Annotated in this window: 54 protein-coding genes (2 of these 54 running past the window's edge); 28 read left to right on the top strand and 26 right to left on the bottom strand. The window is 57.3% G+C overall.

All coding sequences use genetic code 11. The features are described from left to right. Window positions 1-783, bottom strand: the 5' portion of a protein-coding gene (locus ACQZ51_RS07640) for an ABC transporter ATP-binding protein (protein WP_448776269.1). The gene continues 1074 nt to the left of window position 1, outside the view; the window shows 783 of its 1857 coding nt (coding positions 1-783); its start codon is at window positions 781-783; the stop codon falls past the left edge of the window. A 406-nt stretch (window positions 784-1189) separates the two neighbouring features. Here ACQZ51_RS07640 and ACQZ51_RS07635 point away from each other — a divergent pair, with 406 nt between their 5' ends. Beyond that, window positions 1190-1651: a tRNA (cytidine(34)-2'-O)-methyltransferase gene (locus ACQZ51_RS07635; RefSeq protein WP_448776268.1), complete on the top strand. Its 462-nt coding sequence runs from the start codon at window positions 1190-1192 to the stop codon at window positions 1649-1651. A gap of 193 nt (window positions 1652-1844) precedes the next feature. Next, window positions 1845-3500, top strand: coding sequence for a Na/Pi cotransporter family protein (locus ACQZ51_RS07630; RefSeq protein ID WP_448776267.1), 1656 nt, complete (start codon window positions 1845-1847; stop codon window positions 3498-3500). Here the strand turns inward: ACQZ51_RS07630 and ACQZ51_RS07625 are convergent. After that, window positions 3497-3775 carry a hypothetical protein gene (locus ACQZ51_RS07625; protein ID WP_042617324.1) on the bottom strand — a complete coding sequence of 93 codons (279 nt, stop codon included), beginning with the start codon at window positions 3773-3775 and terminating at the stop codon, window positions 3497-3499. The genes ACQZ51_RS07630 and ACQZ51_RS07625 overlap by 4 nt on opposite strands. Before the next feature lie 122 nt (window positions 3776-3897). On the opposite strand from ACQZ51_RS07625, the gene hemF reads away from it, so the two are divergent. Then, window positions 3898-4809, top strand: coding sequence for an oxygen-dependent coproporphyrinogen oxidase (gene hemF, locus ACQZ51_RS07620; RefSeq protein ID WP_448776266.1), 912 nt, complete (start codon window positions 3898-3900; stop codon window positions 4807-4809). Window positions 4810-5297: 488 nt separating this feature from the next. Then, entirely contained in the window at window positions 5298-5486 is a 189-nt protein-coding gene (locus ACQZ51_RS07615) for a DUF1059 domain-containing protein (RefSeq protein ID WP_311272414.1), read from the top strand. Here ACQZ51_RS07615 and ACQZ51_RS07610 read toward each other — a convergent pair. Genes ACQZ51_RS07610 through ACQZ51_RS07600 form a run of 3 tightly spaced genes read right to left on the bottom strand, consistent with a single transcriptional unit; the run spans window position 5477 to window position 7985 of the window. Continuing rightward, entirely contained in the window at window positions 5477-6739 is a 1263-nt protein-coding gene (locus ACQZ51_RS07610; RefSeq protein WP_448776265.1) for a CCA tRNA nucleotidyltransferase, read from the bottom strand. The genes ACQZ51_RS07615 and ACQZ51_RS07610 overlap by 10 nt on opposite strands. Further along, window positions 6736-7350 (bottom strand): CoA pyrophosphatase, encoded by a 615-nt coding sequence (locus ACQZ51_RS07605; RefSeq protein WP_448776627.1) that lies wholly within the window; start codon window positions 7348-7350, stop codon window positions 6736-6738. The genes ACQZ51_RS07610 and ACQZ51_RS07605 overlap by 4 nt, the downstream gene beginning before the upstream one ends. 11 nt (window positions 7351-7361) lie before the next feature. Further along, a complete protein-coding gene (locus ACQZ51_RS07600) occupies window positions 7362-7985 on the bottom strand; it encodes a DUF1285 domain-containing protein (protein WP_448776264.1) in 624 nt (207 codons plus the stop codon). Between the two features lie 180 nt (window positions 7986-8165). Between ACQZ51_RS07600 and ACQZ51_RS07595 the strand changes: the two genes are divergently transcribed. The 5 genes from ACQZ51_RS07595 to ACQZ51_RS07575 are packed head-to-tail and all read left to right on the top strand — an operon-like array spanning window position 8166 to window position 15437. Then, a complete protein-coding gene (locus ACQZ51_RS07595) occupies window positions 8166-9176 on the top strand; it encodes an AAA family ATPase (protein WP_042617330.1) in 1011 nt (336 codons plus the stop codon). A gap of 25 nt (window positions 9177-9201) precedes the next feature. Then, window positions 9202-10122 carry a DUF58 domain-containing protein gene (locus ACQZ51_RS07590; protein WP_448776263.1) on the top strand — a complete coding sequence of 307 codons (921 nt, stop codon included), beginning with the start codon at window positions 9202-9204 and terminating at the stop codon, window positions 10120-10122. Then, the gene (locus tag ACQZ51_RS07585; protein ID WP_448776262.1) at window positions 10119-12932 is read left to right on the top strand and encodes a DUF4159 domain-containing protein; all 2814 of its coding nucleotides are present in this window, start codon (window positions 10119-10121) and stop codon (window positions 12930-12932) included. Before ACQZ51_RS07590 ends, ACQZ51_RS07585 begins: the two co-directional genes overlap by 4 nt. A gap of 1 nt (window position 12933) precedes the next feature. Continuing rightward, window positions 12934-15015, top strand: a complete 2082-nt coding sequence (locus ACQZ51_RS07580) for a hypothetical protein (RefSeq protein ID WP_448776261.1) — start codon at window positions 12934-12936, stop codon at window positions 15013-15015. Next, on the top strand, window positions 15015-15437 hold the full coding sequence (locus tag ACQZ51_RS07575; protein WP_448776260.1) for a GNAT family N-acetyltransferase: 423 nt from the start codon (window positions 15015-15017) through the stop codon (window positions 15435-15437). Before ACQZ51_RS07580 ends, ACQZ51_RS07575 begins: the two co-directional genes overlap by 1 nt. Before the next feature lie 5 nt (window positions 15438-15442). On the opposite strand, the gene ACQZ51_RS07570 is transcribed toward ACQZ51_RS07575, so the two are convergent. Beyond that, window positions 15443-16009, bottom strand: coding sequence for a GNAT family N-acetyltransferase (locus tag ACQZ51_RS07570; protein ID WP_448776259.1), 567 nt, complete (start codon window positions 16007-16009; stop codon window positions 15443-15445). Between the two features lie 294 nt (window positions 16010-16303). On the opposite strand from ACQZ51_RS07570, the gene ACQZ51_RS07565 reads away from it, so the two are divergent. Next, entirely contained in the window at window positions 16304-17296 is a 993-nt protein-coding gene (locus ACQZ51_RS07565) for a glutathione S-transferase family protein (RefSeq protein ID WP_448776258.1), read from the top strand. A gap of 2 nt (window positions 17297-17298) precedes the next feature. Here ACQZ51_RS07565 and ACQZ51_RS07560 read toward each other — a convergent pair whose 3' ends face one another. Continuing rightward, a complete protein-coding gene (locus tag ACQZ51_RS07560; protein WP_448776625.1) occupies window positions 17299-17697 on the bottom strand; it encodes an NUDIX domain-containing protein in 399 nt (132 codons plus the stop codon). Between the two features lie 228 nt (window positions 17698-17925). On the opposite strand from ACQZ51_RS07560, the gene ACQZ51_RS07555 reads away from it, so the two are divergent. Further along, window positions 17926-18891, top strand: a complete 966-nt coding sequence (locus ACQZ51_RS07555; protein WP_448776624.1) for a metallophosphoesterase family protein — start codon at window positions 17926-17928, stop codon at window positions 18889-18891. A 51-nt stretch (window positions 18892-18942) separates the two neighbouring features. On the opposite strand, the gene leuA is transcribed toward ACQZ51_RS07555, so the two are convergent. Together leuA and ACQZ51_RS07545 are read right to left on the bottom strand one after the other, a co-directional pair. Next, entirely contained in the window at window positions 18943-20649 is a 1707-nt protein-coding gene (leuA, locus tag ACQZ51_RS07550; protein WP_448776257.1) for a 2-isopropylmalate synthase, read from the bottom strand. 300 nt (window positions 20650-20949) lie between these two features. After that, window positions 20950-22134: a benzoate/H(+) symporter BenE family transporter gene (locus tag ACQZ51_RS07545; protein ID WP_448776256.1), complete on the bottom strand. Its 1185-nt coding sequence runs from the start codon at window positions 22132-22134 to the stop codon at window positions 20950-20952. A gap of 162 nt (window positions 22135-22296) precedes the next feature. Here ACQZ51_RS07545 and ACQZ51_RS07540 point away from each other — a divergent pair, with 162 nt between their 5' ends. After that, window positions 22297-22971, top strand: a complete 675-nt coding sequence (locus ACQZ51_RS07540; RefSeq protein ID WP_448776255.1) for a spermidine synthase — start codon at window positions 22297-22299, stop codon at window positions 22969-22971. On the opposite strand, the gene ACQZ51_RS07535 is transcribed toward ACQZ51_RS07540, so the two are convergent. Beyond that, on the bottom strand, window positions 22968-23357 hold the full coding sequence (locus ACQZ51_RS07535; RefSeq protein ID WP_448776254.1) for a winged helix-turn-helix transcriptional regulator: 390 nt from the start codon (window positions 23355-23357) through the stop codon (window positions 22968-22970). The genes ACQZ51_RS07540 and ACQZ51_RS07535 overlap by 4 nt on opposite strands. Window positions 23358-23455: 98 nt before the next feature. Between ACQZ51_RS07535 and ACQZ51_RS07530 the strand changes: the two genes are divergently transcribed. Next, entirely contained in the window at window positions 23456-24517 is a 1062-nt protein-coding gene (locus ACQZ51_RS07530; protein WP_448776253.1) for an SDR family oxidoreductase, read from the top strand. Between the two features lie 183 nt (window positions 24518-24700). Further along, window positions 24701-26260, top strand: coding sequence for a B12-binding domain-containing radical SAM protein (locus ACQZ51_RS07525; protein WP_448776252.1), 1560 nt, complete (start codon window positions 24701-24703; stop codon window positions 26258-26260). Between the two features lie 63 nt (window positions 26261-26323). On the opposite strand, the gene ACQZ51_RS07520 is transcribed toward ACQZ51_RS07525, so the two are convergent. Beyond that, window positions 26324-26905: an ATP-dependent Clp protease proteolytic subunit gene (locus ACQZ51_RS07520; protein WP_448776251.1), complete on the bottom strand. Its 582-nt coding sequence runs from the start codon at window positions 26903-26905 to the stop codon at window positions 26324-26326. Between the two features lie 220 nt (window positions 26906-27125). On the opposite strand from ACQZ51_RS07520, the gene ACQZ51_RS07515 reads away from it, so the two are divergent. Then, entirely contained in the window at window positions 27126-27716 is a 591-nt protein-coding gene (locus ACQZ51_RS07515) for a HupE/UreJ family protein (protein ID WP_448776250.1), read from the top strand. A gap of 111 nt (window positions 27717-27827) precedes the next feature. After that, window positions 27828-28595, top strand: a complete 768-nt coding sequence (locus ACQZ51_RS07510; RefSeq protein WP_448776249.1) for a DUF2076 domain-containing protein — start codon at window positions 27828-27830, stop codon at window positions 28593-28595. Window positions 28596-28612: 17 nt separating this feature from the next. Here ACQZ51_RS07510 and queF read toward each other — a convergent pair whose 3' ends face one another. The 6 genes from queF to ACQZ51_RS07480 form a co-directional block, all read right to left on the bottom strand. Next, on the bottom strand, window positions 28613-29077 hold the full coding sequence (queF, locus tag ACQZ51_RS07505) for a preQ(1) synthase (protein ID WP_042617345.1): 465 nt from the start codon (window positions 29075-29077) through the stop codon (window positions 28613-28615). 3 nt (window positions 29078-29080) lie between these two features. Next, window positions 29081-29998 (bottom strand): cation diffusion facilitator family transporter, encoded by a 918-nt coding sequence (locus tag ACQZ51_RS07500; protein WP_448776248.1) that lies wholly within the window; start codon window positions 29996-29998, stop codon window positions 29081-29083. A 134-nt stretch (window positions 29999-30132) separates the two neighbouring features. Beyond that, on the bottom strand, window positions 30133-30768 hold the full coding sequence (locus ACQZ51_RS07495) for a LysE family translocator (RefSeq protein WP_448776247.1): 636 nt from the start codon (window positions 30766-30768) through the stop codon (window positions 30133-30135). Window positions 30769-30804: 36 nt separating this feature from the next. Next, window positions 30805-31506 (bottom strand): TIGR02117 family protein, encoded by a 702-nt coding sequence (locus ACQZ51_RS07490; RefSeq protein ID WP_448776246.1) that lies wholly within the window; start codon window positions 31504-31506, stop codon window positions 30805-30807. Window positions 31507-31575: 69 nt separating this feature from the next. After that, entirely contained in the window at window positions 31576-33765 is a 2190-nt protein-coding gene (locus tag ACQZ51_RS07485; RefSeq protein ID WP_448776245.1) for an anthranilate synthase, read from the bottom strand. Window positions 33766-33869: 104 nt separating this feature from the next. Continuing rightward, window positions 33870-34031 carry a hypothetical protein gene (locus tag ACQZ51_RS07480; RefSeq protein ID WP_448776244.1) on the bottom strand — a complete coding sequence of 54 codons (162 nt, stop codon included), beginning with the start codon at window positions 34029-34031 and terminating at the stop codon, window positions 33870-33872. Between ACQZ51_RS07480 and ACQZ51_RS07475 the strand changes: the two genes are divergently transcribed. Continuing rightward, window positions 34032-34883, top strand: a complete 852-nt coding sequence (locus ACQZ51_RS07475) for an extensin-like domain-containing protein (protein ID WP_448776243.1) — start codon at window positions 34032-34034, stop codon at window positions 34881-34883. Between the two features lie 52 nt (window positions 34884-34935). Here ACQZ51_RS07475 and ACQZ51_RS07470 read toward each other — a convergent pair whose 3' ends face one another. After that, window positions 34936-37188, bottom strand: coding sequence for a TonB-dependent hemoglobin/transferrin/lactoferrin family receptor (locus ACQZ51_RS07470; RefSeq protein WP_448776242.1), 2253 nt, complete (start codon window positions 37186-37188; stop codon window positions 34936-34938). Window positions 37189-37502: 314 nt separating this feature from the next. Between ACQZ51_RS07470 and ACQZ51_RS07465 the strand changes: the two genes are divergently transcribed. Then, window positions 37503-38024 (top strand): TIGR00645 family protein, encoded by a 522-nt coding sequence (locus tag ACQZ51_RS07465; RefSeq protein ID WP_448776241.1) that lies wholly within the window; start codon window positions 37503-37505, stop codon window positions 38022-38024. 226 nt (window positions 38025-38250) lie between these two features. Next, window positions 38251-38982 carry a LuxR C-terminal-related transcriptional regulator gene (locus ACQZ51_RS07460; protein WP_448776240.1) on the top strand — a complete coding sequence of 244 codons (732 nt, stop codon included), beginning with the start codon at window positions 38251-38253 and terminating at the stop codon, window positions 38980-38982. Window positions 38983-39013: 31 nt separating this feature from the next. Here ACQZ51_RS07460 and ACQZ51_RS07455 read toward each other — a convergent pair whose 3' ends face one another. The 4 genes from ACQZ51_RS07455 to ACQZ51_RS07440 form a co-directional block, all read right to left on the bottom strand. After that, window positions 39014-40204, bottom strand: a complete 1191-nt coding sequence (locus ACQZ51_RS07455; RefSeq protein WP_448776239.1) for a DUF2333 family protein — start codon at window positions 40202-40204, stop codon at window positions 39014-39016. 213 nt (window positions 40205-40417) lie between these two features. Further along, window positions 40418-41443 carry a hypothetical protein gene (locus tag ACQZ51_RS07450; RefSeq protein WP_448776238.1) on the bottom strand — a complete coding sequence of 342 codons (1026 nt, stop codon included), beginning with the start codon at window positions 41441-41443 and terminating at the stop codon, window positions 40418-40420. A 93-nt stretch (window positions 41444-41536) separates the two neighbouring features. Further along, window positions 41537-41986 carry a pseudoazurin gene (locus ACQZ51_RS07445; protein WP_448776237.1) on the bottom strand — a complete coding sequence of 150 codons (450 nt, stop codon included), beginning with the start codon at window positions 41984-41986 and terminating at the stop codon, window positions 41537-41539. Window positions 41987-42105: 119 nt separating this feature from the next. Next, window positions 42106-42687, bottom strand: a complete 582-nt coding sequence (locus tag ACQZ51_RS07440) for a thymidine kinase (RefSeq protein WP_448776236.1) — start codon at window positions 42685-42687, stop codon at window positions 42106-42108. Between the two features lie 197 nt (window positions 42688-42884). Here ACQZ51_RS07440 and ACQZ51_RS07435 point away from each other — a divergent pair, with 197 nt between their 5' ends. From ACQZ51_RS07435 to ACQZ51_RS07420, 4 genes are all read left to right on the top strand, one after another. Further along, the gene (locus tag ACQZ51_RS07435; RefSeq protein WP_448776235.1) at window positions 42885-43844 is read left to right on the top strand and encodes a choline ABC transporter substrate-binding protein; all 960 of its coding nucleotides are present in this window, start codon (window positions 42885-42887) and stop codon (window positions 43842-43844) included. An 87-nt stretch (window positions 43845-43931) separates the two neighbouring features. Beyond that, window positions 43932-44783, top strand: coding sequence for a choline ABC transporter permease subunit (gene choW / locus ACQZ51_RS07430; RefSeq protein WP_192064233.1), 852 nt, complete (start codon window positions 43932-43934; stop codon window positions 44781-44783). After that, window positions 44780-45826 (top strand): choline ABC transporter ATP-binding protein, encoded by a 1047-nt coding sequence (choV, locus tag ACQZ51_RS07425; RefSeq protein WP_448776234.1) that lies wholly within the window; start codon window positions 44780-44782, stop codon window positions 45824-45826. The genes choW and choV overlap by 4 nt, the downstream gene beginning before the upstream one ends. A gap of 460 nt (window positions 45827-46286) precedes the next feature. After that, window positions 46287-46604, top strand: a complete 318-nt coding sequence (locus ACQZ51_RS07420) for an ArsR/SmtB family transcription factor (RefSeq protein WP_042617358.1) — start codon at window positions 46287-46289, stop codon at window positions 46602-46604. Window positions 46605-46713: 109 nt separating this feature from the next. Here the strand turns inward: ACQZ51_RS07420 and ACQZ51_RS07415 are convergent, their stop codons facing one another. Beyond that, window positions 46714-47883, bottom strand: coding sequence for a DUF3095 domain-containing protein (locus ACQZ51_RS07415; RefSeq protein WP_448776233.1), 1170 nt, complete (start codon window positions 47881-47883; stop codon window positions 46714-46716). A 271-nt stretch (window positions 47884-48154) separates the two neighbouring features. Here ACQZ51_RS07415 and ACQZ51_RS07410 point away from each other — a divergent pair, with 271 nt between their 5' ends. The 3 genes from ACQZ51_RS07410 (at window position 48155) to ACQZ51_RS07400 (ending at window position 52143) form a co-directional block, all read left to right on the top strand. Further along, the gene (locus ACQZ51_RS07410; RefSeq protein ID WP_448776232.1) at window positions 48155-49261 is read left to right on the top strand and encodes a branched-chain amino acid ABC transporter substrate-binding protein; all 1107 of its coding nucleotides are present in this window, start codon (window positions 48155-48157) and stop codon (window positions 49259-49261) included. Between the two features lie 131 nt (window positions 49262-49392). Continuing rightward, window positions 49393-51090, top strand: coding sequence for an adenine deaminase (gene ade / locus ACQZ51_RS07405; protein WP_448776231.1), 1698 nt, complete (start codon window positions 49393-49395; stop codon window positions 51088-51090). Window positions 51091-51192: 102 nt separating this feature from the next. Beyond that, complete coding sequence (locus tag ACQZ51_RS07400; RefSeq protein WP_448776230.1) at window positions 51193-52143, top strand: HD-GYP domain-containing protein; 951 nt, start codon at window positions 51193-51195, stop codon at window positions 52141-52143. A 32-nt stretch (window positions 52144-52175) separates the two neighbouring features. Here ACQZ51_RS07400 and bglA read toward each other — a convergent pair whose 3' ends face one another. Then, a complete protein-coding gene (gene bglA, locus ACQZ51_RS07395; RefSeq protein ID WP_448776229.1) occupies window positions 52176-53843 on the bottom strand; it encodes a beta-galactosidase BglA in 1668 nt (555 codons plus the stop codon). Between the two features lie 164 nt (window positions 53844-54007). On the opposite strand from bglA, the gene ACQZ51_RS07390 reads away from it, so the two are divergent. Together ACQZ51_RS07390 and ACQZ51_RS07385 are read left to right on the top strand one after the other, a co-directional pair. Further along, entirely contained in the window at window positions 54008-54925 is a 918-nt protein-coding gene (locus ACQZ51_RS07390) for a sugar kinase (protein WP_448776228.1), read from the top strand. 95 nt (window positions 54926-55020) lie between these two features. Beyond that, window positions 55021-56109, top strand: coding sequence for a bifunctional monoglucosyl/glucuronosyl diacylglycerol synthase (locus ACQZ51_RS07385; RefSeq protein WP_448776227.1), 1089 nt, complete (start codon window positions 55021-55023; stop codon window positions 56107-56109). A 147-nt stretch (window positions 56110-56256) separates the two neighbouring features. On the opposite strand, the gene ACQZ51_RS07380 is transcribed toward ACQZ51_RS07385, so the two are convergent. Both ACQZ51_RS07380 and der read right to left on the bottom strand, forming a co-directional pair. Next, on the bottom strand, window positions 56257-56865 hold the full coding sequence (locus ACQZ51_RS07380) for a DUF2026 family protein (protein ID WP_448776226.1): 609 nt from the start codon (window positions 56863-56865) through the stop codon (window positions 56257-56259). A 168-nt stretch (window positions 56866-57033) separates the two neighbouring features. Further along, on the bottom strand, window positions 57034-57142 hold the 3' portion of the coding sequence (gene der / locus ACQZ51_RS07375) for a ribosome biogenesis GTPase Der (RefSeq protein WP_448776225.1). Its footprint extends 1331 nt past the window's final position; only the last 109 of its 1440 coding nucleotides appear in the window; the start codon falls outside the window, past its right edge; its stop codon occupies window positions 57034-57036.

Genomic DNA, 57142 nt, shown 5'->3' with positions numbered 1-57142 from the left:
CTGCCGGTGGACGGTGCCCAGGAACATGTCCATGCCTTCGCGGGCATAGACCTCCTCGCGGCCAGCGTGGGAGAACAGCTTGATCGTGGCGATGTTGGTGTAGCTATCCACGATGCGGCCTGTCATCAGGGATCGCGCATCGGCCTGCTCACTGGACAGACGTCCCAGTTTCGGCACGAAATAGGTCAGGATGGAGATGTAGATCGCCAGCCACACGACAAGCGGTATGACCAGACGCCAATCCGCAGCCGCCACCATGAACAGCATGGAGATGACGAAGCTGATCGCGTAGACGAAAACGTCGATGATCTTCAACGCCACTTCGCGAATGGAGAGCGCCGTCTGCATAACCTTGGTGGAAACGCGACCTGCAAACTCATTGGCGAAGAACGTCATGGAATGGCGCAGCAGAAAGCGGTGCATGTGCCAGCGGGCAATCATGCCGAAGTTTCCAGCCAGAGTCTGGTGCATCGTCATGGTGTGGATCGAGCCCATCAGCGGCAGCGCGACAAGCACTATGGCCGCCATGACGACCAGATGCCACCCCTCATCCTGAAGAAACGTATCGCGGTTGGCCGTCGACAGCCAATCAACGATATTTCCCAGGAACTGATAGAGCATCACTTCGGCAATCGCGATGCCCATCGACATCAGCCCCAGCAGCAGCAGCCAGGGTGCGGCGGGTTTGACGTAATGCCACATGAACGCCAAAAGCTTAGCCGGTGGCACCACAGGCGTGGAAGCGGGAAATGGATTTAGGCGTTTTTCAAACCAGCCGAACATGGCCAAGCTCCGGACATAAACAACCCGATGAAACGGCGCAGGGAGCTGAAATGCTCGCAGCCACAACGGGAATACAATGGAATATGGCCGCAACAGCCACATGACGGGTTTTGGAGAGATGCGGATTGACCGCTGAAAACACCTAGGCCTGCAGAGGCGCTACAAAGGCCGGAAGGCGATGTCGAACAATTTTATCCATCTGAACCTCCATGGCTGGTGTTGAAGTTGCGCATCTGTAGCTCAAAAAATAAGCATTGACCAGCACCAAACCACCACAAGTTTCAACAGGGTTTAGCCGTAACACGCGATTGCGACCGAACGACAACAGATTGGCTAGGCGCGGTTCCTTGTTTCTGCATTCCAGACCATGATAAGTCGCGTCAAGTCCTTCAGGAAAGACATGAGCATGCCCGATATTAGGATCGCCCTTTACCAACCGGATATTCCCGGTAACACCGGCACCATTTTGAGGCTGGCCGCCTGCCTCGGCATCGGCGTTGATATTATCGAGCCAGCCGGTTTTGATATTTCCGACCGAAATCTGAAACGCGCAGGCATGGATTATCTCTCCACGGCGTCGCTGACGCGCCATGTGAACTGGGAGCGCTTTGAAGAGTGGCGCGCTACCACCGGCCGCCGCTTGCTTCTGGCCTCCACCAAGGCGGCATTGCCCTATGTGAACGTTGAATACCGGGCCGATGACATACTGCTGCTTGGCCGTGAAAGCGCTGGCGTGCCTGATCATGTTCATGACAAGGCCGACGAGCGACTGATCATTCCCATGATGGAAGGGCAGCGCTCCATCAACGTCGCCATGTCAGCGGCAATGATCGCCGGAGAGGCCCTGCGTCAAACGGCTTGGCAATAAGCACATCGCCTTTTCGCGTCAAAATGTCGAGATCAGCCCTATACGCCAGGGTATTTCAGGCATATATTCATTAGCCAACTAAAGAGTCCTCCCCCGAAAACTTTCCGCGCAGCATGTCGTCCGAAGGCTAGAACGGTTTCGGGCAAGGCAAGGTATTCACGATAGAAGACTGACGGACGGAGGGCGACCAAGCATGCAATCCACCATCATCATCGTCAACCTGCTCGGCGCTGTCGCGCTTCTGCTTTTCGGCCTTGCGCAGGTGAAGGACGGCGTTACGCGGGCCTTTGGCGTGAAGCTGCGCATCGTGCTCGCAACCGGCACGAAAAGCGGACCGCGCTCGATGCTGTCAGGGTTTCTGGCCACCATCGCCTTGCAGAGTTCCACAGCTACGGCCCTGACCGTCGCGTCCTTTGCGGAGCGAGACCTCATTCGCCCGCGCATGGCGCAGGTGGTTCTTCTCGGTGCCAATATCGGCACTGCCGTCACAGCCTGGATTTTCGCGACAGGCGTGGCGTGGCTGTCGCCGATGCTCATCTTGACCGGCCTCATTCTGCGAAAGGGTTCATCCAGCGCACGGCAAGGCGGCGGCACGGCGCTGGTGGGCGTTGGCCTGATGCTGCTTTCGCTGCACCTGTTGAGTGCCGCGACCGAACCGATGCGCGACTCCCCCGCGCTCGGCGCATTCATTGGCCTTCTGGACGATGCATGGCCGGTGGCCCTTCTTCTGTCTGCAACGCTCGCCTTCGTGTCCTCCTCAAGCCTCGCTGTCGTGGTACTGATCCTGTCGCTGGCATCCGCCGGCATTCTCTCTACCGCGCTTATTATCGTTCTCATTCTCGGTGCCAATATCGGAGGTGCCATTCCGCCTGTCATCGCCACCCTCTCCGCGCCGGCATCGGCACGGCGCATTACCCTCGGCAATCTTGTCGTGCGCACGGTGGGCTGCCTCGTCGCCTTGCCGCTCGCGGGCTATGGCGCGACGCTGCTGCAACAGCTTCCGCTTTCGCAAGACATGCTGCCGGTGGACGCCCATCTGATCTTCAATCTGGCGCTCGCAGCCATTGCCTGGCCGTTTTCAGGCCTCATCTCGGACATGATGGCGAAGATTGTGCCGGATGACGCAAAAGCCGAGGAAGGCCCGCGCTTTCTCGATGCCAGCGCGCTGGATACGCCCGTCGTGGCGCTTGCCAACGCAACACGCGAAGTGCTTGTTGTCGGCGACACCATCGAACGCATGCTGATCCGCGCTGAAAACGCGTTCAAGCACAACGACCTTGCTCCCCTGGCCGAAATCGCCGCGCTGGAGACGAAGGTCGACATGTTGCAGCAGGATGTGAAGATCTATCTCTCTCAGCTGGGCCGCAAGGGACTGGATGAGGATGCCGCCCGCCGCTCTATCACCATTATCGACTACGCCATCAACCTCGAACATATTGGCGATATCGTCGAAAAGGGGCTGTGCGAGCAGATCCGCAAGAAGATCGTCAATGGCTTCAAATTTTCCGATGAAGGCTATGACGAGCTGAAAACGCTGTTTGACATGACCATCGAGAACTTACGCGCCGCCCAGAGCGTTTTCGTGACCGGCGATTTCGATCTCGCCCGCCATCTGATGGAAATCAAGGTCGATATCAGACGGTTGGAAAAGCGGTCATCAAGCCGCCATCTGGAGCGCCTTCGTGATGGGCTGACGCAGAGCCTGCAAACCAGTTCTCTGCATCTGGACATTCTGCGCGATCTCAAGCGCGTCAACGCCCACATCGTTTCGGTAGCGCATCCCATTCTCGACCAGGGCGGCGTGTTGGGCGAAAGCCGGTTGCGTGCCGTGGACAGCCGTAAAAGCTAGTCTGCCGACGGCAGGCGGCGCATGGTGAACTCTATGCGGTCGCCATCCAGCGGACGCCAGCTTTCCACTTCCGTCCAGTAGGCGGCCTTGGGATATTCATCGAACCACTCCCGCGCCTTGGCACGCGCCTCTTCGCGGGCAAGGCAGAAGGTCTGGCGAACGAACATGCCCTGTCTGTCATTCTTGCGGCCACCGGCAGCGGCGCGATCCTGCCTGTGGGCATCGATCCTTCGCTTCAAGCCATCCAGCGGCGGCGGGCCGGTAAATTTCGCCATGACACAACCTCTCTGTTCAAAAGATAGTGTGAAGCACGGGACTTGGCGAGTCGAATTTGTATCGTTGCTGCACGACTGCTAAACCGGGCCAATCGCAATGATTCGACGCTTAGGAGATCGATATGGAACGGCCGGTTTTGCCAAAGGGCTTGCCCGACGACATCGAGGACAAGAAGGCACTTGCCAAGGCCTGGTTCGAGAGCCTGCGCGACACGATCGTGACTGCCTTCGAGACGATTGAAGACGAGCTGCAAGGCCCCCTCGCCGACCAGCAGCCCGGCCGCTTCGTTCAAAAGGAATGGCAGCGCGACAATGGCGAAGGCGGTGGCGGCAAGATGTCGATGATGGAAGGTCGCGTCTTTGAAAAGGTCGGCGTCCACACATCCACCGTTCATGGCGAGTTTTCGCAGGAATTCCGCAACCAGATCCCCGGTGCGGAAGAAGACCCGCGCTTTTGGGCATCCGGCATTTCGCTGATTGCACACCCGGTCAATCCCAACGTGCCTGCCGTTCATATGAACACGCGTATGGTCGTGACCTCCAGCCACTGGTTTGGCGGCGGCGCGGATCTGACGCCGGTTCTGGACCGACGCCGCACGCAGGAAGACAATGACAGCCAGATCTTCCACCGCGTTTTCGAGATCACCTGCAATCGCCACGCCGTGGCGGATTATCCGCGCTACAAGCAATGGTGCGAAGAGTACTTCCATCTCAAGCACCGCAACGAGCCACGCGGCATCGGCGGCATCTTCTTCGACTGGCTCCACCCGGACGAGGAAAAAGGCGACTGGAACGACAACTTCGCCTTCGTGCAGGATGTCGGCCGCGCCTTCAATCTGGTCTATCCGAAGATCGTGCGCAGTAATTTCAACCTGCCGTGGACGGAAGAAGACCGCGACGAGCAACTGATTCGCCGTGGCCGCTACGTGGAATTCAACCTTCTTTACGACCGTGGAACGATTTTCGGCCTGAAAACCGGCGGCAATGTCGACTCAATTCTGTCGTCGCTGCCTCCCGTGGTGCGCTGGCCTTGACAGATCACAAACAATTTCCCGTTTGTTACAGGGTTGGGCAGTGAATTAGAAATTTAGCTCTTATTAAGATTTGAAGGCAGTGATACGCTTCCAGTTGTAGATGGACTGGAGGAGATATCATGATGATTACTTCAAACAGCATGCCCATATCTGGCCTAGGCAATAGCCAATCCCAGGCTCTACCAACTCCCGAATTGATCAACCGGCTAGCCTTGGAGATGAGGGCTGTCGGAGATAGGGAGCTGCCGCTTTCCTTTTATGCAGAGCAGGTCAAGCGCAGGCTTGCGAACAACGCGGCGGCCAATGATGACGGCGTTTTGCCGTCGCGTGCACCGGCTGCAGCCACGTCATCCGTATTCCACTGCTGGGCACTTCGAGACACGATCTAACACGGAACCTTATATCTTGCCGACCCGTTTGCTGATGCGCAGGGCAGAACCTTCCAAGCGAAAGTTCCGCCCTGACGCTTCTCATAAGGGAGGCCTATGATGAGACTTTATGAATGCGGAACCCTGGTGCCGGGTTGTGAGTGGCACACACGTGCAGACGAAGACGCCGAAGTTGTGCGACGCGCAGTCGACCATATGCGCCAAGCCCACGGCGAAGACGTCATTCGAGAGAACATGGTCGAGAACATCAAGACGCGCATCCGCAATGAGGATGAGGTTCAGGCCTGATCCTTCACCGCTGCTTCCAGCCGGGCGGTCAAGGCTGCCCGGTCCAATGAGAAGTTGAACTCGATCCACTTTTCCTCGAGCAGCCCAAGAATCTCGCCAACCTTCGGACCCGGCGCTACCCCGGCGGCCAACACATCCGCACCGGTGAGCGGGAAAGTTGGGCGCACAAATTTCTGCGTGCGAGACAGCAACGCCGAGAGACGCGCAATCTTCTGCATGGCTCCCTCGCCTGCGGAGATATCTGCGCGTGCTGCGGCGAGCGAAAGCATTAGACGCATAGTTATTTCCTCAACACCGTTGCGATACAGCAGGCGATCAAAAGCGGCATCGGTGATAGCAGTATCGATAACAGGCGCAGACGCCCACTGCTTGAGGCGCTTCGCCTCAGCGTTTGACAGGCGCAGCCGCGACGCCATGCCCGCGACGCGCTCCGCATCCACAGGCACAATGGCTGCAAGGCGCACCAGCGCATCCGGCGTCCACCCCAGTGCCTGCTCAGCGGCCACAAGACCATGAATGGCATCGATTCCCCATTTCTCTGTTTCCGGCAAAACCTGGGACAACACACCGGATTGCCGCATCCACAGAAGTGCCCGGGATGGATCGGTTGCCGAGAGAAGCTTCTTCATTTCGCTCCACACGCGCTCGGCAGAGAGTGTGGACATCTTGTCCTTTGCGCGCGCGCTGGCCCGCAGCCCATCCGAATCGGGACGACCGGAACCGTAATGGGCGAAGAAGCGGAAAAACCGCAAAACCCGCAAATAATCTTCGGCAATGCGCGTATCTGCATCACCGATGAAACGAACATTGCGCGTTTCAATATCCGCCAGCCCACCGACCAGATCGATCACTTCGCCGGAGGCATCGGCATAGAGAGCGTTGATTGTCAGGTCGCGACGCTGCGCATCCTCGTTCCAGTCGGTGCCGAAAGCAACCTGCGCATGGCGACCATCGGTTTCCACATCACGGCGCAGGGTCGTGACTTCAAAGCCCACGCCATCCAGAACCAGCGTAACGGTGCCATGCTCGATGCCGGTTGGTACAGCCTTGATGCCCGCACGTTGCGCCCGCTCCACCACATCCTGAGGCGGCAGCGTTGTCGCCATGTCGATATCTGCCACCGGCATGCCCATCAGGGCGTTGCGAACGGCACCACCAACGACACGCGCCTCACCGCCATCGGCATTCAAAAGCGCCAGAATCCGCTGGAGACCTGGTTTCAAGAACCAGTCCTGTCCGGCAACGTTGCTCATGAATAGAACCTTTCGTAGATGCGGCGTACAATGCCCGCCGTAATGCCCCAAATGTGACGCTCGCCATAGGGCATTTCGTAGAAAAACCGCTCCTTCCCCTGAAAGATGCGGCTTGCCTGCCTGTGGTTTGCCGGCTCCATCAAAAATGACAGCGGCACCTCGAAAACCTCATCCACCTCGGTCGGGTTCGGCGTGAGGTCGAAACCCGGCTTGACCACCGCCAGCACCGGCTTGATGCGGAAACCCGTTCCGGAAACATAATCGGGCAAGCGCCCCACCGTTTCGATGTAGCGACGGTCCAGGCCGATTTCCTCTTCCGTTTCACGAAGGGCGGCATCCTCAGGCGAACGGTCATCAGCATCGATGCCACCGCCGGGAAAGGATATCTGGCCGGAATGTTTGCGAAGCGTTGAGGTGCGCTGGGTGAAGATGACCCGCGCGTCGCGACCATAGTCCACGATCGGCACCAGAACCGCCGCATCTTTCAGCGTGATACCATCGCCAAAAAGGCGCGCATCGGGGTTGAGAATGTGGTCGCCATCTTCACGCTCGGCCACGCCTTCACCATCGGACAGCACACGCCGGCGGAAGTCATCGGCCGAAAAATTCATCACATCGACGCTCATCTTGAAAGCGCATCCAGTTCATCGGCAGGCATGATGGCAAAAACCTCCCCGCCGGACCTTACGGCAAACATCTCTTTTCCTTCAATTTCAATGACCTCTCCCAGTTCCACGAGATCATACATGACCGCCCGTGAAACGAGGGCATCAAGCCGACCCCGAACCCGAAGATAAGGCTTCAATGCCTTGTTTTCACCGCTCAATTCAAACCGCAACGGATTTTTCGGGCCAACCTCGATCACATCGCCCACATTGGTGCGAAATGTCAGCACCTGCGCGCCGTCTTTCTCGGCCACATTCATCTCCACCGCCAGAAACGGCGCATCGACGACACGGATGCCCACTTTTTCCACAGGTGTTACGAGATAGGTTTGGCCGTCCTCATCCTTTCGCAAAACCGTGGAAAACAACCGCACCAAGGGGGCGCGGCCAATGGGCGTGCCCATGTAGAACCATGTGCCATCCGCCCGGATTTCCATGTCCAGATCCCCGCAAAAAGGCGGATCCCAGCGCTCGACGGGTGCCGGACCACGGGATTTGTCGCCGCTCTGTTCAGCGGCATGGGAAATCATCGCGGCGAGGCCCGCTGCGTCTTCCGCCGAATTTATCGTCTCATCCGCCATATTCGAGCCCTGCTTTGTCACCTATTGATGTGGTCGCTTGATGGTAACGAGATAGTCATTCAAAGGATGCTTGTCAGCGGGCAGTATGGCAATAAGCTATAGGCAGCGCGAAATCAGTCCTGTATGCGATGAGTGACCGGTTTGGAACGAAGGCTGCGGCTTAAGTTTGAGGAGAGCGATATGGGCATGATAAACACCAGCGAAACCCTCGACGAGAAAGCGATCATCGCCGCTGCCGAAACAGCGCTATCGGATATCGCGGCAGTCAGGGCCGAAGTCTCCAAGGTCATTTTCGGTCAGGAAAAGGTCGTTCAGAATGTTCTGCTGGCCGTTCTCTCCGGTGGCCACGCGCTTCTGGTCGGCGTGCCCGGCCTTGCCAAGACAAAGCTTGTGACGACGCTTGGCACCGTTCTCGGTCTGGATGCCAACCGCATTCAGTTTACGCCAGACCTCATGCCCTCAGATATTCTAGGTTCGGAAGTCATGGATCAGGATGAGAGCGGCCGCCGCTCTTTCCGCTTCATCAAGGGCCCAATTTTCGGCCAGCTTCTGATGGCAGACGAAATCAACCGCGCCAGCCCGCGCACCCAATCCGCACTGCTGCAGGCCATGCAGGAATATCACATCACCGTGGCAGGTGAACGCTATGACCTGCCCAAGCCATTCCACGTTCTGGCCACGCAAAACCCGCTGGAGCAGGAAGGCACCTATCCGCTGCCGGAAGCCCAGCTCGACCGCTTTCTGTTGCAGGTGGATGTGGATTATCCTGATCTGGCCGCTGAACGTCAGATCCTGCTTGACACGACAGGCACCGCCTCCGGTGAGGCGCGCCGGGTGATCGAGGCAGATCGCCTCATTGAAATTCAGACCCTCATTCGCCAGATGCCGGTCAGCGACACAGTTGTGGATGCCATTCTGGCGCTGGTGCGCTCGGCTCGCCCGGGCCACGGCAACGCCTTGACGGACAAGAATGTGGCCTGGGGACCCGGCCCGCGCGCCGGTCAATCGCTGATGCTGACGGCCAGAGCCCGTGCGCTTTATGAAGGCCGCCTTGCGCCATCGCTCGATGATATCTACGCGCTGGCTGAACCGGTTCTGGAACACCGCATGGCGCTGACATTTGCCGCCCGTGCCGAAGGCATGTCGGTTCGTGATGTGATTGCAAGCCTTGTGGAACAGGCAAAACACTGACCGCCCGGTCGGATTAGGAGTGCATGTGGCATCCATCGGCCAGATCGTAGAACAGACGCATGGCAGCGACGTTCTTGCCCGTGCGCGCCAACGCGCGGCACTGGTACCCGACTGCATGGTGGAAGCAAAACGCATTGCCAACACCGTGACGGCAGGTTGGCACGGTCGCCGAAAACGCGGCATTGGCGAAAATTTCTGGCAGTTCCGGCCCTACGCAGAGGGCGAAAGCCTTTCGCGCATCGATTGGCGCCGTTCGGCCCGCGATGACCATACCTATGTCCGCGACCGGGAATGGGAAGCGGCCCACACCATATGGCTCTGGGCGGACCTTTCGCCATCGATGATGTTCAAGTCCACGCTTGGCAGCGTTTCCAAGGAAAGCCGCGCACTGGTTCTGATGCTGGCGCTGGCAGAAATTCTGGCCCGTTCGGGAGAGCGCATTGGCTGTCCCGGCATCATGGAACCGATTTCGGCACGCAACGCCGCCGAGCGCCTCGCAACCGCCATCATGCACGCGCCAGCCACCACAGGATTGCCCGATACGACGATGATCCGTGGCTCCAGCGATCTGGTTGTCATCGGCGATTTTCTGGACGATGCAACTGCTGTCATGGAGCGTCTTTCGCCGCTTGCACGGCGCGGCATGCGCGGCCATGTCGTGGAAATTGCCGACCCCGCGGAGGAGATCTTTCCCTATAGCGGCCGCACAGAGTTTTCCGATCCGGAAACTGGCGAGAAGCTGACCTCCGGCCGTGCCGAAACGATTCGTGAGGATTACACGCGCGCCTATCTCGCACGGCGTGACGCGTTGTCGTCGTCCCTTCGTCGTCTGGGGTGGAATTTCGTGTTTCACCGGACGGATCATCTGGCGTCAGAAGCGCTTGTTGCCATGCACATGTATCTTTCTGGCGCGCCCTCCACGGCAAAGACCGGAGGACGGACATGAGCGCCCTGCCCTTCGTCTTTACCAGCCCCTACATTCTGGTCGGACTTCTGGCTCTGCCTGCCATATGGTGGCTGCTGCGGCTGACGCCGCCGCGCCCGAAGGCGGAGGTATTTCCGCCGCTTCGCATTCTGGCAAGCGTGCTGAAGCGTGAGGAAACGCCATCGAAAAGCCCGTGGTGGCTAACATTGCTGCGCATGTTGCTGGCCGCCGCCGTCATTTTCGCGCTGGCAGATCCGGTCATCAACCCGCGCAACAACACGCTGGCTGGCGATGGTCCGCTGGTGCTGGTCATGGACAATGGCTGGGCCTCGGCACCGGATTGGGACCGGCGCGTTCGCACGGCAGAAGCCTTGATTGGGGATGCCGAGCGAGCGGAGCGCCCTGTTTCCATCACCTTCACAGCAGACCGCGATCACGATTCCGAACCCGGCACATCAGCAGCAGCACTGGAAAAACTGGCAGCAGCCAGACCTCAGCCCTTAGTGCCGGACCGGGTGCGCGCCGCGCAAGCCGTGAACGAAGCCATGAATGGCACGACACCCGGCACCCTCGCCTACATCACCGATGGTGTCGCAACACCAGATGACCAGGCGGCACTTGCCGATCTTGCCAGTATCAATCCAGCCGAATTTCGCATGGTGGAGGGTGATGGACAGGCTGTGACCGCCATTACCGGCGCAGAAAACGGTGCCGAAACCATGAACGTGTCGCTCTCGCGTCTTAAAACCGACGGCCCTGCCAACCTCACCGTCAACGCCCATGACAGCCAAGGCCGCATTCTCGCCAGCGACGAAGCGACCTTTGCCCCCGGCACGGCGGAAACGACGGCGGTTCTAAGCGCACCCTTTGAACTGCGCAATGATTTTGCCCGCCTGTCGGTGGAGCGCTTGTCGAGCGCAGGCTCTCTCCGTCTTCTGGATGATGGCTTTCGCCGCCGCCGCGTTGCCCTTCTGGCAGGGGAAACAGGCAATGATTTCCAGCCGCTGCTTCAGCCGCTGTTTTACATCAGCCGCGCCCTTCAGCCCTATGTCGATCTGGTGCCGCAGCGACAGGCGGACCTTGCCGTGGCGATCCCGGAATTGTTGCAATCCAACCCATCGGTCATTGTCATGGCCGATATTGGTCGCTTGCCGCAGGAAACCTATGAACCCATCGGGCGCTGGCTTTCGCGTGGCGGCACGCTGATCCGTTTCGCCGGTCCGCGCCTTGCTGCCGCACCCGCCGATGACCCGCTGGTGCCCGTAACCCTGCGACAGGGCGAGCGTGCCTTGGGCGGCGCGCTTTCCTGGGCGGAACCTCAGCCGCTAGCCGATTTCCCCAATTTCGGTCCATTTGCAGGCATGCCAAAGGCAGATGGTGTTCTCATCAAGCGTCAGGTTCTGGCAGAGCCGACACCCGACCTTTCCGAGCGCACATGGGCAAGCCTTGCCGATGGCACACCGCTCGTAACGACCCGCAGTGTGGATGCAGGCCGCATCGTGCTGTTCCATGTCAGCGCAGAAGCCAGTTGGTCGGATCTGCCGATTTCAGGTCACTTCGTGGAAATGCTGCGCCGTATCGTGCAATTGTCTCAGGTCGGCGGCTCCTCGGCTTCCGCCAATTCACCTGCTGCTGCGCTCGCGCCTTACCGCATTTTGAACGCACAGGGCGCTTTGACGACGGAAATAGGGTCTGCCCGACCGTTGGAAGTCAAGGCTGGCCAGTCACCTCGCGCCAGCTTCGACAACCCGCCGGGCCTCTACGGCACGGAAGCCGGTTTCGTTGCGCTGAACCTGTTGCCACAGGGTACGGTGCTGCGCCCCATAGACGCCTCACTTGCCGGCATGGCAACCGTGCGCGAAGGTTTGGTGGGAGAAGAGGCAAGATCGCTGCGACCCGCCCTCTTTATTGCGGCGCTCCTCATGCTCTTTGCCGATACGCTCATCGTCCTCTTCATGAATGGCGTCTTTTCGCGCCTGCCGCGCGCACGCGGCTCTGCTGCGGCCATGCTGCTCTTGCTCGGGTCAAGCCTTGCGGTCTTCTCGCCCGATATTGCCCGTGCGGACGATCCCAAACCCGGCGATGAAGCCATATTCGAGCGGCTGGATACCACCCACCTCGCCTATGTGCGCACGGGTGAAGATGATGTGGATCGCATTTCCGAACAGGGCTTGCAGGGTCTGACTGAATTCATGACATGGCGCACGACGCTGGAGCCCGGCGCGCCGGTCGGGCTGGATATTTCCAAGGACGAGCTGTCCTTCTACCCCATCATCTACTGGCCGATCTCGGCCACAGCACCCATGCCATCCACCGCCGCGATATCCCGCATTGATGCCTATATGCGCGCAGGCGGAACCGTTCTGTTTGATACGCGAGACCAGTTCTCATCGCTTGAGAGCATGGGCGGCACCAGCGCCAATGGGCAGCGCCTGCAGGAAATTCTCGCCAATGTGGATATTCCGCCGCTGGAACCTGTGCCGACCGACCACGTGCTCACGCGCTCTTTCTATCTCTTAAACCACTTTCCGGGGCGCTACGCGCAAGGCCCATTGTGGGTGGAATCCCGGCAGGATGCAGCCAAGACGACGTCAGGCATTTCCTCCTCCGGCGATGGCGTGTCACCCATCATCATCACCGGCAATGATTTTGCCGGAGCCTGGGCTGTCGATGCCAATGGCGCGCCGGTTCTGCCCACCGTGCCACCGGATGAAGTCCAGCGGGAACATGCTTTCCGAACCGGCGTGAACATCATGATGTATATGCTGACCGGCAACTACAAGGCCGATCAGGTGCACGTCCCTGACATCCTCCAGCGGTTAGGGCAATGATATGACACTGGCCTTTTCCCCCTTCTTGCCTTGGGTTCTGATTGCGGTACTGGCCGTCGCAGCTTTCCTGCTTGCCATTATCGGCCTGTGGCGTGGGGTGCGCGGCGCATGGCTGCGTGGGCTGGCGCTTGCCGCTTTGCTGCTGGCCATCTCAAACCCGCTTTTGAGCAATGAGGAACGCGAACCCCTTTCCACCATCGTTCCCGTCATCGTCGATCGTTCGCAAAGTCAGGACGTGCAGCAACGCCCGGAACAGACAGATCAGGCGCTGGCCACCCTGCGCGAACGTCTCGCCCGCTTCCCGCGCATTGAACCACGCATTGTGGAAGTCACGAATGATGCCAACAGCGATTCACCGGCAACAAACCTGTTCTCGTCCTTTGCGGCAGCCATCTCGGATGTGTCACCCACGCGTGTCGGCGGTGCGATTTTCCTGAGCGATGGCCAAATCCACGACATACCGAATGTCACATCTGACATCGAGCAGACGCTGGGTGTGAAGGCCCCTGTCCACGGCCTCATCACCGGCCGTGCCAATGAATTCGACCGGCGCATCGAAGTGGTGCGAGCACCGCGCTTCGGCATCGTCAACGAACAGCAGGAACTGACGCTTCGGGTGTTCGATGATGGTCGCCCGCAAGGTGGCCAGGCAGATGTGACCATCAAGATGAACGGTCAGGAACTCGCCAGACTTCAGGCGACGCCCGGCCAACCCGTGCCGTTCCAGTTCAAGGTTCCACGCGGCGGCAACAACGTCATGGAGTTTTCCGTGGCCGAGCTTCCTGGTGAGGTAACGACCACCAACAACCGCGCCGTCCACGTCATCGAAGGTATCCGCCAGAACCTGCGCGTGCTGCTGGTATCCGGCGAACCCCATGCGGGCGAGCGCGCTTGGCGCAACCTGCTGAAATCGGACACATCGGTTGATCTGGTTCACTTCACCATTCTGCGCCCGCCGGAAAAGCAGGATGGAACCCCAATCAACGAGCTTTCGCTGATTGCCTTCCCCACACGCGAGCTGTTCGTGGAAAAGATCGAGGATTTCGATCTCATCATCTTTGACCGCTACCAGCATCGCGGTGTGCTGCCGATCCTCTATTATGATTACATCGCCCAATATGTGGAAAAGGGCGGTGCGTTGTTGATTGCTGCAGGCCCTGAACATGCGGGCCAGGATTCCATCGCCATGACGCCGCTGGCCTCCGTGCTGCCAGCGCAGCCCACCGGCGAAGTTCATCAATCCGCCTTTTACCCGCGCCTTTCGGAAGCGGGCAAGAAACACCCAGTGACGCGAGGTCTGGAAGGTTCAGGCAAGGAGCCGCCGCAATGGGGCCGCTGGTTCCGCACTGTCGGCGTCGAGCAGCCGCAGGGCCAGACCGTGATGCTGGGAGATGGGCAGGACCCGCTTCTCGTGCTGAACCGTCAAGGCGAAGGCCGTGTCGCCATGCTGCTCTCTGATCAGGGCTGGCTCTGGGCACGTGGCTATGAAGGCGGCGGGCCGCATGTGGGGCTCTACCGCCGCATCGCCCACTGGCTGATGAAGGAACCGGAACTTGAGGAAGAAGCGCTGACGGCGCGTGCCAATGGCCGCACGCTGGAAATCACACGCCAGACTATTGGCGATAATCCCGGCAATGCCACCGTCAGGTTCCCCACCGGCAAAACGGAAACCACGGCATTCACGCAAGCCGAGCCCGGTCTTTACAAGATCGAGCGGCGCATGGATGAAACCGGCCTCTACGAAATCTCCAATGGTGAATTCACCACGCTCGTCCATGTCGGCGCTGTCGATGCGCCGGAATTCAAGGCGATGATCTCGACCACCGAGCCGTTGAAGCCATTGGTCGATGCCACGAAGGGAAGCATCCACCGCGTCGTCAATGACGATGGTCGCGTTGTGCTCCCGGATATCCTGCCCGTTCGCGGCGATATTCGCGTTGCCGATAATGACCGCATGCTCATTCGCCTCACCGATGAAACGGTGCTGAAGGGCGTCAACACGTTGCCGCTCTTTGCCGGTTTTGCAGGCCTTGCCGCTCTCCTCATGGCGTTTTCAGCACTCTGGTGGCGTGAAGGCCGCTGATGGAACCTCAGATCACCATCAGCGACGGGCCGGATAAGGAAAGCGAAACCGCCATTCTAGCGGCTCTCAAGTCCTATAATGTGGATCGCTTTGGCCCGAGTGATTGGCGGGAGCTTGTCATCGCGCTGCGCAATGACGAAGGCTCTGTCATCGGAGGCCTCAGCGGCCACACCGCACGTGGCTGGCTCTACACATCGCTCCTCTTCATTCCAGAGGATATGAGAGGCCAGGGCCTTGGCCCCAGATTGCTGGCAATGGCCGAAGACGAGGCTCGCAAGCGCGGATGCAAGGGTGCCTATATCGACACGATGAACCCGGATGCGCTGGCGATCTATCAGACTTGCGGCTATGAGATTTTTGGCCAGATCGAAGGCTTCACGGAAACAGCGGCTCTGACCTATCTCAAGAAACCCCTGTATTAGAGGTTTCAGCCAATCGCACGCAGTGGCGCGCCGTAGCCTTCTTCTTCAAGCTCCAAGGCAACGGTCGCGGCGCAACTCCGCCAGCCGATCTTGCCAACAAGCCGCTCATGCGTGTCGGCAGCGAGGGGCACGACAAGAACACGGTTCATATCGACAGGGCCGGGAAAATCGAGTGCGCCATAGGCCACTTTTTCGAAACCCAGCGGCATGTAGTAGGGCGGATCACCGATCAGGATCACGGCTTCCGAGCCCTTGCGCTTGGCCGCAGCAATGGCGATCCGCACCAGTTCACGGCCAATGCCGAGATTTTTGTGGGAGGGCCGCACGGCAAGAGGCCCGAGCATGTGGCCTTTGACGCTACCGGCCAGAACCGGCGTCATGCGCACGGAAGCAATGGTTTCGCCATCATCAGCACAGATATAGGAAATCGAGCGGTCATGCGCACCCTGCTCGCGAATGCGGGCGGCGGCACGGGTGTGGCGGCCGGGGCCGAAGGCTTCTGCGTTGATAAGTTCGATGATGGCGTCATGGGACGCGTCTTCAGTGAGGTAGACAAGTTCGTGCTTGGACATGAAGGGACCGGAACGTTGGATACGGACATGACGATATGACGGCTGCGCCGGTTAAGGCGTTCGGCGGGTCAGCGTCGTCGGAGCATCCGTAGTGCGGTCATAAAGCAGAACTTCCTCAGAATTGTGATAAACGCGGATATCAGGAAAATTCCGACGCGTCCAGAACAAATCCGCAGCCAGAACCATTCACCTTGTGTGGCGAATCATAAACGAAACGCACTGTTCACTGCCTCTAGGGTTCGCCTGCGCTCGCGCATGGCCTACAGTGCGCCAACAACCATAAGGAGATTGCAGATGGGTATGCTGGTCGAAGGTGTCTGGAAAGATGTCTGGTACGACACCAAGGAAACCAAGGGCCACTTCAAACGCAGCGCCTCGCAGTTTCGCAATTGGGTCACCGCAGATGGCAAAGCAGGTCCTTCCGGCAAGGGTGGCTTCAAGGCTGAGAAAGATCGCTACCATCTCTATGTGTCTCTAGCCTGCCCCTGGGCGCACCGGACGCTTATTTTTCGCAAGCTGAAAAAACTGGAAGACCTCATTTCCGTTTCAGTCGTCGATCCGCTGATGCTGGAAAATGGCTGGGAATTCAAAGCTGACGACGCCCGCACGCCGGGCGCAACGGAAGATCATCTCTTTGGTTTTTCGGCGATGTGGCAGGTATATACCAAGGCAGACCCTGTCTATTCCGGCCGCGTGACCGTGCCTGTGCTGTGGGACAAGCAGCAGGAGACCATCGTTTCAAACGAGTCTGCAGACATCATCCGCATATTCAACTCAGCCTTTGATGGCCTGACTGGATCGACTGGCGATTTCTATCCGCAGGCTCTGCGCGGCGAGATCGATACCCTCAATGATCGCATCTACGACACCGTCAATAACGGTGTGTACAAGGCAGGCTTTGCCACCACGCAGGAAGCCTATGAAGAGAGCGTGACCAAGATTTTCGAAACGCTCGACATGCTGGAAGAACGCCTTGCCACCAAGCGGTACCTGCTAGGCGCAGAACAGACGGAAGCAGACTGGCGGCTGTTTACCACGCTGGTGCGGTTTGATCCTGTCTATGTCGGCCACTTCAAATGCAACATTCGCCGCATTCATGATTACCCCAACCTGACCGGCTATCTGCGCGATCTCTACCAGACGTCAGGCGTGCCGGAGACGGTGAATATGCGGCATATCAAGGAGCATTATTACCGTAGCCACAAGACCATCAACCCCACCGGCATCGTGCCTGTCGGGCCTGAACTCGATCTGGACAAGGCCCATGGGCGAGAGCAGCTAGGCTGAGCCTACCAGTAATCCGCAGGCATCGCGCTGCCCGCCAGTTCCGCAAGACGCCTGCGGGTGGCGGGCGTCGTGCCTTCAGGCAAAGCATCCAAAGCAAAAAATCTGCTCTCGCTGATTTCGCGGTCTGGCACTTTCGCTGAGCTTTGCGTGACCTCAAGCCGATAAAACATCACATGGTCGCGGTCGCTGGTGCGATTGTTGAAATAGACATGGATGAGCTGCGGCGCGGAGCTTGCAACAAGGTTGCCCTCCTCGCGGATTTCCTTATGGAGCGCAGCCACACAAGTCTCGCCACGCTCGACACCGCCGCCGGGCATATGCCAGCCCGGCACATAGGTGTGGCGCACCAGAAAAACACGGCCCTGCGCATCGAAACAGGCGGCGCGGACCCCAAGCGTCATGCCGCGACGAACGAAGAAGAACGTGTGCAGCAGGCGTTTGGCAACATTCCGCAGCAATTGCCGGAACCGTTCGCCCCGCCCATGGTTTTCACTCACGTCTCAACTCTCCGTCAACTCAGGTACGATACCCCAGATTGGGCTTCACTCTCACACGTTCAGCGCTTATCCCTTTGATAAATCGAGATTTCGCATTGTACGCTCCAACATGGATAGATTATGTCTGAACGCATGTTCAAACTTGCCCATATTTCCGACATTCATCTCGGCCCACTGCCGAAGCTCACTTTTCGCGAACTCGCATCCAAGCGTATTCTAGGATTTGTGAACTGGCGTCTCAACCGCCGCAAGCATCTTTTCAGCGATACGCTGGAAAAGATCGTCGACGATATGGAAAGCAGGTCTCCGGACCATATCGCCATTACGGGGGATCTGGTCAATCTTGCAACCGGCATCGAGATCCGTGCTGCCGCAGACTGGCTCGAGGAAATCGGTGACCCGCTGAAAGTTTCAGTCGTGCCGGGAAACCACGACGCCTATGTGCCCGGCGCGCATGACAAGGCCATGGCCGCCTGGTATCCCTTCGTGCGTGGTGATGGAGACCCGGAAAACTGGGACGAAGACCGCAAGATTTTTCCCTATATGCGGGTTCGCGGCCCTGTTGCCATGATCGGCTGTTCCACATCGATAGCCACGCCACCTTTCTCCGCCACTGGATATTTTGGACGCAGACAGGCTCGCGCCACCGCGCAATTGCTGAAAGAAGCCGGCGAAAAAGGCCTGTTTCGTGTAGTGATGATTCACCACCCACCCATCAGGGGCGCTGCGGCCACCCACAAGCGCATGATCGGCATTCGCCGCTTCGCCGCCGCCATTGCCACCGGTGGCGCAGAACTCGTTCTGCACGGCCACACCCACCTCAACACGGTCTACTGGCTGAACACCCATCGCGGACGCGACCACACGCCCGTCGTGTGCATCGCCTCGACCAGCCAGGGCCCGGGCGGCAAGAAACCGCGCGCGGGATACAATCTCTTCCATATTGATGGCGGCCCCGGCACGTGGGACGTGACCTGTGAACGCTATGGCCTCAACGAAAAAGCCACCGGCGTTGAACTGGAGGACGTGCGGGTATTTTACAGCAATGGCCGCCCGCTTGGCTTCGCCAACCCCGCCGAACAGGGCAACAAAGAATAATCCGGGAGATAGTCCCCATTCCTGTTGATACCACAGGAATGGGGATGATGCTTATTTCGCGCGCTCTGCCAACACGCGGTTGGCGGCAGACACGATTGCTTCCAGCGATGCTCCAACAATGTTGGTGTTGATGCCCGCACCGAACAGCTTGCCGCCGGGATGCTCCATCTCGACATAAGCGATGGCCGAGGCATTCGAGCCGTGCTGCAGCGAGTGTTCGGAATAGTCATTCACCGAGAGATCGATGCCCAGATAGGTCGACAGCGCATTGATGAACCCATCGATCGGGCCAGTGCCTTTTCCTTCGATGCGCTTGATCTCACCATTGTCAGTAATTTCAGCCGCAACAACGCGCATGCCTTTGAAATCACCGGCCGGATAGGTGTGGTGATCCACAAATTTCAGCCGAGCGTCAGACTGCGTCACATATCGCTCGATGAAGTGTTCGTAGATGCGCTTGGCGGGCAGTTCGACACCTTCTTCATCGGTGATGCGCTGAATCTCCTCGCGGAATTCCACCTGAAGATTGCGCGGCAGGTTGATGCCATAATCCTCGTTCAGAATATAGGCAATGCCGCCCTTGCCGGACTGCGAGTTGATGCGGATGATCGCCTCATAGGAACGACCAACATCCTTCGGGTCGATGGGCAGATAAGGCACTTCCCACACCGGATGGTTGGCGACCTTGATCGCCTTCATACCCTTGTTGATCGCATCCTGATGCGAACCTGAGAACGCGGTGTAGACCAGCTCGCCCACATAAGGGTGACGCTCAGGGATCGTCATTTCGTTGGAATATTCGTAGACGGACTTGATGCGCTCGATATCGCGGCAGTTCAGTTCGGGATCGACACCCTGCGTGTACATGTTGAGCGCCAGCGTAACGACATCGACATTGCCTGTGCGTTCGCCATTGCCAAACAAAGTACCTTCCACCCGGTCCGCACCGGCCATCAGGCCCAGTTCGGTGGCGGCGATACCCGTGCCACGGTCATTGTGCGGATGCAGCGAGATGATGACGTTTTCGCGGTTGTCGATGTTGCGGCACATCCATTCGATCTGGTCGGCATAGATGTTCGGCGTTGCCATTTCCACGGTCGAAGGCAGGTTGAGGATCAGCTTGTTGTCTGGCGTTGGCTTGACCACCTCGACGACGGCGTTGCAAATCTCCAGCGCCACTTCCAGCTCGGTGCCGGTAAAGCTCTCAGGGGAATATTCAAAACGGTATCCGCCACCGGCCTTAGCAGCCATATCGGTAATCATCTTGGCCGCATCAACCGCGATCTGTTTGATGCCGGGCACATCCTTTGCAAACACCACACGGCGCTGCAATTCCGATGTGGAGTTGTAGAAATGGATGATCGGATTTTTAGCGCCTTCCAGCGATTCGAAGGTGCGTGTGATCAGTTCCGGGCGGCACTGCACCAGCACCTGCAGGGAAACATCTTCGGGCACACCGCCCTGCTCTACACACCAGCGGGCGAAATCAAAATCCGTCTGCGATGCCGAGGGAAAGCCGATCTCGATTTCCTTGAAACCCATTTCCAGCAGCAGCTTGAACATGCGCGCCTTGCGGTCATGCCCCATGGGGTTGACCAGCGACTGGTTACCGTCGCGCAAATCCACCGAACACCAGATCGGTGCCTTGTCGATGGTTTTGGATGGCCAGGTGCGGTCCTTGATGTCGATGACGGGGTATGGGCGATACTTTACGTTGGCGTCCGGCATGCCCTTGGAAATCTGTGTCTTGGCGTCCATTATCTTGCTCCTTCCACGCATCGCGGGCTGAAAAGCCGTCGCCGAATGCGCACCCTAACGGGTCTTCAATCCAGTAAAATGAAATTTTTGACTTGAGGAGCGTTCGCACCAGCGGGCTTTCGGCCGCCGGGCGCTCCTCACTGGACCCGGCAACCGCGTGTAAGGTCGAGGCTAAGAAGCGAGAGTGCACCGCATGGGCCAGCCGTCGCAGAAATCTGCGCGTTCATGCCTGATTTGGTTGCGGTGCGATTGGTCATGCGAATCTTATAAGCGGCGAAATTTTCAGTTGCAAGGGCATCTTCACTTTTTCGCGCGTTTCACAAACCCCGTCAGCGCCATCATCAACCCACCACCCAGCAGGCCCCAGAATGCGCCCGAAATACCGCCGAAGGACAGGCCGGATGCGGTGATGAGAAAGGTAATTGCCGCAGCTTCACGAGTATCCGGCTCCTTGAACGCCGCAACGGCGGAACCGGAAAATGCGCCGACCAGAGCAAGTCCCGCAACCGCCTGAATGAGCACAGGCGGGGCAAGCGCCACGAAGGCGGTGACAACACCCGCCAGCAGGCCCAGAATAATGTAACCGATGCCGCTGATGATAGCAGCCCAATAGCGGCGGTTGGGATCAGCATGAGCGTCCTCACCCGCACACATGGCGGCGGTGATGGCAGCAAGATTGACGGCGTGGCCGCCGAATGGGGTCGCCAACAGCGAAAAAAAGCCTGTTGTGGCAAACAGCGGGCCAGGTTGTGGATCGTAGTTGTTGACCTTGAGCACGGCGATGCCAGGGATGTTCTGCGAGGCCATGGTCACGATAAACAGGGGCAGCGCCATCGAGATGATGGCTTGCAAATGAAACTCCGGCATGACGAATTCCATGGGTGGCGTCAGCGATTGCAGAACGCTGTCCATGGCTCCAACGGGAATATCGACGCCGAAAATCATGACCAGCACGAAGGCCGCAAGCGCCGCTGGCACGGCAAACAACCGATTGATCGCGCCGACGATGATCCAGGCCAGAATGATCGGCAGGCCAAGCGCCGGGTTGAAACCGATGGCCTTGATGGGTGCAAAACAAAGCCCGATGATGACACCTGATAGCATGGCGTTGGCCAGCGGCGTTGGAATGGAAGCCACCGCCCGACCCAACGGCTTGAACAGACCGGCAATGATGATCAACCCCGCGCAGATGATGAAGGCGCCGACCGCGCCCGCAAACCCACCCTCGATCACGCCTGTCGTGGCCAACAGCGCAGCCCCCGGTGTGGACCATGCAATGGAAACCGGCAGCCGCGTTGTGGCAGATAGAACGATGGCGCAGATGCCCATGGAGACCGAGAGGGCCATCAAGCCAGATGCCGCCTGAAAATCCGTTGCACCAACGGCCTTCAACCCTTGCAGCACCACCGCGAATGAACTGGCAAAACCCACAAATGCCGTCAGGCACCCCATAAACAGGCTCTGGAGCGAAAATTCTTTCAGCATAGGCGGGCTCTTGCAAAGGAAGACGATGATCTCCGTCACAGATCAAAAAACACAACTGCTGACAAGCCGCTTATCCCGCCAAAGCAGCTTCAGGGCGCTGTTGTTCTCATAGCCATGGCCGTGTAAACGTTCGGCCGGACAAGACACACAGCGAGAATAGCCATGCTTCCCTGGATCGAACTGGACCGCGCACCCATTCCCGGCGACGGAACCGAGCTGCGCCTCAAGCAGCGCGGCCAGGAATTTTCGATCATGCTCGGTGCAAACGAGCTGATGAACAGCCGGTTGAGTGGTTCTGAAGAAGCACTGGCAACGCTTTCATGCGAACGCATTGTAGGGCGACCGAACCAGAGCATTCTGATCGGCGGGCTGGGCATGGGCTTTACCCTGCGGGCAGCTTTGGGCGCATTACCGGCGGACGCAAGCGTGACGGTTGCCGAACTGGTGCCAGCGGTCGTTGCCTGGGCGCGCGGCCCGATGGCCGATTTGCACAAGGGCACGCTGGATGATGCCCGCGTGGATATTCATGTCGGCGATGTCGGTGCGCTTATCCGCTCGAAAAAAGCAGCCTATGACGCCATTCTGCTGGATGTCGATAATGGCCCGGATGGCCTGTCGCGCCCCTCGAACGACAGCCTCTATGATGGCGATGGCCTGCAAGCCGCCAGAGCGGCCTTGCGCCCGAAAGGCGTGCTTGCGGTGTGGTCGTCAGGCCCGGACGCCGCCTTCACCCGTCGCCTGCGGCAGGCGGGTTTCGCCACCGATGAAGTCAGCGTTCGCGCCAATGGCAAGCGCGGCGGTGCGCGCCACACGCTGTGGCTGGCGTCGAAAGCTTAAGGTTGAGCGTTGCGCCGCGAGGTTGACCGCTCGCCCAATGCGTCCAGAGCATCGGCATTGTCCCTGCCCCAGGCGTAGAGCATTTCCACAGGCTCCAGAAACCTGTTGCCGAGTGCGGTAAGCGTATATTCGACTGCAGGTGGCCGTGTTGCGTGAACATGGCGCGTGATCAGCCCTGTGCGCTCCATTTCTTTCAGCGTCTGCGTCAGCATCTTCTTCGAAATGCCCGGCAGGCTTCGCTCCAGCACGCCTGTGCGCGCGGTTCCCTCATGGAGGGTATGCAGCGTGTGCAAGATCATGCTGGTCCATTTGGTCGAAAAAAGCTCCAGCACGCGCCTCGGCGCACAATCCTCACGCCATTCCGCTTCGTGGCTTCCCGGTTTCATCGTGGTCACCCTTTGGTATCCATGTCCCCAATCAGTGCCGTCTACACGACAGCATGCGGGATGCCTAATTATAGCTCTTACAAAAATGGAGTTCGAGCATGGTTAAAACGGCATTGGTGGTCGGCGCAAGCGGGATCGTGGGAAGCGCTACAGCAAATCTTCTGTTGGAACAGGGTTGGCGGGTCTATGGCCTATCGCGCAAACCGACGCAGCACGCGCAAATCATGCCCGTTGTGGCCGATTTGCATAATGCGGCTGAAACGGCAAAAGCACTTGTCGATGTGAAACCGGACGCCGTTTTCATCACCACATGGGCGCGTCAGGAAAGCGAAGCCGAAAACATCCGCGTCAATTCTGCCATGGTGCGCAATCTGCTGGATGGCTTGAGCCCTGGCAAATCCACGCGCCATGTGGCACTGGTTACCGGCCTCAAGCATTATCTTGGGCCGTTCGAGGCCTATGGCAAAGGCAAGCTGCCGCAGACACCGTTCCGCGAGGAGCAGGGTCGTCTCGATGTCGAGAACTTCTATTACGCGCAGGAGGACGAGGTCTTTGCAGCGGCCAAACGTGATGGCTTTTCATGGAGCGTCCACCGCCCGCACACGGTCATCGGTCAGGCAGTCGGCAATGCCATGAACATGGGCACAACGCTCGCCGTCTATGCCACCCTGTGCCGCGAAACAGGTCGCCCCTTCCGGTTCCCCGGCTCTTCCGCGCAATGGAATGGCCTGACGGACATGACCGATGCCAAAATTCTGGCCAAGCAACTGCTCTGGGCCACGGAAACGCCAGAAGCGAAGAACGAGGCATTCAACATCGTCAATGGCGACATTTTCCGCTGGAGCTGGATGTGGGAGCGCATTGCCGACTGGTTCGGCGTCGAACCCGCCCCGTTCGATGGCACCGTCATTCCGCTCGAAGAGCAGATGAAGGATGATGCGGAAATCTGGAAAAAAATCGCGGCTCGTGAAAACCTTGCCGAACCTGACCTCAACCGCCTGGCATCGCCCTGGCATACAGACGCCGATCTCGGTCGCCCTCTTGAAGTGGTAACCGACATGAGCAAGAGCCGCCGCCTGGGCTTCAAGGATTACCAACCAACGGACGACGCGTTTTTCGCGCTTTTCGAGACGCTGCGCAAGGAGCGTCTCATTCCCTGACGCGAACCATCTGATCCTCGTTCAAAGAAACCGCATTGGCCCCACCAATGCGGTTTTTTATTTGACGCTTTATTATCATCAAGACATAAACGCACGGTAGAAAAAAGAAATTCTGGTTGCAGAAGCCATCACAGCGCACGCCCCATCCCATCTCCACCTTGGCGCGCTGGAAAGGAAGACTTCGTGCGTATACTCTTCGTCAATCCACCCTACATCTCCCTCACATCCCGTGGCGTTGGCCACCAGATCCCCTTCGGTCTTCTTTGCGTCGCAGGTCCGCTGATCGATGCAGGACATGAGTGCCGGCTGATTGACGCGGAACGCCACCACATGACGGCAGATGAAATCGAAGCCGCGATCAAAGCTTTCGCACCGGATATGGTCATGACCGGGCATGCTGGCTCCACCCCTGCCCACCCGGCCTGCATGTTGGTTCTTGACGCTGCCAAGCGTGCATGTCCGCAGGCATTGACGGTCTATGGGGGTGTTTACCCGACCTATCACGCCACCGCCATTATGGTGAGTGAACCGTCGGTCGATATCATCATCAAGGGCGAAGGCGAAGCAACAGCACTTGCGCTTGTGCAGGCTCTGGCAGACGGCGTGTCACCCGCCACCGTCGCGGGCATCGTCCACCGCGAAAATAGCAGTCACATAGAAACCAGACCCGCTGCCACGATCAAGGACCTGAACGAATGGCGTATTGGCTGGGAGCTGATCGAAGATTGGGACTTGTACCAATGTTTTGGCCTTGGCCGCGCCGCCATCATCCAGTTTTCGCGTGGTTGTCCGCACCGATGCAATTATTGCGGCCAGTATCAGTTTTGGAGCCGCTGGCGCTACCGCGCTCCCAAATCGGTCGCGGCTGAAATTGCCTGGCTGCATCGCACGCACGGCGTTTGCTTTGTGGACTTGGCGGATGAAAATCCGACCTCCTCGAAACGCCTGTGGCGCGAATTTCTGGAGGCGCTGGTTGAGGAAAACGTGCCAGTGCGACTGTTTGCAACGATCCGTGCAACTGACATCGTGCGCGATGCCGATCTCCTGCCCCTGATGAAGAAAGCCGGCATGATCTGCGTGCTGATGGGCATCGAGACGACCGACCCGACCACGCTTGCAGCCATTCGCAAGGGTTCGACGACCCGTGAAGACCAGCAGGCGGTCACGCTTCTTCGCCAGCATGGTATCCTGTCCATGCTCGGCCACATTGTCGGATTTGAAGAAGAGCGCTTCGCCGACTATCTCCGCGCCCTGCGTCAGATCAGCCTGTATGATCCGGACTTGCTGAACGCCATGTATTTGACGCCGCATAGCTGGTCTGACTGGACGGCGGAAAATGGCGAACGCCGCGTCATAGAAACCGACCGCAGCAAGTGGGATTACCGACATCAGTTGCTGTCATCCCGCCACCTGTCACCGGGCATGATTTTTGCGATGGTGAAAATGCTGGAAGTGGCTGTCCACTGCCGACCACGCGCGTTGTGGCGCATCCTGTTCCATCCGGATCGGGAACTGCGCAAACACATGCGCTGGAGCTTCCGGTTCAGCTTCAGGGTATGGCGGGCAGAAATTGCCGAATTCATCCGCCAGCCTCCACCCAAAAAGGGCCCGATGACGTTGGCCGAGTGGTTTGGCAAGACCCCTCGCCTCACCAGACAGGCCGGGGATGCAAACAGCATTCACAAAACGGTCCCGGGGCATGAAGCAGCGGTCGATGACATGACGCACACAGGCGTCACATAAAACGAAAAAGCCCGCGCAGGTTTGAGACCAGCGCGGGCTTTTGAGACTTTAAATGTCGAACTCTCAGAGTTCAGACTGGCTTTCAACGATGCGGCCAACGAGGCCGTATGCCTTGGCTTCTTCGCCGCCCAGCCAGTAATCGCGATCGATATCCTTGGCGATCTTTTCTTCTGTCTGGCCGGTGGCCTTGGAGAAGATGGTGATCAGGCGCTTGTTCATCTTGATGATTTCGCGTGCCTGGATCTCGATATCGGATGCCATGCCGCGTGTGCCGCCGGATGGTTGGTGCAGCAGGAAGCGTGTGTTTGGCAGGCAGAGACGACGCTCTTTCGGAACCGACACATAGATCAGCGCGCCAGCAGAAGCGACCCAGCCCGTGCCGATAATGATGACCTTCGGCTTGATGAACTTGATCATGTCGTGAATGCTGTCGCCGGATTCGACGTGGCCGCCGGGCGAATTCACGTAGACGCGGATGTCGTCATCGCTGGCAGCGGCAAGTGCCACGAGCTGCGTGCAAACCTTCTGCGCCAACTCCTGGGTGATGCCGCCATAGATGAAGATCGAACGCGACTTGAAAAGATTCGCTTCCGTTTCCTTACCGATCGGCAGTTCCTTGCTCTTGTCGTCTTCGTCTTCGTTCATGTGGCGGTCTCCAACGTAATTCATTACCTACCGGACATAGTGTGATTTGTGTCGTAAAACAATGAGCGAAAAAGGCAAGGCGCGGAACTGCTTAATAAACAAGGCACCGTCAAATGACGCATGGACAGCTTATTTGTAACTACGATATCGTTAATTGCGGGGTTTGATCCGGCGACCCAAGCGCCTTCTGCCTCGCCTTAGAAAGATTGAAGAGGGAACGATGTTCAAAAGACTATCACTCACTGCTGCAACGATGGCCGCAACCACACTCCCGGCCTTTGCCCATTTAAACCCGGAAGAACACGGCTCCTTCATGGCAGGGTTTTCACACCCTCTTTTCGGTGCCGATCATATTCTCGTCATGGTCGCCGTCGGCATCTGGGCAGCCCAAATCGCTGCATCATCAGATAAGCGCAAAGCATTGTTGATAGTCCCGGCAGCTTTCGTCGGCACCATGGCAATCGGCTTTCTGTTGGCGCTTGGCGGTATCAAACTGCCATTCGTTGAACCTGCGATTCTGGCCTCAATCATCGCGCTCGGCCTTCTGGTTGCCATGGCGACCCGCGTTCCGGTGAGCGTTGCGGCAGCCATCGTCGGCGTGTTTGCGCTTTTCCACGGTTACGCCCATGGCGGCGAATTGGGCAGCGCGGGTGCGCTTCAATTCGGCGTCGGCTTCGTGGCCGCCACCATGGGCCTACATGTTGCAGGCATCGCGCTTGGAATGGCCATTGCAAAGCTCGGCCCGGTCGCAATCCGCATCCTTGGTGGATTGACCGCACTCACAGGTCTTTCGCTGGTCTTCGGCGGCTGAAGATCGAGGTCTTCAACCTTACAAAAATGTAAGGCGGAGGCGGCTTTTAAAAGTCGAAATTGAACCCTACTTCCTTGGTGTGCTTTTCCAAGCACGCCAAGGAGGCTACCAATGTCACCAGAAGAAACCCAACTCATCAAATCCCTGTTCGACAGGGTCAAGTCTGCATCCTCAACACCGCGCGATCCCCAGGCAGAAACGCTGATCTCGCAGGCCGTGAAGGACGATCCCTCCGCCCCCTATTATCTGGCCCAAGCTGTCATAGTGCAGGAAAAAGGTCTGGAAGCGGCAGCGGCACATATTCGCCAGCTGGAAGAGCGCATTCACCAGCTTGAAAGCAGCAATCCCGCACCACAGGCCGCACAGCAAGGCGGCTTCCTCAGCTCGATTTTCGGTGGCACCCAGCAAGCATCGGCTGCACCTGCGCCAGCGCCGACCTATCGCAATGACATGTCAGGTCAATTTCAGCCTTCTCAGGCGCAGGGGCCATGGGGCCGAAGCAACGATGCGCCTCAACCCAGCGGCCCGTGGAGCAGCCAGCAGTCCTCGGCCTTCGGGCGTGCGAGTGGCAGCGGCGGTTTTCTGCAAGGGGCGCTGGGCGCGGCGGCGGGCGTTGCCGGTGGCATGCTGCTTGCCAATTCGCTGAGCGGCATATTTTCCAACCACGTCGCCTCATCCGGCTGGGGATCTCCTTTGGGCGGTGCGGGAACTGCCGCAGCGCCAGTCGAGGAAACCGTCATCAACAACTATTATGGTGATGACAACAAGCAGCAGGATGTCGCCAGCAATGACGACAACTCTGATTTTCAGCAGGCCGACTACGACGACAGCGCAGACGACGCTGATTTCGACTCAGGCGACAGCGGCTCTCTCGTCTGAACGAATTGGCTAAGGGGTCAGCCGCGACCGCGATAGGTCGCGACGCCCTGCTCGGGAAGCCAGACGCCCTCTGGTGGCGCGCCGGTCTGCCAGAACACATCAATTGGGATACCGCCGCGTGGATACCAGTAAGCGCCGATGCGCAGCCACTTGGGTTGAAGCAGGTCTACAAGGCGCTTGGCGATATAAACCGAGCAATCCTCATGGAACGCACCATGATTGCGGAAGGAATGCAGGAAAAGCTTCAACGACTTGGATTCCACGAGAAAATCACCGGGAATGTAGTCGATGACAATATGGGCAAAATCCGGCTGCCCGGTCATGGGGCAAAGCGACGTGAATTCCGGCGCGGTGAAGCGCACGACATAATCTGTTCCGGCATTGCCATTCGGCACTTTTTCCAGAACGGCCTTTTCAGGGCTTTCGGGGGAAGCGACTTGCGCGCCCAGCTGCGACAGGCCGGAAACATCCGTGACTGACATGGTTCAAACTCCTGCTTCTTGAAACTCTACCCGAACGCCATGGGCCTGTTCACTTTCAGGCTCCACATGAATGGCGAGGACGGCACCGGGTATCACGCCCTTTATGGCATCTTCAAGCCGGTCGCAAATTTCATGCGCAGCACCCACGGACAAAGCCGAGGGAACGACGACGTGAAAGTCGATGAATGCGACAGCCCCTGCCCGGCGGGTCTTGAGATCATGAACGCCAAGGATGCCAGTCGAGTTCTCCGCAATCGCTTTCTTGATCGCCACGTCTTCTTCCGGTTCCACAGCGCGGTCCATGAGGCCGCCGAGGGAGTGCAGAATGACCTTGGAACCCTGAAACAGGATGTTGATGGCCACGACAATGGCGAGAACCGGATCGAGAATGGCGTAGCCGGTCACGATCGCCAGAACCAGACCGATCAGAACACCACCCGAGGTGACCACATCCGACATGATGTGGTGGCCATCTGCCAGAAGTGCCGGCGACGAATGTGATCTACCCACTCGAATCAGCACTGTTGCCCAGACGCCGTTGAGAACGGCGGCGAAAGCATTGATGGCGAGACCAAGTGCCGGCGCATCCGGCAGGCGCGGCGCCATGAGCCCGCTCCACGCTTCCTTGACGATGAGGAGAGCGGCAACAACGATCAGCACGCCTTCGACCACAGCGGATAGATATTCCGCCTTGTGATGGCCGAACTGGTGATCGTCATCGGCGGGCTTTTGCGCATAGCGGATAACGAAATAGGCGATGAAGGCCGCGACCACATTGACCGTGGATTCCAGACCATCCGACAACAGCGCAACCGAACCCGTGACCCACCAAGCCGATAGCTTCAGGCAGAGCACCGTGATGGAAAAAGGGATGCCCCAGAAAGCGAGATTCCTGACGAGCGCGTGACCCTGTTCGTTCATGACATGTCTCCATGCGGTTGCGAATGAATTGCAGAATTGGACCCCAAAACGCACGAACCGCGCGCACGGATGGCTCCGTGCGCGCGGTTCATTTAAGCGGCTTCTATGATTAAAGCCGTCGCCAGGTCAAGAGATTACACGCGGGTCATTAGCAACTTGATACCGGCAAAGGTAAAAAACAATGCGAGAACCGTTTCAATGTATCGCTTGGAGCGCTGGTAGATACGGATGGCCGGGGCTGTGGAAAAGACAAGCGCATAGCCGCAGAATATCACCATGCCCAGCAAGCCACAGCCGCCGATGATAGCAACCAGCGTCGAGGCGCCTGCACCCGGTTTCAGACCCAGCGACATGATGGCAATCCAGCCGAGAATGGCCTTGGGGTTCGTTAGGTGCAGCAGCAAGCCGCGACGGTAGAGCTGCCAGTATTCGGCACGACCGACTGGTGTTTCATCGACAATGGCTTGCGCAGCCGCTGGTGAGAAAGCTGAACGCGCAGACTTATAGGCGAGATAAAGAAGATAGATGCCGCCTGCGATCTTGATGAAAAACAGCGCGTTTGCATAGGTCGCCAGAACGGCGGAAAGTCCGGTGGCGGTGAGCGCTGCCCAGAACAGCGAACCGGTCATGACGCCCATGGCCAGAACGAGCGCCGGTGCCCGACCACGGCTCATGGCGATGCCCATGATCGTCATGTTGCTGGGACCGGGACTGGCCACGGCGATGATATAGGCAATGTAGACCAGCAATAGCTGGTGAAAGTCGATCATCGTTGGCGCCCCTGTCCAAAGAAATCCAGATTGTGGTCATCGCTGTGCTCTTGTCAACGACGGAGCAGCATCGTTGTGCAACCACAGTGAGGCAGAAAGCAATGGTGGCAAAGGCGTCCACCACCCGGTGCGCATACCGGCTCGCCGAAGTGCCGCCGCCGTCCAGGTGTTGCAGCCGAGCAGAACGTTAAAAGTGCCATTCGCCTCGAAAAACACGTCATATTGTCCGTAGGATTGTCCCATCAGCGGGACTTTCTGGCCTTCGACCTGAGCAAAGCTTCCCAGAATGAACTCGACCATATCGCGATAGCCCTGATCGGATAAGTCGAGCGCCGCGACATGGTCGTCGGTGGGGGAAATCTCACCTGCAAGGGCAATGTGCATGACGGAGCGGTCCAGCGTCAGGCTTTTCAATACCGGCAGCGGCTTCAGATCGGCCCATGTCGGCGTTTGCGTGTAAAACGCCCGCCCGCCCCAGCCGAAAATGAGATACCGCACGCCAGGGTTATCAATATCAAGGCTTGCCTCGCGCAAGAACGCAAAACGCTCGAGAAGCTCGGCATCAACCGGCAGGGCAATATCCGTATGGATGGGGTTGTCGAGAATGAGGATGCGGCGGGAAGGCTGCGCGGCCACAGAGGCGTGGTCTTTGGCAACGGGTGCGGGGACCAGCGTGCCGAGCGCGATGATGCAAAGAATAAGCGTGAATGCGATGCTCAGATATTTGAAGGCCTTCACTCAGCATCACCCACGTGGCTAAAGGGAAACGGCGGCGCTTGAATACGCCGCCGATTGTCTTTGATGCACTCAGGCAGCTTTGGTTTTTGCCTTGCGCACCAGATGCGTCACCACGTTTTCGATCATCCGCATGCCGGCATCGCCGCCGAGCGTCATGATGGATTCCGGGTGGAACTGAACGGCTGCGACCGGCTCCTTGCTGTGCTCGATGCCCATGATCGTGCCATCTTCGCTTTCTGCGGTGATGATGAAATCACGGGGCAGCGTTGCCGGGTCAGCAAAGATCGAGTGATAGCGACCAACGGTGACTTCCTTGCCGAGGCCGGAGAAGACCAGACCGGGTTCCAGCACGCGAATGCGCGATGGCTTACCGTGCATGGGAACGGCCAGCTGTCGAAGTTCGCCGCCATAGGCTTCTGCCAACGCCTGAAGACCGAGGCACACACCGAAGATGGGCAGGTCGCGCGAACGCGCCGCTTTGATGGTCGCCTTGCAATCGAAATCGCTGGGGTTGCCCGGTCCGGGAGACAGGACAACGAGGTCAGGCTGGAAGCGATCAAACACTTCTGCCGCAACCGGAGAGCGCACGGTGGACACCGTGGCACCCGTCTGGCGGAAGTAGTTGGCCAGCGTGTGCACGAAGCTGTCTTCGTGGTCTACCAGCAGGATTTTCACCCCGGTTCCGACCTTTGCCGAATCCCGCTGGGTCGCTGCGGAGTTCTGGCCCTTTGCACCACGAATGGCAGATATCATGGCAGATGCCTTTAGTTCGGTTTCGGCTTCTTCTTCCTGCGGGTTGGAATCGTTGAGCAAGGTGGCCCCTGCCCGCACTTCCGCAATGCCATCCTTGATGCGAATGGTGCGCAACGTCATGCCCGTATTCATATCGCCGTTAAAGCCGACCATGCCGATGGCGCCGCCGTACCAGACGCGCGAGCTCTTCTCATGGGCTTCGATGAAGCGCATGGCCCAGAGCTTTGGCGCACCGGTGACGGTTACTGCCCATGCGTGGGACAGGAAGCCATCAAACGCATCCATATCGTCGCGCAGGCGGCCTTCAATGTGGTCAACCGTGTGGATGAGACGGGAGTACATCTCGATCTGGCGGCGACCAATGACCTTCACCGAGCCCGGTTCGCACACGCGGCTCTTGTCGTTGCGGTCAACGTCGGAGCACATGGTCAGCTCTGACTCGTCCTTCTTGGAATTGAGCAACTTGAGGATTTGCTCGCTATCGGCAATCGGATCTTCGCCACGCTTGATGGTGCCTGAAATCGGGCACGTCTCGATGCGGCGACCGGAAACGCGCACAAACATTTCAGGCGAAGCACCAACCAGATATTCCTGATGGCCTAGATTGATGAAGAAGGAGTAAGGCGACGGATTGATCGCTTTCAGGCGGCGCGAAATGGCCGAAGGATTGCTTTCGCAACGCTCCATGAATTTCTGGCCGGGCACAACCTCGAACAGATCGCCACGACGGAAGCTTTCCTTGGCCTTCGTCACCAGCTGCGCATATTCGCCGGGGTGGTGATCACCGCGCGGCGGAATGGTGTCTGTTTTGACGAATGGCTCTGGAGCAATATCCTGAGGCTTGCCAAAGGTGGTGACGCCATCCTTTTCGAAATCGTAACGGTCGATCCAGGCCTTTGCGGAATGGTGATCCACCACGAGGATTTCATCGGGCAGAAACAGAACCATATCGCGCTGATCTTCCGGACGTTCCAGCGAAAGCTTGATGGCATCGAACTGGAAAGCCAGATCGTAACCAAAAGCCCCGAACAGCCCGATGGCCGAATCGGCGCTGGAATAGAACAGGTCCACGATGGCGCGGAGGGCCGTAAATACGGTGGGGATTTTCGAGCGCTCTTCTTCCGTAAACACCCGGTCCGGCTCGTTGACGACGAGGTCTAGACGGCGGGCGGTGGAGGCCCCAAGCGTCAGATCCGGCGTGGCCTTCAGCTTCTCGGTGATGAACGACAAGAGCGCTTCGCCACGGCCATTATAGGCTTCGATCCACATCATGCGGCCAAAGCAGGAAATGCCGAGCGGCGGGTCGATGATGGCGGTATCCCAACGGGTATAGCGACCGGGATATTCATAGTTTGACGAAAAGACCGCACCACGGCGCTCATCCAGCCCCGACACATAGCTGTCGATGGCGGTTGCGTAATCAGCCGGACGGCGGTTGCGCGTCACCTTCACACCGCCTCTGGTCTCGTATGTTTCCGACCCATCATCCTGAATAATCGTTACCATCTCTTCCGCTTCCCGTTTCTAAAGCCCGATGAGAGGGCGGCATAAAACAAAAAAGCCGCCTGAAAACTTCGGGCGGCTTGGACTTAGTCTAAGGACATGGGTGCTCAAGGCCGCGTAAAGCTGCCCCACCACCAGATAGCAATGTTCTTCGACTGTGTGTTCATGAGCAAATTGTTAGCGGCAACGGTGCGCGATGGCAAGCGGATTTGAACCGAAAGCATGTTGAAGCGTTGAGCCTGTGCCGCAACGGGGGACTGATCGGTCACATGCTTTTCCGCCTTATGATAATCGCAGCCAGTGGGCTTCTGATCTCTGCCTCGCAACCGCCGCAGGATGTGCCGGTTCCCCAGCCCAAACCGGAGCAGCAGGACGCAGCGCCCGCACCTGCCCCGTCTCCTGCAGAGAAGAAAGCAGAGGAAACACCGGTTTCGCCACCTGCAGAAAACACCGTGCCGAAGCCGGAGGAAAAACCGGAACCAGCCGCAAAGCCGGATGAGCCGAAGAACGAAGAAGAGAAAAAGCCTGAAGAGCCGCCACGCGATCCGGTAAAGGCAGAAAATCCCGAAGAGCTCAAATCCTGCATCGCAGAACTGAAAGAGCTGGGTGCGCAATTCAAGGAACTTCCGCCGATCCCGGGTGAAGAGGAAGGCTGCGGCATCGCTTCGCCGCTCGAACTCTCCGTGGTTATACCCGGCATCAAACTGGAGCCGGAAGGCACGATGCGCTGCGAAGCTGCCCTTGCGCTCTCGCGATGGGCAAAGAACGTTGTGGTCCCCACGGCGAAAATGGCTTTGCCAGACAGTAACGTCACCGCTTTTGGCAACGCCTCGACCTATGTCTGCCGCAACCGTAACAGTGCGTCAGCTGGAAAGATTTCCGAACATGCCAAGGGCAGTGCCGTAGACATTGCGACAATCACTTTCGACAAGGGTGAACCGCTTGTCATGAAGCCGCGTGACGAAGACGGCACCATGGAAGGCGCATTCCAGCGCACAATCACCACCGCCGCATGCCTCTTCTTCCGCACCGTTCTCTCTCCCGGCAGCGACGCCACCCACCAGGACCACCTCCATATGGATGTGCTGGAGCGCAAAGGCGGGTACTTATATTGTCGTTAAATGGAAAAGGCGGAGCCGGAGCCCCGCCATTTCTTGACCTAGGGCATTACGATCAGAATTTCTGCGTGAGAGAAATTTTGAATGAACGACCGGGTTCGCTGTAAAACGCAACGGGTTGGTTGGCTGTCGTTACTCCACTCGTACTCACATCGCGTGTTCCGACGGCATTCCAGTAGGTCTTATCGAAAATATTATAGACCCCTGCCTGGATACGAAGCCCCTTGGTCTGTTCAGGCTCCCACCAGGCCGTCAGGTTGGTGACACCGTAACCAGGTGCGTCGAATGTCTGATAGGTCGCCCCGGTGATTGTCGTGGCAACGCCGTCTTCTCTCATGCCGGCTGACAGAATAGTGGAGAGGTCGAGACCCCACTGTTCCTGCTCGTAGCCTACACCCAGAATAGACTTGAATGGCGCCACAGTACGGATGAACTCACCCGTATCGCTGTCCTTGCCATAGGAATAGGCAAGCGAGCCGTGCAGGAAGATTCCGTTGGCGAAATCCTTACGCGCGCTGATTTCCACGCCCGAAATCTCAACCTTGTCGCGGTTTCTCCAGGTATACAACGTCGTAGGTTGACCAGCGGCAGTGTTGCCGGGTGTTCCAAATGCGTCGATGAAGTTGGAATAAATATTGTGAAACGCGGTGATCTTGCCGGTCAGATTATCGCCCTGATAGCTGGCTCCCAGTTCAAAGCCCTGCGATGTCTCAGGCTTCAGATTGGGATTGCCGATATTGGCGTAGAACGTTCCATTTGTGAAGTTGACGTAGAGTTCGTTCACAGTCGGCGGGCGGTAACCCATCGACCATTGGCCAAACAATTCTACTTCGGGTGTCAGGTCATATGTGGCCAAAAGCTTAGGCGAAAGGCGAACACCGTCTTGCCCTTCCGGTAGTCCGAAAACGCCCGATCCTGTGTTGCTGCTAAACCCTGACGATGCCTTTGGATCGTAATCATACCAATCGAACCGCATGCCGGGCGTTAGCGCAAAACCACTATCGCCAAAACCTATACGGTCATCCAGATACAGCCCAAGCCGCTTTCCATCGACATTTGGAATGTCAGACTGCGAAACGACGGTTGTAGACGGTACAACTGTCAAGAATTGCTCTGTTTGCGAAAACTGGAGATTACCCCCGAACCGAACTTCATGGTTCAGATTGCCGGTGGTGAACTCGGAAACAGCGCTTCCCGTCAAACCGACAGAGCGTTCTTCCATTTCATTGTAGCGGCCATAATCGCTGCCGTTGTTACGCGTGCCGTAAGATCCGGCATCCTTGATAAGTCGCTGCCAATACAGCGACATTCGCGCACTATCAACCAAAGCATCGGTAGACGGGGCTTCATATTCATAGTCCAGCGATACACGTTCGCGGCGGGTATCGTCATACCCCCAGTAGTCGCCCACACGATTGTTGGTTGCGCCGGTGAAGGACTGAAGTGTTTTCAGGTCGGAGCTGCTGTCGAGATTGAAGCGTTCGGCCGTCACACCGACGCGGTGGCCGCCTTCGAGGTCTTGACGAATTTTGAAAAGCAGATTGTACTGATCATAATCAGAAGGGTTGGCTTTGGTGCGATTGGCGCCAATGATATCGTCGGCGCCTTGGTTTTTACGCTCGTCGCCCTTTTTATACCCGCCCTGAAACATAACCGACGTGTTTTGTATCTTCTTCGCAACAGCGACAGAACCGCCGAAACTTCTGTCTTCGCTGTCATAGGTCAGCTTCGCCACACCGCCCCAATCGCGTCCTTCCGTTATCAGATCCTCAGGCTCAAACGTGCGCAACACAAGTGCGCCACCCAGCGCACCCGGACCGATGCGGCTTGAATCTGCGCCGCGCACAACGTCGACACGGGAAAGCGAAGAGAAGTCGTAACTGTTGTTGGTGTCACTCATGGACGTAGTCGCAACACCAGCGCGCGGGTAGTTTTCAAAATAGGGTACAGGGATATCATCGATCAGCGTCGTAACGCGTGCTCCGCCAAGACCTCTGATAAACAAACCACCGGGTTTACCTGGCTTTGATTCAATCAATTCGACACCAGGTTCTGTGGTGTTGCCGAGGTCGCGGGCGTTGTTAATTTCCTTCTTACGAAGAACGTCTGCAGTCGTCCTACTTGCCAGCGGTGTATTGGCAGTAACATCGCCCGCCTTCACACGTTTGCCCTTGACCGTGATGCGCTCTAGAACGGTTGTGCCGTTGCTCTGAGCGGTTCCCTCCTGAGCATGACCTGCCGAATTACTGGAAATGAGCGCCATAGCTGTGCAAACCAGCAAGGCTGATTGAGAACCGCGGATCGTCATTGGAACCCCCTGAATGCGAGCACACGAAAGCGCGCGGCAACGCGAGGTGCCGTCGCAATGTGGCTTGATAAATACCCTTAAATTTTCACGGCCCAGCCGTGTTTCGAGACCTATAAAACATGACTATTAGAGTCAATTATTAAAACATGATATTTTTCATCATGTATCTCAGGGTGCGTGAATGTTGCAGAAACATCACGCCTGCATTCGCGTGGGGCACGGTTTGACAGCGACCTTGAACCTTTCTGGGAGACGGCCTAGATCAGAGCGAGAAACGCGATTGTTCACCCCTTAAACCAATCTGGAAAGATCTGATGAAATCTCTGGAGCTGCTCGTTGAACGCATCATATTGTCCAGTCGATGGCTTCTCGTCGTGTTTTACCTCGGCCTAGTGGCAGCACTTGCCGTGTATGCTATTTCCTTCGGGTTCAAGTTTCTGAAGATCGCAGGGAACGTGTTCATCTACACGGATGCAGAGATGATTCTGGCCATGCTGGCGCTGATTGACGCCGCGCTGGTGGCAAGCCTCATCGTGATGGTGATGATCTCCGGCTACGAGAACTTCGTCAGCCGGTTTGACGAAGGAGAGGACAAGGTTTCGTTCCTCGGCAAGCTGGATGCGGGAAGCCTCAAGATCAAGGTTGCATCATCCATCGTCGCCATCTCTTCTATCCACCTCTTGCAGATTTTTCTGAATGCCAACCAGTATTCAGACAGCAAACTGATGTGGTTTACGATTATCCATCTCGCATTTGTAGTCTCTGCGGTGATGCTCGGCTATCTTGAACAGTTGATGTCCAAGACAAAGAGCGTCAAAGACAAGTCGGATGTGTAAGGTCAAAAAGACATTATTAGAGGTTTATTCGAATCCTAAAGAAAAAATCGCGGCGCATCCTGTAGTGATGTGCGCCGCAGCAATGCAAAGCGACGCCAGGATTTTTTACGAAGTCATTTGAATTAAAACAATTCGGAATAATGTCATGAACAAGGAACCAAGCTTGAAATAAAGAGTGGAATTTTTGGCTGATTTGTATATTTGTCACCGTTAACATAGTAATTTTATGAACGAAAACATTATGATCGCGCTCGAACGGCAATCACTGATTGGTAGAGAGTTATCGGCGGCAGAGAGCCGCCCGCGTTGGTTGCAAGTTCTTCAAAGCGCAGCGAAGGAATTTGGATACACTTATGCGAGTTTGATGCGCATACCACGCCCTGGCGAGGATTTTCTCGCGATAATACTTGTAGAAACGTCTCTCCCCATGCGGTTCATCCGGGAATATGACCGGATGCTTCTGCTCCGTTATTGTCCGATATTGCCCAAGGTGGCAACGTCCATGGTTCCGCAATCGTGGAACGTTAAAGACCTCGATGCGAGCCATCCGGGAGTGAACCGGATCACCGACTTTCTCAGTCAGACTGACGTTACAAACGGGATATTCGTTCCAACGAACTCGGTGGCCGGAGACAGGCATCTGGTGCGTTTCGATGGGAGTTGCGAAGAACCGTCTCAGGCCGCGAAAAATGAGATCGGAATGATCGCCATTCACGCGTTCGACGCCTATGAGCAATTGTGCAAGGCGGAAATGGCAGCGCCCCGCAAGCTGACAAAGCGTGAGCTTGAGGTGATCCACTGGACGTCTCAGGGCAAGACATCAGCCGAGATTGGGCAGATTCTCTCGCTTTCCGATCACACCATCAATGCCTATCTGAACAATGCGATCCGCAAGCTTGATTGCGTCAACCGCACACAACTTGTCGCCAAGTCGATCCGGCTCAAGTTGATCAGCTGACGCCCCCTCGACGGAAGCGCCAGCTTAACCCTTACCGGTCCAGAACAGACCGGAGCTCGACGAGGTTCGAGCGCACTCTCAGCACATAAAAGCCCATCGTCGCCAAGTGTGATGGCATGATCCAGCCGCTTTCATCGCCATTCGAGATCATGAATGGTTGAATACGCAGCGCGGCGCGCGTTTGCAGCAGCGTATCATTCCACAGGCTCGTCAGGTTGCGCTCACGGATAACCTGAGAAAAATCGGCCCCGGCAGCGGAAAGAATGCCGTAATAGCCGTAAAGCTGGCCATAAGCGAACCAGAAGCGATCATCGGCGCGCGTATCGAACCAGCCTCCATTGTAGTTTTCTGAACGCTCACGAAGGATCGCGGACGTACCACCAATATCGTTGGCAATGCGATCAATGAACTGGATGAGGTTATCGGCGCGGCCATCGAATACGGAATTGCACTGCGAAAGACTGACATTGAACTTGCGCAGGCTTTCAGCCGCAGACCGGTAGTAGCTCGGGCTAGGCGTCTTGGGGCCGAATGGGTTCAGGCCGAAATACCAGGAATATTCGTCAAACTGAAGATTGCCGCGGGCGCTCTGCAAGTTGGCGTCAATGCCGGATGTACCACGAACGCGACCAATCGAATCGACCAGCTCGACCGAAGTCCGGCGGACAGCCTGGTTGACGCCACGTTGGAACGACGCCTTGTTATCCAGAAACGGAGTGCTGTCCCAATCCATTCCGAAAAGACCGAGACGGTATAGTAACATGGAAGAAATCCACGCATTCTGGTCGACATTATAGTCGATCAGATCCGCTGACATATCGACAATCGCGGAACTCTGGCAGCTTCTCGCCTGTGCAACAACGGGCGCCGGCGCGGTGGCAGAGGCAGGAGTTTCAGAGGTTGCGGCCGGAGCTGAAGCTGGGCCGACCGCTGCTGCCGGCAGCTCTTGGCCTGCGGCCAGCGTCCGCTCCGAAAATTTGTAATTGTTGACGTAATCAGGGTTGAAGTTGGTCCAGACCTGCGTCTGCCAGATGAAATACCCATAGAGACCAACGAGGAAGACAAGCGCTGCGGCAATCGGCACTTTTATGAAACCCTGGCGGTTTCCATACCAGCCACTCACAGCGCGGAACGGCCAGAAAAGCCATGCGATCACAACAGATGCACCTCTCCCAAGCGCTGCGAAAATGCGCTTGAAAAACGCGATGACCGGATCGAGCATTGTTGAACTCTCCTTAGCGCATGGCCCGGACCCAGTTGGCGACCCGAAAGACCTTATGCCCAGTTTGACCAAGCTGGAGCATTACAACCATTGAGGTGGCCTGAAAAGCTCCAGTACGACAACCATGACGATCCAAACCAGATCGACCATCCTTCACATATGGTGCCGAAAGCCATGATACAACGGAACCACAAGCGTTTTTCCTAACCAGATTTATTGGGCACCCGCTTTTGCTGCATTGGACTTGCGTAAAGACAGCGCCTGATCGGCCCGAGCCTTGCGTTTCTCGATGTCCTGCATGGTCACAGTGCCCTGCGTGTGCAGCATTAGCAAAGACAGAAAAGCGCCAAGCGGTATCGCATCAGGCTCATCTTCGGCTTTCGAGGAATGCGGGCGCGCATTCGCCAACAGCGGCTCCAGCGTTCCGTAAACGGCATCATACAGTTGAATGCATCGCTCCGCTTCAACAGAAATCTTGTTGATGGCGAGTGTGAAGACAACGATGAGGTCGTTCAGCATATCTATCAGATCGGCCAGCAGTACGGCCTGGCGATCCAGAATCTGATGGGCATCAGCCAGCTTCTCGCGCTCGAGCAGAACTTCCGCATGGCGTGTACCAGCCTCCTCTTCCTCTGCCCTCAACGCTTGCTGGCGATCCTCGTCGCTGGCATTGGTGATCTTGCGTCTCACCGTGCCGATAAGGGCTGCCAACTCCCTGTCGCGCTGCCGCGCCTCATCTATTTCGGAAACAATGCCGCGACGCTTTTCCATGCTGGACAGGACTTGCGGCTCGCACGACAGGACCAGCGGCGAGAATCGCTTTTTCGCGTCATCGATCAGGACGTGTCCGGTCGCAGCCTCCAGCAGCAGGATCCGCAAACTCTCGGCAATATCAAGCTTTCTCGTGCGGATGACCTTGAAGGATGGCGCTTCCCTCCGTCTGAAGAATGCCATGAAGGCTTGAAAGCCGCCCACTTCGTCAACAGCGTCGAAAGCAGCATAAGCACGGTCGGTACGCACTGAGATATCGTGAATGAGAGCCAGAAGAGCGGCTTCGAAGACCTCAATCATGGCGCGCAGCTGTGCCAGTTGCGCAGTCTCATTTTCGTATACGCCATTTGAAGATGCTTCAGGGACGACACGCAGAGCGGCTGCAAGCTGCACGGAAAGGGCGTGCACTCGCTCCGCATCGCCTTTAGCCTTTTCTATCAGGCTATCAAAAGGCGGCAATTTTCCCATAAGTGGTCGTCTCCCGAATCGGTTGGCGCGCAAGAGCGCCGCTCATATCAATATGCGCGACCTTTTCTCAATGCGGGAGATGAAAACAGCCAATCAAAGATTAAGCTTGGCAATCTCTGCATCCAGCACGTCGCGAGCCTTCTTCGGCAACTTTCCGGCCTTGACGGCATCCAGATTGGCGGGTGCATCGCCGACCACTACGAGCGCTACCATGCCCATGCCCATATGCGGCGTGCACTTGAAGACATAAGCCCCTTCTTTTTCAAGCGTGACCTTCAGGGCCTCATTCATCTTGCCCTTGGACTCCTCGGCACCGTCGGGAATCATGCCCTTAATCGCCGCTGCATCATGGCCCTTGTCGACAGGCACGAAGGTGATGACATCCCCGATGTTTGCCTTGACGGCTGCCGGTTCAAACACCATCGCCTTGCCGTCAGCGCCCTTGTTGAGCATCTTGATTTCGATCTCGGCAGAGATGGCAGGGACGGTCAGAAATCCGGCAAGGGCGATACCGGTCAAAAGGCGCAAAACAGTGTTTGTCATGAGGCTAACTCCAGTGCGAAACCGCAACAATGCGGTCTCTTCGTCACCGGTCCTATCCCTGCGCGCCGCTGCGGTCCTTGACCAAAATCAAATGGGCCAATCTGTCGCAGAGCGGGATTTCATTCCCCCTTCACGGCCTCAACCCAGTGGCGACGGCAGAAGGAGACGTATTTCTCATTGCCGCCAACATCGATCTGCGCGCCTTCCTTCACCACCTTGCCGTTGGAATCGAAGCGCGCCACCATAGAGGCCTTGCGCCCGCAATGGCAGATCGTGCGGATTTCGCGCAGCTCATCGGCAATCGCAAGAAGCTCCTTGGATGCCGGAAAAAGCTTGCCCTGGAAATCGGTGCGCAGACCATAGGCCATGACCGGCACGCCAAGAGTGTCTGCAATGGCGGCCAGCTGCCAGACGTGGTGTTCCGACAAAAAATTCGCCTCGTCAATGAACACGCAGGCCACAGGCTCTTGCGCGTGGAGCGCCTTCACCATCTCGAAGATATCTGTCCTGTCATCGAACACCAGAGCATCGGAAGACAGGCCAATGCGCGACGCCACCTTGCCGAAGCCCGCGCGATTATCGAATGCAGCGGTAAAGATCACCGTGCGCATGCCGCGCTCATGATAATTATAAGACGCCTGCAAGAGCATGGTGGATTTTCCGGCATTCATTGCCGCATAGTTGAAATAGAGCTTCGCCATCTTGCCCTCCAGGCCGTGTTGGCGTCTTTTGCAGGCTGGAGCAGCCAAAGGGCAAGACCATGGCGACAATAAACACAGGTTTTGCCGCAACCCAAAAGTGCAGCGTATTTTTCGCCGTGTCGCAAACCCGCGTGAGTTGATTGTGCTTCGAAGATATTGATAATGACAAGGGAACTTAAAAAAACAGGGAGTAAGCAATGCTTGCAAAAAATCACCGCTGTCTGGTCCTCGCCGCAGCAGTTTCTGCAATGGCACTCTTCACCACAAGCGCCTCCGCGGCAGAACCGGCCAGTTGTGGAACTGTTCGCTTCTCGGATGTGGGCTGGACAGATATCACCGCCACCACCGCTACGGCCTCCGTCATTCTCAAAAGCCTCGGCTACGAGACCGACGTGAAGCTCCTCTCGGTCCCGGTGACATACACCTCCCTGAAAAACAAGGATATCGACGTTTTCCTCGGCAACTGGATGCCGACGATGGAAGGCGATATCAAGGTCTATCGTGACGACAAATCCGTAGAGACGGTGCGCGAAAACCTGACCGGTGCGAAGTACACGCTTGCGACAAATGCCAAAGGCGCAGAACTCGGCATCAAGGATTTCAAGGATATCGCGACCCACAGCGATGCCCTGAGCGGCAAGATCTACGGCATCGAGCCCGGCAATGATGGCAACCGCCTGATCCTCGGCATGGTGGAAAAGGACACGTTCGGCCTCAAGAGCTTCGACGTTGTTGAATCATCGGAACAGGGCATGCTGGCGCAGGTTGCACGCGCTGAAAAGTCTGGCGATGCAATCGTCTTTCTCGGCTGGGAACCGCACCCTATGAACGCGAATTTCAAGCTGACCTATCTCACCGGCGGTGACGATGTCTTCGGCCCCAATCTCGGCGGCGCCACCATCTACACCAATGTCCGCGCAGGTTATCTGCAAGAGTGCCCCAATGTTGGTACCTTCCTGAAAAATCTGGCATTTACATTGCCCATGGAAAACGAGATCATGGGCAAGATCCTGAATGATGGCGCAGAAGGTGAAGCGGCTGCGACCGAATGGCTTAAAGCCAATCCGTCCGCTATCGAGCCATGGCTTGCAGGCGTTAAGACCAAGGACGGCAGTGCCGATGCCCTGCCCGCTGCGAAAAAGACCCTCGGCCTTTAGCCGTTGACGTCAGTGCCTTGAACCCGTCTTCCGGCGTTACAGCCGGAAGACGATCATGACTCCGTTCACGAAAGGTCTGCTCTTACCGTGGAATGGCTCAGCGCTTCTCAAAACCGTTTACCGATCGGTCGATATGCCAAAGAGGCTGTGGACTGGTTGACCACAAATCTCTCTTTTTTCTTCGATTGGTTATCCTTCATTTTCGAAAGCGTCATTGACGCTCTGCTTTATCTGCTCCAGGCACCCCATCCGCTCATCATCGTGGCGTTGCTCACAGCGCTTTCAGCCTGGATGCGCCGCTCCATCGGCATGCCGCTGTTTACGGCCCTGGGACTACTGCTCATCATCAATCTGGGGTACTGGAAGGCAACCACCGAAACCCTGGCTCTCGTCATTGCCGCCAGTGTGACCTGCATGGTGCTTGGCATTCCGCTTGGCATATTCGCCGCACGGCGCAAATGGGCCTATTCCATCATGCGCCCCGCTCTCGATTTAATGCAGACTATTCCGACCTTCGTGTATCTCATTCCTGCTCTGGTCCTTTTCGGGCTGGGAATGGTGCCCGGCTTGATCGCAACGGTCATTTTCGCCCTGCCCGCACCCATTCGTCTGACCAGGCTTGGCATTATCTCCACCCCGCCTGCACTTGTCGAAGCGGCCGTCGCCTTCGGCGCGACACCATCGCAAGTGCTTCGCAAGGTGGAACTGCCCTTCGCCACACCGCAAATCATGGCCGGACTGACGCAAACCATCATGCTGTCTCTGTCAATGGTGGTCATTTCCGCGCTGGTCGGTGCCAATGGCCTTGGCGTTCCGGTGGTGCGTGCGCTCAATACCGTCAATATCGCCATGGGGTTCGAGGCAGGCCTCTGTATCGTGATCGTCGCGATCATACTGGACCGCCTGTTCCGCTTACCTGGCTCGGAGGATGAGGCATGAGTGACGCTATCATATTTGATCGGGTTGATATCGTCTTCGGAGACAATCCGGCAAAGGCACTCGCAATGCTGGATGTGGGGAAAACCAGAGCCGAAATCAACGAAGAAACCGGCCTCGTGCTGGGCGTTGCCAATGCGTCGCTAGCGGTGAAGGAAGGCGAAATACTCGTGTTGATGGGGCTATCAGGCTCTGGAAAATCAACACTTCTGCGCGCCGTCAACCAACTGGCGCCCGTTGTACGCGGCAACGTCAGCGTCAAAACACCTGAGGGCTATATCGACCCCTACCAGACATCGAAAAAATCACTGCGTGATTTGCGAATGCACACGGTGTCCATGGTTTTTCAGCAATTCGGGCTGCTACCATGGCGCAACGTGGCCGACAATGTCGGCTTTGGACTGGAGCTGGCGGGCCTGCCGGAAGCCCAGCGCAAAAAACGCGTGGCCGAACAGCTGGAACTCGTCAATCTGTCCGACTGGGCAGACCGCAAGGTGGGGGAACTGTCCGGCGGCATGCAACAGCGCGTGGGGCTGGCGCGCGCTTTCGCAACAGGCGCACCGATCTTGCTGATGGATGAGCCGTTTTCGGCACTTGATCCCCTCATCCGCCACCGGTTGCAGGATGAGCTTCTGGAATTCCAGAGCCGCCTCAAAAAGACGATCCTGTTCGTCAGCCATGATCTGGACGAGGCTTTCCGCATCGGCAACCGCATCGCCATGATGGAAGGTGGGCACATCATCCAATGCGGCACGCCGCAAGATATCGTCAGGAACCCATCCAACAGCTACGTGGCGGAGTTCGTGCAGAACATGAACCCAATCTCCATGCTGACTGCGGAAGACGTGATGCGAAGAGGCGTGACAGCAGAAAATGCCGGGCTATCCGTCAGCGGCACGGCCCGCCCCACCTCGCCGCTTGTCGACATTCTCGATGCGATGGCAAGACAGCCCGGCGCGATTGGTATCGTCGACAATGGCGTGGTGGTCGGCACTGTCACCTCGGATGATGTCGTTCGTGGATTGACGCTTCACCGGCGAAAATAAATCTACCGATGCCGGTCAAATAACTCCGTGGCCAGCCCGGCCACGGCTCTGCACAGGCGTGATGTCGTCGCGGATGAGTGTCCGAAACGGATTTGTAAGACCGATTTTCAATGACTTCAAATTAAGGTGGGAGAATTTGGGCGCGCGTTAGCATTTGTAAACCAATCCGCACCCGCCGAAGTTTTGAAAACGCAAAAATGAAATACCCACGCAGCCGCAAAACTGTAAAAAATAACCCGCAAGAATGGGTTGAAACGAGATAAAGTAGAACATTCGACTATTTTCGGTCAATAACAAGCAAAAATAATGGAATGTGAAATTTCTCTAATGAAGCAGAGGCTTTACCCTAGATTTAGGTATATACAACGATCTGGCCGAATTGGTACAATCCGGGCATATAACGTTTCGTTTTGCCAATGAGGCAGCCGCGGGGGCGGGTTCACTCAGGAGAAGTGAGAATATGAATACAGAAACTCTTTCAGAACAATCGACTGCAGCAGCGGGTCTCCTTTCCGCCATGGCCAATCCCAAGCGGCTGATGATTCTGTGCAGTCTCGTTGAAGGTGAAGTTCCAGTCGGCGTTCTTGCAACGCAGGTTGGCCTGAGCCAGTCAGCGCTTTCCCAGCACCTGTCCAAACTGCGCGCACAGCGCCTGGTGAAGACACGCCGCGACGCGCAGACGATCTACTATTCCAGCACTTCGGATTCGGTGAAGAAGATTCTCGCTACACTCGAGGGAATCTACTGCGCACCGAGCGCAGAAAAGACCGCTGCTTGAATGATGGAGCAAGCACCCTGTGCTGAACGGCTTCATTAAAGCCGACAGCGCGGGTAACAGCGAACAAAGCGCCATGTGTCCTCCAGCCGCATGGCGCTTCTTCACATAACTATTGCAATGCCTGTATCTGAGCCTTCAAGTTGGCCGCGGCATAAGCATAGCCACCCTCACCGCCATCGACGAAATGCATATGATCCTTGGATAGCGGGGATGGAACGATACAGGTCATCAGCGCCGTATCCTGCTCGTGCAAACCGTAAAAACAGATACCCTCACGCGCCGCACCCTCCAGCCTGGCCCGTATCTTTTTCAAACTGTCGACATCCACATCCACGGTCATTTTCAGGCCGTCATCGAATTTGCGGAAATCCGTATTGCTGGCGACCGATCGCTTGTATTGCACAGGATCGAACCGTCCCACCGTTTTCCGAAACCGGTACAGAACGGTGATGATTGCTGTCTGAAAAAGCACCCAGGAAAGCTTGCGGACCTGCGAAATCCGGTCGCGGTAATTGGAAAGCGCTTTTGCCTCCAGAAACAGCCCCTCTTTGATAAACCCAAGCGGCGGCCCTTCGGCGGGCACCGGATGGCCACCACGCCCATCATCATTGGCCAGTGCTACAATCTCTGCCACCAGATCACGAAATGCCTGACCATCCTGGTTCGGGCCCGGAAGCGCAATGATCGAAACGACTTTGCCTCGGGCCGCTTTGATCGGATCCCAACGGCACGAAAGACCCGTCAGATCAGGGCGCGCACCGGCTTCGGCGGGATGGATCAGATAGAGGCCGTTTTTCATCTGCTCGTCGGCCCAGTGGTTCCCGCCGCCAGAAAACATGGCGTAGGAAACATCGTCGCTGGCTTGCAGCCGGGCCACGCGAACATCAAGTCCCTGCTCGCGAATGGCTGATAGCGGCACGATGGCAGCTCTCAGCGTCAAGCCGATATCATCTGCGACCCATGTCTGTACCCGCGACAGCGCCTCCCGCGCAGCCTCGACCTGCGAGGGCGCAATGGCCACCACAGCACCGTCGCCGCCGAAAATGAAGGGAAGGTCATGCCTCTGCAGGGCGTTCAGAATTCCCGAAATGACGCCAGCACCCGCCATGTTGACGGACTTGTAGCGGCCCGCATCAATCGCGCCGGTGGAATCGGTAATGTCTGCAAGCGCGAGTGCCCAGCCATCTGGCAAGGCACGATACAGCATGGGGTCTGCCACATCCTCAAAATGCAGGAAGACTGGCAGGTTTTGTAAAAACTCTTCGTCGGTCGGCGTCATGCCGGTATTATCCTTCCATAAGCGATGAAAAACCAGCGGCCATTTATATTTCCTGACCCGGCCAGTACTTTGCGCTCACACAGGATTTACGCGCCCGAGAACGCTTTGGATCAAACATGGCTTGCGAAATCGCCTCTGATGCGTATGACGACGGCAGGATGTCGGAAATCAAACATGAGACGACACCAGTCCCGCCCGCCGAAAGAGGTTTGCGCGCTTTAGCGCCGTGCTTGCGGCGGCACATCGGGACCCAACCCAAGGAGAAACTGGAATGACGTTCAAGATTTTATCTGGCCTGACGCTCGTAGCGTCGGTCGCTTTCGCACCGATGGCGCATGCTGAGATCGTAATCGGTCTTATCGCGCCGCTCACAGGCCCTGTTGCAGCCTATGGCGATCAGGTCAAAAAAGGCGCGCAGACCGCCGTTGACGTTATCAACAAGAATGGCGGCATTCTGGGCGAGCAGGTTGTCTTGAAGCTCGCTGATGATGGTGGCGAGCCAAAGCAGGGCGTATCCGCCGCCAACCAACTGGTTGCCGAAGGCATCCGTTTCGTGGTCGGCCCCGTCACATCGGGCGTTGCCATTCCCGCCTCTGATGTGTTTGCGGAAAACGGCGTGCTGATGGTAACGCCAACAGCCACCGCACCTGACCTGACAAACCGCGAATTGTGGAACGTGTTGCGCACCTGCGGCCGTGATGACCAGCAGGCTGAGGTCGCTGGCAAGCTCGTACTGGCACAGTTGAAGGACCGCCGCGTTGCGATCATTCACGACAAGGGTGCATACGGGAAGGGTCTGGCCGATTCCTTCAAGAAAACGCTGAATGAAGGCGGCGTGACAGAGGTGCTGTATGACGCAGTTACAGCAGGCGACAAGGACCTCAGCGCGCTGACGACCCGCCTCAAGTCTGAAAATGTGGATGTTGTCTATTTCGGCGGTTACCACCCTGAAGCGGGCCTTCTGGTTCGCCAGATGAACGATGTCGGCGCCAAGGCAACCGTTATCGGCGGCGATGGCCTGTCTAACTCCGAGTTCTGGAGCATTGGCGGAAACGCCGCTGCGGGCACCATCTTCACGAATGCCGCAGATGCCACCAAGAGCGCCGACTCCAAGGCTGCAGCGGACGCCCTGACAGCAGCAAACATTCCCGCAGAAGCCTTCACGCTGAATGCCTATGCCGCTGTTGAAGTGCTGAAGGCAGGCATTGAAAAGGCTGGCAGCGCGGAAGATGCGGAAGCCGTTGCGAAGGTTCTGAAAGCTGGTGAGCCTGTTGCAACAGCCATCGGCAAGCTGACCTATGGCGAGACAGGCGACCTGACATCGCAGGCTTTCTCGCTCTACAAGTGGGAAAACGGCAAGATCGTTTCTGCCGAGTAAGTTCGCGGATATGACAGATATGACCGGGTGCGGCGACGCGCCCGGTTTTCTTTTATGGCACATCATGGTGGACAAGCCATCGGCTCGTCTGGCTTAATCGTGACCAGCTAAAAATCGAAATGAGGTGAAGCGTGGCATCGACACTTGAACGCAGGATTGACCAGGGAACAGGTCGCGAGAAGGCAGACATCGTTCTCAAGGGCGGCCGCTTTTTTGATCTGGTCACAGGCGAGCTTGTAGCGTCCGATATCGCGATCTGCGGCGACACGATCATCGGCACATGCGAAAGCTACGAGGGTGTCGAAACAATAGACATTACCGGCCAGATCGTCGTGCCAGGCTTTATTGATACACATCTGCACATCGAATCGTCGCTGGTAACACCGCATGAATTCGACCGCTGCGTCCTGCCTTATGGCGTCACCACCGTTATCTGCGATCCGCACGAGATTGCCAATGTGCTCGGCAAAGAGGGAATCCAATTCTTTCTCGATTCCGCGCTGGAAACGATCATGGACATCAGAGTCCAGCTGTCTTCCTGCGTACCTGCCACCCATCTGGAAACATCCGGCGCCGACCTGCCAATCGAAAGCCTGCTGCCTTTCCGCAACCATCCGAAGGTCATCGGCCTTGCCGAGTTCATGAATTTTCCGGGCGTGATCCACAAAGACCCGATCTGCATGGCAAAGCTGGAAGCGTTTCAGGGCCAGCACATTGACGGCCACGCTCCGCTGCTTTCCGGCACGGCGCTGAATGGTTATCTCTCAGCCGGCATTCGCACCGAACATGAATGCACCACCGCCGCAGAAGCGATGGAGAAAATCCGCAAGGGCATGCACATTCTTGTGCGCGAGGGTTCGGTATCCAAGGATCTTCACTCCCTGATGTCCATCATCACCGAGCGCCTGTCGCCCTATCTGGCGCTGTGCACGGATGACCGCAACCCGCTCGATATCGCCGAGCAGGGCCATCTCGATTACATGATCCGCACCGCCATCGGAAGCGGAGTGGAGCCGCTGGCCATCTATCGTGCCGCATCCATTTCAGCCGCAAAGGCATTCGGCCTCAACGATCGTGGTCTCATTGCGCCCGGCTGGCGCGCCGATCTGGTGGTGATTGACAGCTTGCAGAACTGCAAGGCCAACATGGTGTTCTCAGCTGGACGAAAAGTGACCAATGAGCTTTTCGCCACGCGTAAATCTATCGCGCCTGTAGGGCTCGATAGCGTCAAGGCTCGCCCCGTTCTGGCATCGCATTTCGGCGTGCCCGTCACCGACAGTGAGACGTCCGTCATCGGCGTTATGCCGGGCAAAATCATCACCGAGCATCGCCGTTACAAGCTTCCCACGGATGGAAACCAGACGAGCCTTGATCTGGACAATGACATCATCAAGGTCGCGGTCATCGAGCGCCACGGCAAGAACGGCAACCACGCGAACGGCTTCGTGCAAGGCTTTGGGCTGAAAAAGGGCGCAATCGCCTCCACGGTCGGGCATGACAGCCACAATATCTGCGTGGTCGGTGTGAGCGAAGACGACATGGCCTGCGCCGCCAATCGCCTCAGCGATATCAAGGGCGGCTTCGTGGTGGTTGAAGATGGCAAGGTTACGGGTGAAATTTCCCTGCCCGTCGCAGGCCTGATGAGCCTAGAGCCCTATGAGACCGTGCGTGATACGCTGCACGAGCTACGCAAGGCCGCCTATGCTCTCGGGACAACGCTGGAAGAGCCGTTCTTGCAGGTTGCCTTCCTTCCGCTGCCGGTCATTCCGCACCTGAAAATTTCGGATATGGGCATGGTGGATGTGGATCGGTTCGCACTCATTCCATAAAGTACAACCATAACAATATAATCGAAAATACTCATATTGAATTAACGGAGTCGCGCTAGATAACAAGCTTTGATGGATGGAGCTTGAGTATCGGGGCAACACGTGACTGTAACGAAGATCGATAAGTCGCAACTCAAAGTCGGGATGTTCGTTGAAGCCATCGAGGGTGCGTGGCAGGATAGCCCAACCCTCGGGCGGCGCTTCGTTATCCGGTCTGGCGAAGAGATCGATCTGATTTGCAGCACCGAGGGTGGCGGCGTGTTCATCAACACGTCTTTGGGGTGCGCGCCCGCCGGCTGGATCACACCTTCCAGCGAGCGAAACCTGACGAACGCCACCCGACAGGAAAAGCTGGAAGCTGCCGCGAAAATTCAGGGACAGGCAGCATCAGCAAAATCACTGGTCAGCGATATTTGCCAGGGTCGAGCTGTCACCGTACAAGCCTTCAAGCCGTTGGTTGATGATGTTGCGAGAACGATGGAAGAAAATCCATCGCTTTATATTGGCATGTCACGGCTGCGGTCCCGCGATAGCGCAACCTACATGCACTCTGTTGCCGTTGGCGCCCTGCTGCTCCATTTTGGCCGATCTAAGGGCATGGATGAAGAAACGGTCCAGCATCTGTGCATGGCCGGCATGCTGCACGATATCGGCAAGCTTTACATTCCAAAGCACATTCTTCAAAAGCAGACCGTTCTGAACCTGGACGAACGCAAGGTGGTGGAAAAGCACACCAGCCTGGGTCACGAGCTGCTATCCGCAAACACGGATATGCCCCAGCTTGTTCTCGACATCTGTCGCTCTCATCATGAGAGGCTGGATGGCAATGGATATCCCGAGCAGCTTAAAGCTGACGCCATCAGCACCGAAGTGCGCATGAGCACCATCTGTGATGTCTTCGACGCGCTGACCTCCACACGGCCCTACAAGAAGGGCTGGTCATCGCAACAGGCACTCAGCTGGATGATGGGCCGGGACGACCACTTCGATAAAGAGCTCATCTGGCAGTTCGTGCTCAGTCTTGACCCCGAGATGACGAAGGGCCTCTTTTAAGAGGCCCCCAATTCCGGATCGAGGACAGGTGTTCACGCCAAAATCGCGCAGAACACATCCAGCCCATCGAGCTTTACCATGGTCTCGTCGAACAGCGGCTGGAAGCCCGGCATTGTCAGCACTTCATCGATTTTCAGATCGGTCGGAATGAGGAAATCCAACGGCTCCCGCGTGAGGTTGAACACGAAAAGCAGGCGCTCCTGTCCCTTGGCTCGGGTAAAGGCCAGCAGGTCCTGCTGCGTATCCAGAAACACCATGTCGCCATCTCGCAAGGCTGCATGGTTTTTGCGGAATGCCATCACGGCCTTGTAATGGTTCAGCACCGAATCCGGCTTGCGCTCCTGCCCGTCGGCGGCCAGCATGGCGTGCGCATAGGGCACCGGCAGCCACGGTTTTTCCGCAGTCGTGAAGCCAGCGCTAGGCTGTCCCGTTTCCCACACCATCGGCGTCCGGCATCCATCGCGCCCCTTGAAGGCAGGCCAGAACCGTATGCCATAGGGGTCTCGCAGGTCTTCGAATGCAAGCTCGGCCTCGGTCAGCGCCAGTTCTTCCCCCTGATAGAGGCATATGGAGCCGCGCAATGTGGCAAGCACGCTGAAGGCAAGCTTTGCCACGCGCGTCTGCTCCTCGGGCCCTTCGGAAAAGCGGCTGAGATGACGCACGACATCATGGTTGGAGAAGGCCCAGCAGACCCAGCCATCCGTGACGGCCTTTTGAAAACCGCCAACCGCGCCTCGGATATGGTCTGCGGAAAACTCCCCGCCGAGAAGGTCGAAGGTGTAACACATGTTCAGCTTGTCGCCATCGGCGGTGTAGGACGCCACGGTTTTCAGCGACCGGGCACCATCGCCCACCTCGCCCACCGTCATGCGACCCTCATATTGATCGAGTAGCGCACGGAACCGCTTGAGAAAGGCGATGTTCTCGATTTGCGTTTTGTCGTAAACATGGCTCTGCATGCCATAGGGGTTCACATCAGGCGCATCGAGACCAGCGTCGTCGCTATCGGGCGCATGCGGCGGGTTGTTGCGCAAAAGCTTGTCGTGGAAATAGTAGTTCACCGTGTCCAGCCGGAAACCATCCACCCCGCGCTCCAGCCAGAAACGAACGGTTTCCAGCAGTGCATCCTGCACCTCCACATTATGGAAATTGAGATCCGGCTGCGAGGCGAGAAAATTGTGCATGTAATATTGCTTGCGAACGCCATCCCATTCCCATGCTGGCCCGCCAAACACCGACAGCCAGTTGGTGGGTGCCGTTCCATCCGGCTTGGGGTCTGCCCACACATACCAGTCGGCTTTCGGGTTGGTGCGGCTGGCGCGGCTATCCTTGAACCAGGGATGCTGGTCGGACGTGTGGGAAATCACCTGATCGATGATGATCTTCAAACCCAGCCGATGCGCTTCCGAAATCAGCGTGTCGAAATCCGCCAGAGTGCCGAACATGGGGTCGACATTGCAATAATCTGAGACATCATAGCCCATATCCGCCATGGGTGAGGTGAAGAAGGGCGAAAGCCAGATAGCATCCACGCCAAGCGACGCAATGTAGGGCAGCCGTTCCGTCACACCCGCGAGATCACCGAAACCATCGCCTGTCGTATCCTGGAACGAGCGTGGATAGACCTGATAAATTGCCGCTCCCCTCCACCAGTCTCCGTCGTGTGTGGCAGTGTTGGCAGAGGCAATCAGGTCGGCCATGGGCAATCTCCGGTTAAGCTCGTCAAAGCATATAAAGCTAAGGTCTGTTCGTAAACGGCAATCCTGTCAGTTTCAGCCAACAAGTCACTCATATGATGACTTGCCCTTGCAAGCCTGCGGCAAGCATCGTAATGCGGGGACATCCATTCAAGGGAGGCAATTGCATGGGCGGACGGTTTCTTTCTATCGGCGAATGCATGGTCGAGCTTTCTCAGGCAGGCGACGGATTGCTGCGCAAAGGCTTTGCTGGCGATACGCTGAACACCGCCTGGTACGCCCGCGCCTGCATGCCAGCAGACTGGACTGTCGATTATTTCACGGCCCTCGGTGACGATCCTCTCTCAGAAGAAATGCTCGGCTTCATCAAGGCGGCAGGCATAGAGACCACCAACATCTCCCGGCTTAAAGGCGGCACGCCTGGGCTTTATCTCATCAACCTGAAGGATGGCGAGCGCACATTCAGCTATTGGCGCAGCACATCAGCCGCCCGCCAGCTGGCAGCGGATGCGGACCACCTGCGCGGCACGATTGAGGCTGCCGATATGGTCTATTTCTCCGGTATAACGCTTGCCATTCTCAGCACGCCGGTTGCCGTTGACACATTTCTTGCCGAAATGCGGCGCGCCAAAGCGTCGGGAAAACAGGTGGTCTTCGACCCAAACATTCGCCCCCGCCTTTGGGCAGACCGGCAGACCATGCTGAGCACCATTACCGATGGCGCACGCGCCGCAACATTGGTCATGCCAAGCTTTGATGACGAAGCCGCGCATTTTGGCGATGCCGATGTCGAGGCCACAATTAACCGCTACAGCGCGCTGGGCGTGACAAACATCGTTGTCAAGGATGGCGCCAATGGCGCAACGCTGGATTTTGCGGGCAATCGCTGCCATGCACCGGCGGTCCAGTCAGCAAAGGTGGTGGATACGACCAGCGCGGGTGATAGTTTCAACGGCGCGTTCCTGTCCAGGCTGGTCGCGGGCAGCACACCGGAAGCTGCCGCCGCTTTCGCGGCCAAAGCCGCCGCCACCGTCATCGGTCACCACGGTGCGCTGATCGACCCGGGCCTGCTGCCGAAGGACTGATCAGCTCCTGACATGAAGCTGTAACATGCCTGTCCCATACACGCGTGGGAGCCCGACATAATTTCGGGATTCGTCAGCGCGGAGGTCGGCATATCATGACCAGAATAACCATCGTCACCGATGCGTGGCATCCGCAAGTCAATGGCGTCGTACGCTCCATTGAAAACACCAATGTTGAGCTGGAGCGCATGGGCGTCGAAGTCTGCATGGTCACGCCGCAGAACTTCCATTCCGTGCCCTGCCCGACCTACCCGGAAATCCGCCTTTCCGTAGCCAGCTATGGCCGTGTTTCGAAAGAAATCGCAAAAAGCCAGCCGTCCTACGTTCATATTGCAACCGAAGGCCCGCTGGGCTTCATGGCACGGCGCTGGTGCCTGAAACACGGCATGCGCTTTTCCACCAGCTACCACACGCGCTTCCCGGAATATGTGGCCGCACGCTTTCCAGTGCCGGAAAGCTGGCTCTATGCCTTCGTGCGCTGGTTCCACAATGGCGGCAGCGCCTGCATGGTGGCAACACCCAGCCTTGAAGCGGAACTGACGGCCAAGGGCGTGAAAAACCTGAAACGCTGGAGCCGTGGCATCGATGCCGCCCAGTTCTTTCCCCGCGAAAAACAAGCCCAACCTTTTGATCTGCCACGCCCCATCTTCATGACCGTCGGTCGCGTGTCAGTAGAAAAGAACCTGCCTGAATTTCTCGCGCTGGATCTGCCAGGCTCAAAGGTCGTGGTGGGCGACGGCCCTGCCCGCGCCGAGCTCCAGAGCAAGTATCCCAACGTTTTGTTTACCGGCGTTAAAACCGGCAAGGACCTTGCCGATGCCTATGCTCAAGCAGACGTTTTCGTCTTTCCGTCCAAGACAGACACATTTGGCAATACGATTTTAGAAGCACTTGCTAGCGGGGTGCCTGTCGCAGCATTTCCAGTCACTGGCCCCCTCGATATTCTCGGCGATCATCCCCGCGCTGGTGCGTTGAACACGGATTTGCGCACCGCCTGCACGGATGCGCTGAAGTGTTCAAGTGAAGCTGCACTTGCACTATCGCGAACCTATTCCTGGGAAAAGGCATCGAGCCAGTTTCTTGACAACGTCACCTCGGCGGCGAGCAGCGGACTACCGGAGTTTGGATCAAGGATTGCAGCCCGCAGCAGAAATATCCTGAAATTCGACGCTTTTTCCCGATAGACATGTGGACGAAGGCGGGCAAGGCTGTCACAAGACGCATCGGGACGCGACCGCCGCTATCTTTAGAGCGGGGTCGGGCTGCTGATTGACGTCAGGCGGCTGCCGCGGGATCACGCTGGCCGTCCTTTTTAATTCCCCGATACAGCCTTACCATGCGCCCTGAAGGGCATGACCGACCAGAGGAATAGTCGTGGATTTGTCGCTTTGATCGACAACGGAGATAGATGACTGCATCTGCCTGGGCGACTTGCGAAACCAGCCTGCGGCAACCGATGCAAGATCGCCGATCATGGCGTGCTTGCGCCAATCTGCAAAGCGACGGGCGGTCGCTTCCGGCTCGGATTTGTAATAGAAATCACCCGACTGCGAGAGATCGTTGATCGACGCTGCCATGTCGGACAATGGGTGCTGAAACATTTTCGACGGGACAGAAAGCCCCTGCGCTGCCTCGGCAAAAGCTGGCGCCATGAAATCGATCGCCCAGCCATCCGCCTCCACCCAGCAGTGAAAATTGTCACCTGCGCCAGTCACATGGCCATCCTCACGGTGGTCCGCAAACAGGATCAACTTGCCATCAAGATTATAGGCCGCAAGTCCACCCTTGGGCTTGGCCTTGACCTTGTAATGATGCTCCAGAATGAAGGCACCAAAGGTGCTGAAATACATGGAAGCCGATGCCGGATCAGCGTTCTCGTTGACCAGCAGGCTGTTGATGACGCGATAGATGCGGTGATAGTCGGTCTGCTTGATCAGCATGGGGTTTTACCTGAGGATTCCACGATTCAATGGGACGCGACAGCGCGAGAAAGCCCCTCTCCGCCATCATGTCAGGGCCTGACCCGAGGATCTAACGAGCCACAACGTTAAACGTGGCTGGATCCTCGGCACAAGGCCTGACATGACGTCGAGGGTGGCGTGCGCCAATCAGCGCTTCTTCTTCTTGCTTTCGAACGGGTTGTCCGAACCACGGTAGTGCACCCGGATCGGTACGCCTGGCATGTCAAAATCCTTGCGCAGATTGTTGACGAGGTAG

The sequence above is a fragment of the Agrobacterium sp. CG674 genome (assembly GCF_053521645.1).
This window is presented reverse-complemented; position numbering and strand designations above follow the sequence as displayed.

What these genes read in the sequence shown, in the direction of transcription:
- ACQZ51_RS07635 (WP_448776268.1), top strand. Translation starts at nt 1,190, where the DNA reads ATGCCCGATATTAGGATCGCCCTTTACCAACCGGATATTCCCGGTAAC.
- ACQZ51_RS07630 (WP_448776267.1), top strand. Translation starts at nt 1,845, where the DNA reads ATGCAATCCACCATCATCATCGTCAACCTGCTCGGCGCTGTCGCGCTT.
- ACQZ51_RS07625 (WP_042617324.1), bottom strand. Translation starts at nt 3,775, where the DNA reads ATGGCGAAATTTACCGGCCCGCCGCCGCTGGATGGCTTGAAGCGAAGG.
- hemF (WP_448776266.1), top strand. Translation starts at nt 3,898, where the DNA reads ATGGAACGGCCGGTTTTGCCAAAGGGCTTGCCCGACGACATCGAGGAC.
- ACQZ51_RS07615 (WP_311272414.1), top strand. Translation starts at nt 5,298, where the DNA reads ATGAGACTTTATGAATGCGGAACCCTGGTGCCGGGTTGTGAGTGGCAC.
- ACQZ51_RS07610 (WP_448776265.1), bottom strand. Translation starts at nt 6,739, where the DNA reads ATGAGCAACGTTGCCGGACAGGACTGGTTCTTGAAACCAGGTCTCCAG.
- ACQZ51_RS07605 (WP_448776627.1), bottom strand. Translation starts at nt 7,350, where the DNA reads ATGAATTTTTCGGCCGATGACTTCCGCCGGCGTGTGCTGTCCGATGGT.
- ACQZ51_RS07600 (WP_448776264.1), bottom strand. Translation starts at nt 7,985, where the DNA reads ATGGCGGATGAGACGATAAATTCGGCGGAAGACGCAGCGGGCCTCGCC.
- ACQZ51_RS07595 (WP_042617330.1), top strand. Translation starts at nt 8,166, where the DNA reads ATGGGCATGATAAACACCAGCGAAACCCTCGACGAGAAAGCGATCATC.
- ACQZ51_RS07585 (WP_448776262.1), top strand. Translation starts at nt 10,119, where the DNA reads ATGAGCGCCCTGCCCTTCGTCTTTACCAGCCCCTACATTCTGGTCGGA.
- ACQZ51_RS07580 (WP_448776261.1), top strand. Translation starts at nt 12,934, where the DNA reads ATGACACTGGCCTTTTCCCCCTTCTTGCCTTGGGTTCTGATTGCGGTA.
- ACQZ51_RS07575 (WP_448776260.1), top strand. Translation starts at nt 15,015, where the DNA reads ATGGAACCTCAGATCACCATCAGCGACGGGCCGGATAAGGAAAGCGAA.
- ACQZ51_RS07570 (WP_448776259.1), bottom strand. Translation starts at nt 16,009, where the DNA reads ATGTCCAAGCACGAACTTGTCTACCTCACTGAAGACGCGTCCCATGAC.
- ACQZ51_RS07565 (WP_448776258.1), top strand. Translation starts at nt 16,304, where the DNA reads ATGGGTATGCTGGTCGAAGGTGTCTGGAAAGATGTCTGGTACGACACC.
- ACQZ51_RS07560 (WP_448776625.1), bottom strand. Translation starts at nt 17,697, where the DNA reads ATGACGCTTGGGGTCCGCGCCGCCTGTTTCGATGCGCAGGGCCGTGTT.
- ACQZ51_RS07555 (WP_448776624.1), top strand. Translation starts at nt 17,926, where the DNA reads ATGTTCAAACTTGCCCATATTTCCGACATTCATCTCGGCCCACTGCCG.
- leuA (WP_448776257.1), bottom strand. Translation starts at nt 20,649, where the DNA reads ATGGACGCCAAGACACAGATTTCCAAGGGCATGCCGGACGCCAACGTA.
- ACQZ51_RS07545 (WP_448776256.1), bottom strand. Translation starts at nt 22,134, where the DNA reads ATGCTGAAAGAATTTTCGCTCCAGAGCCTGTTTATGGGGTGCCTGACG.
- ACQZ51_RS07540 (WP_448776255.1), top strand. Translation starts at nt 22,297, where the DNA reads ATGCTTCCCTGGATCGAACTGGACCGCGCACCCATTCCCGGCGACGGA.
- ACQZ51_RS07535 (WP_448776254.1), bottom strand. Translation starts at nt 23,357, where the DNA reads ATGAAACCGGGAAGCCACGAAGCGGAATGGCGTGAGGATTGTGCGCCG.
- ACQZ51_RS07530 (WP_448776253.1), top strand. Translation starts at nt 23,456, where the DNA reads ATGGTTAAAACGGCATTGGTGGTCGGCGCAAGCGGGATCGTGGGAAGC.
- ACQZ51_RS07520 (WP_448776251.1), bottom strand. Translation starts at nt 26,905, where the DNA reads ATGAACGAAGACGAAGACGACAAGAGCAAGGAACTGCCGATCGGTAAG.
- ACQZ51_RS07515 (WP_448776250.1), top strand. Translation starts at nt 27,126, where the DNA reads ATGTTCAAAAGACTATCACTCACTGCTGCAACGATGGCCGCAACCACA.
- ACQZ51_RS07510 (WP_448776249.1), top strand. Translation starts at nt 27,828, where the DNA reads ATGTCACCAGAAGAAACCCAACTCATCAAATCCCTGTTCGACAGGGTC.
- queF (WP_042617345.1), bottom strand. Translation starts at nt 29,077, where the DNA reads ATGTCAGTCACGGATGTTTCCGGCCTGTCGCAGCTGGGCGCGCAAGTC.
- ACQZ51_RS07500 (WP_448776248.1), bottom strand. Translation starts at nt 29,998, where the DNA reads ATGAACGAACAGGGTCACGCGCTCGTCAGGAATCTCGCTTTCTGGGGC.
- ACQZ51_RS07495 (WP_448776247.1), bottom strand. Translation starts at nt 30,768, where the DNA reads ATGATCGACTTTCACCAGCTATTGCTGGTCTACATTGCCTATATCATC.
- ACQZ51_RS07485 (WP_448776245.1), bottom strand. Translation starts at nt 33,765, where the DNA reads ATGGTAACGATTATTCAGGATGATGGGTCGGAAACATACGAGACCAGA.
- ACQZ51_RS07475 (WP_448776243.1), top strand. Translation starts at nt 34,032, where the DNA reads ATGCTTTTCCGCCTTATGATAATCGCAGCCAGTGGGCTTCTGATCTCT.
- ACQZ51_RS07470 (WP_448776242.1), bottom strand. Translation starts at nt 37,188, where the DNA reads ATGACGATCCGCGGTTCTCAATCAGCCTTGCTGGTTTGCACAGCTATG.
- ACQZ51_RS07465 (WP_448776241.1), top strand. Translation starts at nt 37,503, where the DNA reads ATGAAATCTCTGGAGCTGCTCGTTGAACGCATCATATTGTCCAGTCGA.
- ACQZ51_RS07460 (WP_448776240.1), top strand. Translation starts at nt 38,251, where the DNA reads ATGAACGAAAACATTATGATCGCGCTCGAACGGCAATCACTGATTGGT.
- ACQZ51_RS07455 (WP_448776239.1), bottom strand. Translation starts at nt 40,204, where the DNA reads ATGCTCGATCCGGTCATCGCGTTTTTCAAGCGCATTTTCGCAGCGCTT.
- ACQZ51_RS07450 (WP_448776238.1), bottom strand. Translation starts at nt 41,443, where the DNA reads ATGGGAAAATTGCCGCCTTTTGATAGCCTGATAGAAAAGGCTAAAGGC.
- ACQZ51_RS07445 (WP_448776237.1), bottom strand. Translation starts at nt 41,986, where the DNA reads ATGACAAACACTGTTTTGCGCCTTTTGACCGGTATCGCCCTTGCCGGA.
- ACQZ51_RS07440 (WP_448776236.1), bottom strand. Translation starts at nt 42,687, where the DNA reads ATGGCGAAGCTCTATTTCAACTATGCGGCAATGAATGCCGGAAAATCC.
- ACQZ51_RS07435 (WP_448776235.1), top strand. Translation starts at nt 42,885, where the DNA reads ATGCTTGCAAAAAATCACCGCTGTCTGGTCCTCGCCGCAGCAGTTTCT.
- choV (WP_448776234.1), top strand. Translation starts at nt 44,780, where the DNA reads ATGAGTGACGCTATCATATTTGATCGGGTTGATATCGTCTTCGGAGAC.
- ACQZ51_RS07420 (WP_042617358.1), top strand. Translation starts at nt 46,287, where the DNA reads ATGAATACAGAAACTCTTTCAGAACAATCGACTGCAGCAGCGGGTCTC.
- ACQZ51_RS07415 (WP_448776233.1), bottom strand. Translation starts at nt 47,883, where the DNA reads ATGACGCCGACCGACGAAGAGTTTTTACAAAACCTGCCAGTCTTCCTG.
- ACQZ51_RS07410 (WP_448776232.1), top strand. Translation starts at nt 48,155, where the DNA reads ATGACGTTCAAGATTTTATCTGGCCTGACGCTCGTAGCGTCGGTCGCT.
- bglA (WP_448776229.1), bottom strand. Translation starts at nt 53,843, where the DNA reads ATGGCCGACCTGATTGCCTCTGCCAACACTGCCACACACGACGGAGAC.
- ACQZ51_RS07390 (WP_448776228.1), top strand. Translation starts at nt 54,008, where the DNA reads ATGGGCGGACGGTTTCTTTCTATCGGCGAATGCATGGTCGAGCTTTCT.
- ACQZ51_RS07385 (WP_448776227.1), top strand. Translation starts at nt 55,021, where the DNA reads ATGACCAGAATAACCATCGTCACCGATGCGTGGCATCCGCAAGTCAAT.
- ACQZ51_RS07380 (WP_448776226.1), bottom strand. Translation starts at nt 56,865, where the DNA reads ATGCTGATCAAGCAGACCGACTATCACCGCATCTATCGCGTCATCAAC.